The organism is Klebsiella sp. GG_Kp146 (assembly GCF_040061975.1).
GTDB classification, from domain to species: Bacteria; Pseudomonadota; Gammaproteobacteria; order Enterobacterales; family Enterobacteriaceae; genus Klebsiella; species Klebsiella quasipneumoniae.
Genome location: NZ_JBEAHA010000022.1, coordinates 1 through 42,925 on the forward strand (window position 1 = coordinate 1; position 42,925 = coordinate 42,925).

A 42,925-nucleotide genomic window follows, 5' to 3' on the forward strand; every position below is an offset into this window, starting at 1 on the left:
TGCCGGGTGGCGGCTGCGCCTTACCCGGCCTACCTGTCCGGGTCTGACTGCCAGTAGGCCCGCGCAAGCGCAGCGCCGCCGGGCAAGGACAGCGGGCACGGAGCCGATTTTGTGCCGGTTGGCGGCTGCGCTTTACCCGGCCTGGAGGGTTCGTGCGACCTGTCTTTGATTGACCCACTTGCGCGACTGAAACTGCCGGGGCTGGCCGGAGCCCGGGGGGACAGGGGGCGGCGGCGACGGGCCGCCCTCTGTGCGCACCCTGCGCCGTAAGAGACATAACGCAGAGGACCAACCGGGAGCGCAAACTACGCTGAAGCCGCAGATAACATAAAGGACTTCCCGCGGCGAAACCGTTGCACACCGCTTGCAGTCTCAATGGCTCAAGGTTCGGCCAACAGATTCCGCCATTACGCCGGGAAATCCCCCTGCTGGCGCGCCACCAGGGTCAGAATGGAATACAGCGCCACCGCCTGCTGGTGCTGGTTGAAAATCTCCACCGCCCATTCCACCACGCCGGTAGCTTTCTCCTCGGCGCTACGCTGACGTTTAACGGTTTTCCGCTTACAGGTCAGACGCACCTGGATGGTGTCTCCCGGCTTGACCGGTTCAATAAAGCGCAGGTTTTCCATGCCGTAGTTAGCGATAACCGGCCCGACGCCGGCATCGACGAACAGACCGGCCGCCGCGGAGATCAGGAAATAACCGTGGACCACGCGCTCGCCGAAAATCGAGTCGGCGGCGGCGATTTTGTCCATGTGGGCGTAGAAATGGTCGCCGCTCAGACAGGCGAAGTTAACGATATCCGCTTCGGTCAGGGTCCGCCGCGGGGTCAGCAAACTGTCGCCGGGCTGGATCTCTTCGAAATATTTGCGGAACGGGTGAATGCGGTCTTCGCTCACCTGGGCGCCGCGCACCCACTGCTGGCCAATGGTCGCTAGCATCGTCGGGCTGCCCTGGACGGCGGTGCGCTGCATATAGTGTTTCACCGAACGCAGTCCGCCGAGCTCTTCGCCGCCGCCGGCGCGGCCGGGGCCGCCGTGCACCAGCTGCGGCAGCGGCGAACCGTGGCCGGTTGACTCGACCGAGGATGCCTCGTTCAGTATCTGAATACGGCCATGGGCGCGGGCGGCGCCGAGGATAAACTCGCGCGCCAGTTCGCCGCTGGCGGTGACCAGCGTTCCCGCCAGGCTACCGCCGCCGGCACGAGCCAGCGCCAGGGCATGCTGGCGATCCTGGTAGGGCATCAGGGTCGCCACCGGACCAAAGGCTTCAATGGCGTGAACCGCCGGGGTTTCATCCGGCTGCGCGCAGTAGAGCAGCGTCGGCGGGAAAAAGGCCCCGGCCGCGCTGAGGTCCGCCTGTCCGCCAAGCAGCGCTTCGCAGCCGGCGGCAATCAGTTTATTGACGCTCTCCTGAACGTCCTGACGCTGCTCGTGATTAACCAGCGCCCCCATCTTAATCCCTTCCTGCGCCGGGTCGCCGACGGTCACTTTATGCAGGCGGGCGATCAGGGCATCGCTAACCGCATTGATCTGCGCCAACGGGACGATGATGCGGCGGATAGCGGTACATTTTTGCCCGGCTTTCGCCGTCATCTCGCGGACCACTTCCCGGATAAACAGCGCGAACTCCGGCTGCTCCGGCGTGACGTCTTCGCCTAACACACAGCAGTTGAGCGAATCCGCTTCCATGGTAAAGGGAATCGATTTGGCCACCAGGTTGGGGTGCGACCGCAGCTGCTGGCCGGTGGCGGCTGAGCCGGTAAAGGTCACCACGTCCTGGCTGTCGAGATGGTCGAGCAGATCGCCCGCGCCGCCGCAAATCAGGCTGATGGCGCCTTCCGGCACCAGGCCGCTGTCGACAATCGCCTTCACCATGGCCTGGGTGAGCTGGGCGGTGGCGGTGGCCGGTTTAACGATCGCCGGCATGCCGGCCAGCCAGGTGGGGGCCAGTTTTTCCAGCATTCCCCAGCAGGGGAAGTTGAAGGCGTTGATATGCACAGCGACGCCTGATTTCGAGGTCAGCACGTGACGCGCGGCAAAACCGCCCTGTTTAGAGAGCGGGATCAGCTCGTCTTCCGGCCACAGGATATCGTCCGGCAGTTCGCGACTACCGAGCCCGGCATAGGTGAAAAGGGTGCCGATGCCGCCTTCGATATCCACCCAGCTGTCGGCGCGGGTGGCGCCGGTTTGCGCGGAAATCGCGTAGAACTGGTCTTTCTGCTCCAGCAGATGTTTCGCTACCGCTTTTAACATCGCGCTGCGTTCAATAAAGGTCATGGCTTGCAGAGCCTGACCGCCGCGCTCAATTGCGAAGCGGCGCGCCTGCGCCATATCCAGGCCTTCGCTGGTCACCTCCCACAGCGCCGCGCCGGTGATGGCGTGATGGATAGTACGGGCGCGGCCCCGGCCGGTCTGCCAGGCGCCGGATAAGTAGCTGGCTAACTGCTGCATCGCGAATCTCCAAACATGTTACGTGTAATGTCTATAAATAGTTCTTTTATGAATCATAAAATGCAAGCTCGTATTTAATAAATTATTAACATTGTGATCGCGATGACGTTATGTTTTCGGCCTAATTAACTGTATTTGTTGTGGTTTACAAAAGGTTTTGCGGAGGTTATCACAAAAAGAGCAAACAAAATTTGTGGTTTTCTTTAACCAATATGTAACCTTCAATAAACAAAGTGATTCACATAAACGATTATGATGTGAATATCGGAATCATAAAGGTGATGACGTGACAGAAGAACAACGCTTTGACCAGCGCATCGCGCAGGAAACGGCCATCGAACCGCAGGACTGGATGCCGGATGCCTATCGTAAAACCCTGATCCGTCAGATTGGTCAGCATGCGCACTCGGAAATCGTCGGCATGCTGCCGGAAGGCAACTGGATCACCCGGGCGCCCACTCTGCGCCGCAAAGCGATCCTGCTGGCTAAAGTGCAGGATGAGGCCGGCCACGGGCTGTATCTCTATAGCGCCGCGGAAACTCTTGGCTGCGCGCGGGAAGATCTGTATCAGAAGATGCTCGACGGGCAGATGAAATACTCCTCCATTTTTAACTACCCGACGCTGAGCTGGGCCGATATCGGCGTGATCGGCTGGCTGGTCGATGGCGCGGCCATCGTCAACCAGGTGGCGCTGTGCCGGACGTCCTACGGCCCCTATGCCCGGGCGATGGTCAAAATCTGCAAAGAAGAGAGCTTTCACCAGCGCCAGGGATTCGAAGCCTGCATGGCGCTGGCGCAGGGTAATGACGCCCAGCGGCAGATGCTGCAGGACGCCATTAACCGCTTCTGGTGGCCGGCGCTGATGATGTTTGGCCCCAACGACGACAACTCGCCGAACAGCGCCCGCAGCATGACGTGGAAAATCAAACTGCACTCCAACGACGAGCTGCGTCAACGCTTCGTCGACAACACCGTGCCGCAGGTGGAGATCCTCGGCATGACCGTCCCGGACCCGGAGTTGCACTTTGATGAAGCCAGCGGCCACTACCGCTTCGGCGAGATCGACTGGCAGGAGTTTAACGAGGTGATTAGCGGCCGTGGCGTGTGCAACCACGAGCGGCTGGCCGCCAAGCGTAAGGCCTGGGAAGAGGGCGAGTGGGTACGCGAAGCCGCGCTGGCCCATGCGCAAAAACAGCAGGCCCGCAGCGCGGCATAAGGAGAGACAACATGAGCAAAGTTTACTGGCCGTTATATGAAGTGTTCGTTCGCAGCAAACAGGGGCTTTCCCATCGTCACGTCGGCAGCCTGCATGCCGCCGACGATCAAATGGCGCTGGAGAACGCCCGCGACGCCTACACCCGCCGCAGCGAAGGCTGCTCCATTTGGGTGGTGAAGGCCAGCGAAATCGTCGCCTCGCAGCCGGAAGCGCGCGGCGAATTCTTCGACCCGGCGGAAAGCAAAGTCTACCGTCATCCGACCTTCTATACCGTGCCGGACGGCATGGAACACATGTGAGGCGGCGATGAATAACCCCAATCCTGTAGCCGCCTACGCTCTGCGTCTTGGCGACAACGGCCTGGTGCTGGCACAGCGCTTAGGCGCCTGGTGCGGCCATGCCCCGGAGCTGGAGATCGATCTCGCATTGGCCAACATCGGCCTCGATCTGCTTGGCCAGGCGCGCAACTTTTTGAGCTATGCCGCCGAGCTTAACGGCTGCGGCGACGAAGATACCCTGGCCTTTGGCCGCGATGAGCGCCAGTTCAGCAACCTGCTGCTGGTGGAGCAGCCGAACGGCAATTTTGCCGACACCATCGCCCGCCAGTTCTTTATCGACGTCTGGCACGTCGCCCTGTACAGCCGGCTGGTGAACAGCCGCGACGCGCAGCTGGCGGCCATTGCCGCCAAAGGGCTGAAAGAGGTGCGCTACCACCAGCGCTTCAGCCGCGGCTGGCTGGAGCGTCTTGGTCACGGCACCGAGGTTTCAATTCGCAAAATGCAGCAGGCGGTCGACAATCTGTGGCGCTTCACCGGCGAACTGTTCCTTGCCGATGACCTGGAGCTCAGCCTGTCCGGGCAGGGCATTGCGGTTGATCCGCGCGAGCTTCAGGCCGAATGGCAAAGCACCGTGCATACCGCGCTGCTTGACTCAGGCTTATCGGTCCCGCAGGAAGCGGCCTTTCGCAGCGGCGGCAAACAGGGGCTGCACAGTGAACATCTCGGCCCGCTGCTGGCGGAGATGCAATATCTGCAGCGTTCTCATCCCGGCCTGCAGTGGTAAGGGAGGGGACGATGCAACGTTTAGATGACATCGCTCCCGCCGAGGTGCGCGCCATCTGGGGAGTGTTAAGCGCGATCCCGGACCCGGAAGTGCCGGTACTCACCATCACCGATCTCGGCATGGTGCGCAGCGTCGCGCGGCACGGCGACGGCTGGGTGATTGGCTTTACCCCGACTTATTCAGGGTGCCCGGCGACGGAGCATCTGCTGAGCGAGATCCGCGCGGTGATGAGCGAGCATGGTTATCTGCCGGTCCACATCGTCCTGCAGCTGGACCCGCCGTGGACCACCGACTGGATGAGCCAGGAGGCCCGCGAGCGCCTGCGCCAGTACGGCATCAGCCCGCCGCAGGGGCACGCCTGCCACGCGGAAATGCCCGCCGAGGTGAGCTGTCCGCGCTGCGGCAGCACCCGCACCTCGCTGATTAGCGAATTCGGTTCCACGGCCTGCAAAGCGCTCTATCGCTGCGACAGCTGCCGGGAACCCTTTGATTACTTTAAATGTATTTGAGGTTGCCATGACGACGTTCCATGCGCTTAAGGTCGCGAGAGTCGAGCCGGAAACCCGCGATGCGGTGACCATTACGTTTGCGATTCCGCAAGCCCTGCAGGCGGAGTACAGCTTTCGTCCGGGCCAACATCTGACGCTGAAAGCCCGACTGGGCGGTGAAGAGCTGCGCCGCTGTTACTCCATCTGCCGCAGCCCTACGCCGGGAGAGATCAGCGTCGCGGTCAAAGCCATCGACGGCGGGCGCTTCTCGCGCTTCGCCCAGCACGCTATCCAGCAGGGGATGGAGCTGGAGGTAATGGTGCCGCAGGGGCATTTCGGCTATCAGCCGCAGGCTGAACGGCAGGGCGACTATCTGGCGATCGCCGCCGGCTCCGGGATCACGCCGATGATGGCGATCGTTAGCGCCACCCTGGCCACCGAGCCGCACAGCCGCTTCACGCTGATCTACGGCAACCGCAGCAGCCACAGCATGATGTTCCGCCAGGCGCTGGCCGATTTAAAAGACCGCTATCCGCAGCGCCTGCAGGTGGTGCATCTGTTCAGCCAGGAGTCGATGGACAGCGATCTGCTGCAGGGGCGCATCGATGGCGACAAACTGCGCCAGCTCGCGGACCATCTGCTGGATTTCAGCCGTTTCGACGAGGCCTTTATCTGCGGCCCGGCGACGATGATGGATGAGGCGGAAACGACCCTGCGCGAGCTCGGCGTGCCGGAGCACGCCATTCATCTCGAACGCTTCAATACGCCGGGCGGCAGCGTTAAGCGCGCCGCCGGGGTGCAGGCGGAAGGGCGCACGGTAACCATCCGCCAGGACGGGCGCGATCGGCTGATCGCCCTCAGCGCCGAAGACGACAGCATTCTGGATGCCGCATTGCGCCAGGGGGCAGACCTGCCGTTTGCCTGCAAGGGCGGGGTGTGCGCCACCTGTAAATGCAAAGTGCTGCGCGGCGAAGTGGCGATGGCCGCCAACTATAGCCTCGAAGCGGATGAGCTGGCGGCGGGTTATGTGCTGAGCTGCCAGGCGCTGCCCACCAGCGGCGACGTGGTGGTCGACTTTGACGCGCGGGGGATGGCATGAGCGAGCTGCTGATCCACCGCCATGGCCGGGTGCTGCAGCTGACGCTCAACCGTCCGCAGGCCCGCAACGCGCTGAACAATGCCTTATTAACCCAGATTGCCGAGGTGCTGGAGGCCGCGGCCGCTGATAACCACGTCAGAGCCTGCGTCATCAGCGGTAACCCGCGCTTCTTTGCCGCCGGGGCCGACCTGAATGAGATGGCGGAGAAAGATCTCCCGGCGACCCTGGACGATATCCGCCCGCGGCTGTGGGCGCGTATCGATGCCTTCCCCAAACCGCTGATCGCCTCGGTCAACGGTTACGCCCTCGGCGCGGGCTGCGAGCTGGCCCTGCTGTGCGACCTGATTGTCGCCGGGGACAACGCCCGCTTTGGCCTGCCGGAAATTACCCTCGGCATCATGCCGGGCGCTGGCGGCACCCAGCGGCTGATCCGCAGCGTTGGCAAGGCGCTGGCCAGCCGGATGGTGCTGAGCGGCGAGAGTATTGACGCCCGTCAGGCGCAGCAGGCCGGACTGGTAAGCGATATCCATCCGGCGGCGTTAACCGATGAATATGCCCTGCAACTGGCGACCACCATCGCCCGCCACGCGCCGCTGGCGCTCCGGGCGGCGAAACAGTCGCTGCGCCTGTCGCAGGAGGTGAGCCTGCAGGCCGGTCTCCAGCAGGAGCGCCAGCTGTTCACCCTGCTGAGCGCCACCGAAGACCGCCGCGAAGGCATCGACGCCTTCTTACAAAAACGTACCCCGGACTTTAAAGGACGCTAATCGTGGAAGCTTTCATTCTCAGCGCAGTGGAACAGGGCGTCATGACCATTACCCTCAATCGCCCGGACCGCCTCAACAGTTTTAACGACCTGATGCATCAACAGCTGGCGGAATGCCTGAAGCAGGCCGAGCGCGACGACGGCGTGCGTTGCCTGCTGATCACCGGCGCCGGCCGCGGCTTTTGCGCCGGCCAGGATTTGAACGACCGCAACGTCGACCCCAGCGGCCCGCCGCCGGATCTCGGCCTGTCGGTGGAACGCTTTTACAACCCGTTAGTGCGTCGTCTGGCGGCGCTGCCGAAACCGGTGATTTGCGCGGTCAACGGCGTAGCCGCTGGCGCAGGGGCCACCCTGGCGCTGGGCTGCGATATCGTGCTGGCCGCGCGTTCGGCCAAGTTTGTGATGGCCTTCAGCAAGCTCGGGCTGGTGCCGGACTGCGGCGGCAGCTGGTTCCTGCCGCGGGTGGCCGGCCGCGCGCGCGCCATGGGGCTGGCGCTGCTGGGCGATAGCCTCAGCGCGGAACAGGCCACGCAGTGGGGGATGATCTGGCAGCTGGTGGATGATGCCGAACTGGCGGACACCAGTCTGCAGCTGGCGCGCCATCTGGCGGCTCAGCCGACGTTGGGTCTTGGGCTGATTAAAAAAGCGCTGCTGGCGGCGGAAACCAACGGTCTCGACGCGCAGCTGGACCTGGAGCGCGATTATCAACGCCTCGCCGGGCGCAGCGATGATTACCGCGAAGGGGTCAGCGCATTTCTGGCCAAACGGCCACCACAGTTCAGCGGGAAATAGATGATGACGACATCCATAGCCAACGTGGCGGTGATCGGCAGCGGCACCATGGGGGCCGGCATCGCCGAAGTGGCGGCTGCCGCCGGGCATCCGGTGCTGATTTACGACATCGATCATCAGGCCATCGCCCGGGCGATAGAGGGTATTGCCAGGCGGCTCGCCTCACGGGTCGAGCGCGGCAAACTGGCGTCAGAGCAGGCCGACTCGCTGCTGGCACGCCTGCATCCGGCCCACGATTTAGCCGCGCTGGCCGACGCAGATTTAGTGATCGAAGCGGCCTCTGAACGCCTGGAGGTAAAAACGGCGCTGTTCGCGCAGCTGGCGGCGATCTGCGCGCCGTCAACGTTGCTCACCAGCAACACCTCGTCGATTTCGATTACCGCCATCGCCGCCGGAGTGAAGCATCCCGAACGCGTCGCCGGGCTGCACTTCTTTAATCCGGCGCCGGTCATGAAGCTGGTGGAGGTCGTCAGCGGCCTGGCGACGTCTGCGGAAGTGGTGGAGCAGCTGTGCCAGTGCGTGGGCGGCTGGGGGAAGCGGCCGGTGCGCTGCCGCTCGACGCCCGGCTTTATCGTTAATCGCGTGGCGCGTCCATTCTACGCCGAAGCCTGGCGGGCGCTGGAGGAGCAGGTGGCCGCCCCGGAGGTTATCGATGCCGCTTTGCGTGACGGCGGCGGTTTCCCGATGGGGCCCCTGGCGCTGACGGACCTGATTGGCCAGGACGTCAACTTCGCCGTGACCTGCTCGGTATTTAACGCTTTCTGGCAGGACCGCCGCTACCTGCCATCGCTACTCCAGCAAGAGCTGGCGCTGGCCGGGCGGCTGGGCAAAAAGAGCGGCCATGGCGTCTATCGCTGGCCTGCGGAAGTCAGGACGGCGGCGGCGCTGCCGCCGGTTGCCCATGGCGCCCAATCCGTGATCACTATAAGTGACAGCGTCACCGAGCTGGACGAGCTGCTGTTGCTGGAGACCGAAGGCGAGACTGCCCTGGCGCTGAGCGTTAAGCATCGCCGTCCGGTAGTGGTGTATGACCTGTGCGCCAGCGATACGGTGGTGCTGGCCGCAGCGGCGACCAACGCGCCGGCGGCGACGGACAAAGCGGTGCACTACTTCCAGCAGCAGGGCAAGAACGTGCTGCGTATTGCCGATTATCCCGGCCTGCTGGTGTGGCGCACGGTGGCGATGCTGATTAACGAAGCGCTGGATGCACTACAGAAAGGGGTGGCCAGCGCACAGGATATCGATACCGCCATGCGTCTGGGCGTCAACTACCCGCAGGGCCCGCTGGCGTGGGGGGACAGCCTCGGCTGGCGCCGCGTGCTGCGCCTGCTGGAGAACCTGCACCACCATTATGGCGAGGAGCGCTATCGCCCCGGCTCCCTGTTGCGCCAGAAGGCGCTGATGGAGAAGCACCATGAGCAATGACGCCTGGCGCAACGCGCGCGCGATGTATGAAAAAGATACCTGCGCCAGAACGATGGGGATCGAACTCATCGAAATGGACGACGGTTTTGCGCAGATGACCATGACCGTCTCGCCGGACATGCTTAACGGCCATCAAACCTGCCACGGCGGTCAGCTATTTACCCTTGCCGATACCGCTTTCGCCTACGCCTGTAACAGCCAGGGGCTGGCGGCGGTGGCTTCGGCGGCCAGCATTGATTTTCTCCGCCCGGCGTTTGCCGGCGACCGGCTGGTCGCCACCGCCAGAGTCAAACAGCAGGGCAAGCTGACCGGGGTCTACGACATTGAAATTGTTAATCAACAGCAAAAAATTGTGGCCCTGTTTCGCGGCAAATCGCACCGCATCGGCGGCACAATCACAGGAGAAGTGTAATGCGCGAGGCCTTTATTTGTGACGGGATCCGCACGCCGATTGGCCGCTACGGCGGCGCGCTGGCCAGCGTGCGCGCCGACGACCTGGCGGCGATCCCGCTGCGTGCGCTGCTGAGCCGCAACCCCCGGCTTGACCCGACCGCGATCGATGATGTGATTTACGGCTGCGCGAATCAGGCGGGCGAAGATAACCGTAATGTGGCGCATATGGCGACGCTGCTGGCCGGCTACCCGCACACCGTGCCGGGTACCACCCTCAACCGCCTGTGCGGCTCCGGGCTGGACGCCGTCGGTTTTGCCGCCCGGGCGATCAAAGCCGGCGATGCCGATCTGCTGATCGCCGGCGGCGTGGAGTCGATGTCGCGCGCGCCGTTTGTGATGGGGAAGGCCAGCGCGCCGTATCAGCGTCAGGCGGAGCTGTTCGACACCACCATTGGCTGGCGTTTTGTGAACCCGCTCATGGCGCAACACTTCGGAACTGACAGCATGCCGGAAACCGCCGAGAATGTAGCCGAATTGTTAAATATCAGCCGCGCCGATCAGGATGCTTTCGCCTGGCGCAGCCAGCAGCGCACGGCGCAGGCCCAGCGCGACGGCATTCTGGCGCAGGAGATCGTGCCGGTGCAGGTTGTCGGCCGTAAAGGGGCGCTTAGCGACGTGCGCGAGGACGAGCATCCGCGACCGGAAACCACGCTTGAGCAGCTGGCGCAACTGAAAGCGCCGTTCCGTCAAGGCGGCGTCATTACCGCGGGCAATGCTTCCGGCGTCAACGACGGCGCCGCGGCGCTGATCATCGCCAGCGAACAGCAGGCCGCTAGCCAGGGGCTCACGCCGCGGGCGCGGATCGTGGCGATGGCGACGGCGGGCGTCGAGCCGCGCCTGATGGGACTGGGGCCGGTACCGGCGGTGCGTAAAGTGCTGGAGCGGGCGGGGCTCAATATTAACGATATGGATCTGATTGAGCTGAATGAGGCCTTCGCCGCCCAGGCGCTGGGGGTGCTCAGACAGCTCGGCGTGCCGGACGATGCGGCGCATGTGAATCCCAACGGCGGCGCCATCGCTTTAGGCCATCCGCTGGGCATGAGCGGCGTGCGTCTGGCGCTGACCGCCAGCCTTGAGCTGCAGCGCCGCGGCGGGCGCTATGCGTTGTGTACGATGTGTATTGGCGTGGGTCAGGGCATCGCCATGATCCTCGAGCGAGTGTGAGCTAATTTACCTGCGAGTACCCTACAATGATAACTACTACAAAATTAGATCCGATTGAAACCGCCTCGCGTGATGAGCTGCAGGCCCTGCAAACCCAGCGTCTGAAGTGGACGCTGAATCATGCGTATAACAATGTGCCAATGTATCGTCGTAAATTCGACGCCGCAGGCGTGCACCCTGACGACTTCCGCGAACTGAGCGACCTGACCAAATTCCCGTGCACCACCAAACAGGATCTGCGCGACAACTATCCCTTCGATACCTTCGCGGTGCCGATGGAGCAGGTGGTGCGCATTCATGCCTCATCTGGCACCACCGGCAAACCGACGGTGGTGGGTTATACGCAAAACGATATTGATAACTGGGCCAATATCGTCGCTCGTTCGCTGCGCGCCGCCGGCGGCACGGCGAAAGATAAAATTCACGTCGCCTACGGCTACGGCCTGTTTACCGGCGGCCTTGGCGCGCACTACGGCGCGGAACGCTTAGGCGCGACGGTGATCCCGATGTCCGGCGGACAGACCGAAAAACAGGCGCAGCTGATCCGCGATTTCCAGCCGGATATGATCATGGTGACGCCCTCATACTGTCTGAATCTGATTGAAGAGCTGGAGCGCCAGATGGCCGGCGATGCCCGCGGCTGTTCATTACGCGTCGGCGTCTTTGGCGCCGAGCCGTGGACCCTGGCGATGCGCGCGGAGATCGAGCGCCGGCTGGGGATCACCGCCCTGGATATTTACGGTCTGTCAGAGGTGATGGGCCCGGGGGTGGCGATGGAGTGTCTGGAAACCGTTGACGGCCCGACCATCTGGGAAGACCACTTCTTCCCGGAAATCGTTAACCCGGACGACGGCACGCCGCTGGCCGATGGCGAACACGGCGAACTGCTGTTCACCACGCTGACCAAAGAGGCGCTGCCGGTGATCCGCTATCGTACCCGCGATCTGACGCGCCTGCTGCCGGGCACCGCGCGCACCATGCGCCGTATGGACCGCATCAGCGGACGCAGCGACGATATGCTGATCATCCGCGGGGTTAACGTCTTCCCGTCGCAGCTGGAAGAAGAGATCCTTAAGTTTGAACACCTGGCGCCGCACTACCAGCTGGAGGTGAATCGCCGCGGCCATCTCGATTCGCTGGCGGTGCGCGTGGAGCTGAAAGAGAGCGGGCTGGCCCTGAGTCACGAGCAGCGCTGCCAGATTTGTCACCAGCTGCGCCACCGCATTAAGTCGATGGTCGGGATCTCCACCGATATCACCATCGTCAACTGCGGCAGCATTCCGCGCTCTGAAGGCAAAGCCTGTCGCGTATTCGACCTGCGTAAAGCGGTGGTCAGCGGTTAATTCTCTCCCAGATAACCCGGCTGAGGCCTTTACGCCGTAGGCCGGGAATTTCCTGTGCTATGATTCATAAAGGAAAAATATAACAACAGAATGAATCAGATGAGTAAACTCGACGCCTTTATTCAACAAGCGGTGACGGCGACGCCGATCAGCGGCACGTCATTAATCGCCTCGCTGTATGGCGACGCCTTATTACAACGCGGTGGGGAAGTGTGGCTGGGCAGCGTCGCGGCGCTGCTGGAAGGATTAGGCTTCGGCGAGCGTTTCGTCCGCACCGCGCTGTTTCGCCTCAATAAAGAGGAGTGGCTCGATGTCGTCCGTATCGGCCGCCGCAGCTTCTATCGTCTGAGCGACAAAGGGCTGCGCCTGACCCGACGCGCGGAACATAAAATTTATCGCGCGAACGCTCCGGAATGGGACGGCACCTGGCTGCTGCTGCTTTCGGAAGGCCTGGAGAAAAATGTGCTGGCCGACGTCAAAAAGCAGCTGCTGTGGCAGGGGTTTGGCGCGCTGGCGCCGAGCCTGTTAGCCTCGCCGTCGCAAAAGCTGGCGGATGTCCAGTCGCTGCTCCATGAAGCGGGGGTCGCCGAAAACGTCATCTGTTTTGAAGCCCACTCGCCGCTGGCGCTCTCCCGGGCGGCGCTGCGCAGCCGGGTGGAGGAGTGCTGGCATCTCACCGAACAAAACGAGATGTATGAGGCCTTTATCTCGTTATTCCGGCCGTTACTACCGCTGCTGCGCGACTGCGACCCCGCGGAGTTAACGCCGGAACGCAGCTTTCAGATCCAGCTCCTGCTGATTCATTTCTATCGCCGGGTGGTGCTCAAAGATCCGCTGCTGCCGGAAGAGCTGCTGCCGGCGCACTGGGCGGGGCAAACCGCCCGCCAGCTGTGTATCAATATTTACCAACGGGTGAGTCCCGGCGCGCTGGCGTTCGTCAGCGAGAAAGGTGAAAGCTCGGTCGGCGAGCTTCCCGCGCCGGGCCCGCTCTATTATCAGCGCTTTGGCGGTTTGCCGGGCGCATAAGGAGGTTGCATGCCGATTTATCAGATTGATGGACTGACCCCGGTGGTGCCGGAGGAGAGTTACGTCCACCCGACCGCGGTGTTGATTGGCGACGTGATCCTCGGCAAAGGGGTCTATGTTGGGCCCAACGCCAGCCTGCGCGGCGATTTTGGCCGCATCGTGGTCAAAGACGGGGCCAATATTCAGGACAACTGCGTGATGCACGGCTTCCCCGGCCAGGATACGGTGGTGGAAGAGGACGGACATATCGGCCACGGCGCTATTCTGCACGGCTGCGTGATTGGCCGCAACGCGCTGGTGGGGATGAGCGCGGTGATTATCGACGGGGCGACCATCGGCGAAAACAGCATTGTCGGCGCCTCGGCCTTTGTCAAAGCCAACGCCGAGATGCCCGCTAACCATCTGATCATCGGCAGCCCGGCAAAAGCGATTCGCGTCCTGAGCGAACAGGAGCTGGCGTGGAAAAAGCATGGCACCCGTGAATACCAGGTGCTGGTGGAACGCTGTAAGCAGACGCTGCATCAGGTTGAGCCATTACGGGAAGTGGAAGAGGGGCGTAAGCGGCTGGAGTTTGATGAAAACCTGCGGCCAAAAACGCAGCGCTAACTTTCCAGGGCAACCCGGAGGGGCTCAGTGGATTAGTGCTCAGCCAGTTCGCGAAAGAACGCCGGGTTGGCCTGGATAACCGCCAGTACTTTTGCTGCCAGGCCTGTCGGGTTGCGCCGCCTGGACTCCCAACTTTTGATAGTATCCACGCTGGTACCCAGCGCTTTTGCCATTTCCGCCTGCGAAACATTAAGCTGCGTGCGGATGGCTTTCACATCAGCAACTTCATAACGCGTCGCTCGGGCTGGGGCCTTGTAGCCGTCTTTGATCTCAACAGCCTCTTCCAGGGACGCTTTAAGCTCGTCGAAGTAACCCATTTCAAACCTCATTTTTTAGTCGCCGGGTCAGTTTCCTGAGTTCGTTTTTTTCCGCTGCGCTCAGGCTCTCTTTGGTGTGCTTCGGGTAGGCTAAGACGAGATAGATAATCTCGCGGGTTGCCAGAAAATAAATCACCCGCACGCCGCCGCTTTTTCCCTGTGAGCCTGTCGCCATTCTTATTTTCCGTAACCCGCCGGTATCCTGGATAAGATCGCCGAAATCCGGATTGCCTATGAGTTGCCTCTGCAGTGCCCTCAGATCTTCATCGCTGGCCAGCTGTTTTATCTGGCGGGTAAATAGCGACGTTTCGATAAATTCAATGGCATGACACACGAAAACGCTCCTTGCTAAGGTACCATGTACACCATCGAGTGTACATAGTACGCACTCCTGTTTTTGACCATGACAACGGTTGCCGTCAGCGACCGGGAGTGAGCCAGATTCGCGCGGCGACAGCCATGGTACAGACTGGTGGCTTAAGGCGTTGGAATGATGTGTGAATTTACGAGGCGGCTCGTAAAAGGGCGATGGGCGAGGGGGAAAAAACACTCCCACCGGGCGGCGGGAGTGGAAATATTAGGCTGCAACCACGCTGTCGATGGCCGCTTTCGCGTCAGACTGCGCTTTGGCCGCGACTTCCGGGCCGTAAGCGATACCTTCGGCGAACACGAAGTTCACGTCGGTGATGCCGATAAAGCCGAGGAAGGTGGACAGGTACGGGGTGACCAGGTCGGTCGGGGTATCTTTATGGATACCGCCGCGGCTGGTCACGACGACCGCGCGTTTACCGGTCACCAGACCTTCCGGCCCTTTTTCGGTGTAGCGGAAGGTCACGCCGGCGCGAGCCACCAGGTCAAAATAGTTTTTCAACTGCGTCGGAATGTTGAAGTTGTACATCGGCGCAGCGATAACAATCACATCATTGCCTTTCAGTTCGGCGATCAGCTCGTCGGAAAGGGCCAGCGCTTCCTGCTGACGCGGCGTCAGCGGCGCGTCGCTCGGACGCAGGGCGCCAACCAGTTCACCATCCAGAACCGGGATCGGATTAGCGGCCAGGTCACGCACGGTGATCTCGTCGCCCGGGTGTTTTTCCTGCCATTGTTCAACAAAATAGTCGGAAAGCTGACCAGATTGTGAGTACCCTGCCAGAATACTGGATTTCAGAACTAATACTTTGCTCATGGGTGTTTCCTTTTTTAATGTGATTGACGGGTCAGTGCCCTGGTGCTTGATGACACTGTATTCACAATCGCGCCACAGAGATAGCGCAATATATCGAATCCTATGTTCAGATTTTTTGAACAAGGCACGGATGACACAGATGTGGTACTCTAAGGCAATACTTCAAAAGAGATTTTCCCGGCAGAGCTCTGCCCGATAACGCTATGACAGAACAACAAAAAATCACCTTCCCCCAGCTTTATCAACAGCTCGACGGCCTGATGCTGCGCGACAAAACGCGCTTTGCCCGCCGTCTGCACGGCGTGAAGAAGGTTAAAAATCCTGAATCGCAACAGGCCATCCTCCAGGAGATGGCGCAGGAGATAAGCCAGGCAGCCGGTAAAGTCCTGCTGCGCGAAGCGGCGCGCCCGGCCATCACCTATCCGGAAAACCTGCCGGTTAGCCAGAAAAAACAAGAAATTCTCGAGGCGGTACGCGATCACCAGGTGGTGATTGTCGCCGGGGAGACCGGTTCGGGTAAAACCACCCAGCTGCCAAAAATCTGCATGGAGCTGGGCCGCGGGCTGAAAGGGCTGATCGGCCATACCCAGCCGCGTCGTCTGGCCGCGCGAACCGTCGCCAACCGTATCGCCGAGGAGCTACAAACGGAGCCGGGCGGTTGTATCGGCTATAAGGTCCGCTTTAGCGATCACGTCAGCGACAACACCATGGTCAAGCTGATGACCGACGGTATTCTGCTGGCGGAGATCCAGCAGGATCGCCTGCTGATGCAGTATGACACCATCATTATCGATGAAGCGCACGAGCGCAGCCTGAACATCGACTTCCTGCTCGGCTATCTGAAAGAGCTGCTGCCGCGCCGTCCTGACCTGAAAATCATCATCACCTCGGCGACCATCGACCCGGAACGTTTCTCAAAGCATTTCAATAATGCGCCGATTATCGAAGTCTCCGGGCGGACTTACCCGGTGGAAGTGCGCTACCGGCCGATAGTGGAAGAGGCGGACGATACCGAGCGCGATCAGCTGCAGGCGATCTTTGATGCCGTCGACGAGCTGGGGCGCGAAGGGCCAGGGGATATTCTGATCTTTATGAGCGGCGAGCGGGAGATTCGCGATACCGCCGATGCGCTGAATAAGCTGGATCTGCGCCATACCGAAGTGCTGCCGCTGTACGCTCGCTTGTCCAACAGCGAGCAGAACCGCGTCTTCCAGCCGCACAGCGGACGGCGCATCGTGCTGGCGACCAACGTGGCGGAAACCTCGCTGACCGTGCCGGGCATCAAGTACGTTATCGATCCCGGTACCGCGCGTATCAGCCGCTACAGCTACCGCACCAAGGTGCAGCGCCTGCCGATCGAGCCGGTTTCCCAGGCCTCCGCCAACCAGCGTAAAGGCCGCTGCGGCCGCGTCTCGGAAGGGATCTGTATTCGTCTTTATTCAGAAGACGATTTCCTGTCGCGCCCGGAATTTACCGACCCGGAAATTCTGCGCACCAACCTGGCGTCGGTCATCCTGCAGATGACCGCCCTGGGCTTAGGCGATATCGCCGCCTTCCCGTTCGTTGAAGCGCCAGATAAGCGCAACATTCAGGACGGCGTGCGCCTGCTGGAAGAGCTGGGCGCGATCACCACCGATGAGCAGGCCACCGCCTATAAGCTAACGCCGATGGGCCGCCAGCTCAGCCAGCTGCCGGTGGACCCGCGCCTGGCGCGGATGGTGCTGGAGGCGCAGAAGCACGGCTGCGTGCGGGAAGCGATGATCATCACCTCCGCGCTGTCGATTCAGGATCCGCGCGAGCGGCCGATGGATAAGCAGCAGGCCTCCGACGAAAAGCACCGCCGCTTTCACGATAAAGAGTCTGATTTCCTCGCCTTCGTCAATCTGTGGAACTACCTCGGCGAGCAGCAGAAGGCGCTGTCGTCGAATCAGTTCCGCCGCCAGTGCCGGGTCGATTTTCTGAACTATTTGCGCGTGCGCGAGTGGCAGGATATCTACACCCAGCTGCGTCAGGTGGTGAAAGAGCTTGGCCTGCCGATCAACAGCGAACCGGCGGAATACCGCGAGATCCATACTGCGCTGCTGACCGGTCTGCTGTCGCACATCGGCATGAAGGATGCCGATAAACAGGAGTTTACCGGCGCGCGGAACGCCCGCTTCTCCATCTTCCCGGGGTCCGGTCTGTTTAAAAAGCCGCCGAAGTGGACGATGGTGGCGGAACTGGTGGAAACCAGCCGCCTGTGGGGCCGCATTGCCGCCCGCATTGAGCCGGAGTGGGTGGAGCCGGTCGCGCAGCACCTGATCAAACGCTCATACAGTGAGCCGCACTGGGAGCGGGCGCAGGGCGCGGTGATGGCGACGGAAAAGGTCACCGTCTATGGCCTGCCGATCGTTGGCGCGCGTAAGGTCAACTACAGCCAGATCGACCCGGCGCTGTGCCGCGAGCTGTTTATCCGCCACGCGCTGGTGGAGGGTGACTGGCAAACGCGCCACGCCTTCTTCCGGGAGAACCTGAAGCTGCGGGCGGAAATCGAAGAGCTGGAGCATAAGTCGCGCCGCCGCGACATTCTGGTGGATGACGAGACCCTGTTCGAATTCTACGACCAGCGCATCAGTCACGACGTCATCTCCGCCCGGCATTTTGACGCCTGGTGGAAGCAGGCCAGCCGCGACACCCCGGATCTGCTCAACTTTGAGAAGAGCATGCTGATTAAGGAAGGGGCGGAGCAGGTCAGCAAACTGGACTATCCGAACTTCTGGCACCAGGGCAATCTGAAGCTGCGTCTGACCTATCAGTTCGAGCCGGGCGCCGACGCCGACGGCGTGACGGTGCATATTCCGCTGCCGCTGCTTAATCAGGTGGAGGAGGCCGGGTTTGAATGGCAGATCCCCGGTCTGCGCCGGGAGCTGATTATCGCCCTGATAAAATCGCTGCCGAAGCCGGTGCGGCGCAATTTCGTCCCGGCGCCCAACTATGCTGAAGCGTTTCTTGGCCGGGCGACGCCGCTGGAGCTGCCGCTGCTCGACTCCCTCGAGCGCGAACTGCGGCGGATGACCGGCGTGACCATCGACCGCGAAGCCTGGCAGTGGGATCAGGTGCCCGATCACCTGAAAATCACTTTCCGGGTGGTGGACGATAAAAACAAGAAGCTGCAGGAAGGGCGCTCGCTGCAGGCGCTGAAAGAGGCGCTGAAGGGCAAAGTTCAGGAGACGCTGTCGGCGGTCGCTGATGACGGCATCGAGCAGAGCGGGCTGCATATCTGGAGCTTTGGCACCCTGGCGGAGAGTTACGAACAGAAGCGCGGCAACTATAAGGTAAAAGCCTGGCCGGCGCTGGTGGACGAGCGCGACAGCGTGGCCATCAAGCTGTTTGATAATCCACAGGAACAGCAGCAGGCCATGTGGCGCGGTCTGCGTCGCCTGCTGCTGCTTAACATTCCGTCGCCGATTAAGTATCTGCACGAGAAGCTGCCGAACAAAGCCAAGCTCGGGCTCTATTTTAACCCGTACGGCAAAGTGCTGGATCTGATTGACGACTGCATCTCCTGCGGCGTTGATAAGCTTATCGACGAGGCGGGCGGGCCGGTGTGGACGGAAGAGGGCTTTAGCCAGCTGCATGATAAAGTTCGCGCCGAGCTCAACGAGACGGTCGTGGAGATCGCCAAACAGGTCGAGCAGATCCTCACCGCGGTGTTCAATATCAACAAACGGCTGAAAGGCCGGGTGGATATGACCATGGCGCTGGGGCTGTCGGACATCAAAGCGCAGATGGCGGGGCTGGTTTACCGCGGCTTTGTCACCGGCAACGGCTTCCGTCGTCTTGGCGATACGCTGCGCTATCTGCAGGCGATTGAAAAGCGTCTGGAGAAGATGGCTATCGATCCGCACCGCGACCGCGCGCAGATGCTGAAAATCGAGAGCGTGCAGCAGGCGTGGCAGCAGTGGCTGAATAAGCTGCCGCCGAACCGCCGTGAGGACGACGATGTCCGGGAGATCCGCTGGATGATCGAGGAGCTGCGGGTGAGCTTCTTCGCCCAGCAGCTGGGGACCCCGTACCCTATCTCGGACAAACGCGTGCTGCAGGCGATGGAGCAGATTACGCCGTAACCTGGCCGGTTGTCCCCGGTGGCGCTGCGCTTACCGGGGCGCCGGGCCAGGCGTCCACGCTTAAGCGTTGACCCACGCCAGGGTAAAGCCGTCCCAGCCTTTCGTGCCCACGGTTTGCAGCGCCGTTGCCGTCAACCGTGGCTCGGCGCCCATCATCTCAATGAACTGACGCACGCCCTGAACGCGCTCGTCGGCGCTCTGTGGGTTGACCACTTCGCCGTCGCGTACCACGTTATCGCCAATAATTAAGGTTCCCGGGCGGGAATAACGTAGCGCCCAGCGCAGATAATGGGGATTATTCGGCTTATCGGCATCGATGAAGATCAGGTCGAAAGCGGGACATTCGCCAAGCGCCTCCAGGGACTGTAGCGCGGGCCCCTCCCGCAGCGTGACCCGCTGGTCAACACCCGCCAGTTGCAGATTCTCCCGCGCCACGCGGGCATGATGCGCGTCGGCCTCCAGGGTGAGGAGTTGGCCGTCGGCAGGAAGCTCGCGCGCCATCCAGATGGTGCTATAGCCGCCGAGGGTGCCGATCTCCAGGATCCGCTTAGCCTGGGTAAGCCGTACCAGCAGGGCGAGAAACTGACCCTGATTGGCGGCGACATCGTGTGCCGGGAGCCCGGCACGATGGTTGTTTTCCAGTACCCGATCGAGCATAGGATCGCTGGGAATTAAGGCCTCAATCAAATAATTGTCTACTGCAGACCACTGTTGTTGCATATGACGCTTCCCCATTTAGCTCCCTGATGAGTCAGACCAGCCGCCTCCCAGCGCCCGGTATAGATCGATCTGCGCCAGCAGCAGGTTATTCTTCACCTGTACCACGCTAAGCTGGGTGGAGAACAGCGTTCGCTGGGCATCAAGCACATCCAGATACGAAGAGTAGCCGTTACGGTAGCGGTTCTGCGCAATGCGCAATGTTTCTTCCGCCACCGCCTCCTGCCCCTGCAGTTCGGTCAGCTGTTCGCCGTAGCGGCTAATGGCGTCCAGGCTGTCATTGACCTCTTTAAACGCGCCGCGCACCGTTTTCTCATAGCTGTACAGCGCCTGGTTGCGCTGGGCCATCGAGACATCCACCTGGGCATTTAACGCCTGGCGGTTAAGCAGCGGCGCCAGGATGCTACCGCCAATGCTCCAGAGTCGCAGCGGGTTGTCCAGCAGATCCGGCAGCGTCCGATCCTGCAGGCTGCCGGTGGCGGTCAGGTTGATAGACGGCAGCAGCTGCGCCTGGGACGAGGCCAGGGTGGCATCGGCGGCGACCAGCTGACGCTGGGCCTGTACGATATCCGGGCGGCGGTTGAGCAAGGTGGACGGCAGCTGCGAGGGCAGACGCAGCGGGGTGAGCCCGGCGAATTCGCCGCGTTTTATCGCGCCGGGGTTATCCCCCAGCAGCACGCTGAGGGCGTTTTCCTGCTGCGCAATCTGGTGCTGCAGCGGCGGGATCTGCGCCCGCGTGGAGCGCAGCTCCGAATCCGCCTGCATCAGCTCAAGGCGCGAGGTATACCCGGTTTCATACTGACGTTTGGCCAGGCGCCAGGCGTCTTCCCGCGCCTGGAGCGTCTGCTGCGTGACCCGCAGTTGCTCATCCAGCGACAGCAGCGTCACGTAGCCCACGGCCACCGAGGCGGCGACGCTCAAATTGGCCGCGTCGGCAGCGGCTTTCTGCGCCTCGAGGCTGGCCCCGGCGGCGCTGGCCGCGCTGCGGTTCGCGCCCCAGATATCGACATCATAGCTGGCGGTCAGGCCGCCTTTATACACCGTACTGTGGATCGGCAGGCCGGTGGCGGCGGACTGCGCGCGGGCGCGGGTGCCGGTCAGGCTGGCATCCAGCGAGGGGAAAAGAGTGCTGTCGGCGGCATACGCCCGCGCCTGATACTCATTCACCCGCTCGCGGGCGATCAGCACATCGCTGTTATAGCGCAGCGCCCGGTCGACATACTGATTCAGCGCGCTGTCATGAAAATTGCGCCACCATACGCCTTCCACCGGGCTGGCAGGGCCAACGTCGGCCCGCCAGGCGGCAGGGATGGCGAGCGTCGGCTGGGCGCGCTGCACATCGGCGGACTGACAGCCGACCAGCGCCAGGACGATGGCAAGGGTGACCGGGCGGATCATGGCTGCTTCTCCGCGCGGGTATCAATGGTCACCTGCACCGACATGCCGGGGCGCAGGCGCTCGCTGTTGCGTTGCCCCTCGTTAACCGTGATGCGTACCGGGATGCGCTGGGCGATCTTGACGAAGTTGCCGGTGGCGTTGTCCGGCGAAATGGCGCTGAACTCCACCCCGGTCGCCGGGGAGATACTCTGCACCTTGCCGTGGAAGGTCTCGCCGTTGAGCGCGTCAACGGTGAAGGTAACCGGCTGGCCGATACGCACATCGGCCAGCTGGGTCTCTTTCAGGTTGGCGATCACCCAGTGCTGCGGCGGCACCAGCGAAGTCAGATGGGTTCCGGCGCTGACGTAAGCGCCAAGACGCACCGAAATCTGCCCCAGCTGGCCGCCGGTGGGGGCGATGATCTGCGTATTCTGCAGGTCAATCTGCGCCAGCTCGAGGGCGGCTTTGGCGCTGGCCACGTCGGCCTCCAGTGAATCGCGATTGACGATGGTCGATTCGCGGTCCTGGCGCGACATCTCCAGCGCCGCTTTCGCCTGTTCAATATCCGCTGCCCCCTGGGCGGCGCTGGCGCGGGCGGAATCCCGCTCGCGGATCGACAGCGATCCATCGGCGGTCAGCTCCTGCACCCGTTTTAAATCAGCCTGGATTTTCAGATTCTGCGCGCGGGCGTTCTGCAGCGCGGCTTCATTTTTGGCGATCGTCGCCTCGGCGCTTTTGCGCTGCTGCAGGTTGTTGCGCAGCGCCGCCTCCTTCATCGCCAGGGTGGCCTGGGCCTGGTGCACCCGCTGCTTATAGATGCGATCGTCTATCTGGAACAGCACCTCGCCCGGCTGAACGATGGCGAAATCCTTGACGTTGACGGCAGTGATGTAGCCGTTGACCTGCGGACTGATAAAGGTGGTCTGCCCGCGCACGTAGGCGTTGTCGGTAAACTGGCTATGACGGGTGAACGGCGGCAGTTGCCAGGCATAGAGGATCACCAGTACGCCGACGAGGCCTATCGCCGCGGCGGTAAAAATGGAAACCACGCGAATGTTGTTCCGGGTGTTGGCCTGTTGTTTGGCCGCATCCTGCTGACTCATAACGACTCCAGAGATGAAATGATGATAATTATTTGCTGCCGGTGGCGCGTTTTAAGGCGATACGGGCGGTCAGTCGTAAGCGAATTAAGCGCCAGAAAACCCACACTAACGTCCCGGCGGAGATCGCCGCCGTCAGCAGATAGGTGTCATTCCAGGCGAGAATATTGGCCTGCAGCGTCGCGGCGTTTTGCAGCAGGGTGGTGGCCTGAACGTTAAGCAGCGTGCTGTCGCCGATCTGGCTCTGGTACATCTGGCTGTACTGCTGCAGCCGCTCGACGATCGGCGGGTTGAGCGTGGTGATCTGGTCCGCCAGCTGGCTGGAGTGAAATTTCTCCCGCCAGGTCTGGAAGGTGCCGAGTATCGCCGACCCCAGCAGACCGCCGATGTTCTGGCTCATGCCGAACAGCACCGAGAAGCTGACCAGGTTGCGCGGATCGGCGAACACCCCGCCAATACCGGCGAGCATCGCCGGCGCCAGAAAGAAGGCGCTGCCGAAGCCAAGCAAAAACTGGCTGAACATCAGCTGTTCCGGACGGGTGAGGGCGTTGGACTGGCTGTCGAGCAGCGAGGCCACCATGATCAGCGCCAGGGCGGTGGCGGTCGGCCAGTAGAGCTTCTGCGGGTTAAGCGTCAGGCAGCTGGCGATGATCCCGCACAGAATGCCGGCGAAAATTGACCACGCAAGGTTGGTCATCTGTTCGTTTTGCAGGCCAACGTACTGCAGCCAGCCGATCACCCCGGTATTCTGCTCCGCCAGCACGATGCGGATCAGCAGCATAATCAGACCCAGGCGCAGGATACTGCCGCTGGAGAGCCATTTGGTATTGAGCAGAGGATTGCTGCGGTTATGCTCAAAGGCGATGGCGGCGACGATCAGCACCACCGCCGCGGCCAGCGACCAGCCGATCCACGGCGCTTCGAACCACCACTCGAGCCGCCCCAGCGAGAGCACCGCGCAGACCAGCGCCATGCCGGGGGCCAGCAGGAAGAAGGTAATAAAATCCTTCTTCTCGAACACCTTTTTACGATCGCTCGGCGGCAGCTTCAGGGCGATGACGCAGGCCAGCGACACCAGCGCCAGCCCCAGCTCAAAGAAGTAGAGCCCGCGCCATTCATCGATCTGCAGCAGCTCGCTGGAAAAGAGGCGCGCCAGCGGAATGGCCAGCGACGAGCCGGTGATACCGATAGTCAGCCCTTTCAGGCGGTGGCGTGCGGGCCAGGCCTGCACCTGATAGTAGATCCCCAGCGAGCTGAGCGCCGCGGCCACCATGCCGTGGGCGGCGCGGACCATCAGCGCCGAGCTGAGATCGTTGACGAACAGGTGGAAGAAGGTGACCAGCACATAGAGCACCAGAAAGCCTTCGGTAAAGGCGCGCAGCCCGAACTGCTGACGAAATTTCACCAGCAGCAGGTTAATGGAGACGTTGGTCATGACATACACCGCCGGCAGCCAGGCGATCTCCGTCGACCAGGCGGCGAAGGTGCCCTGCAGCAGCTGCAGATTGGCGGTGACCACCGCGTTGCCCAGCGCGCCGGTGAGGCACACCAGCAGTCCGACCACCCCGTAGGCCAGGCGCTTCGCCGGGCTGTGCAGCGGCGTCGATGGCGAGCCGAGCAGGGCCGGTTTTTCATGCGGCGCCCAGTCATGAGGGACGTAGGGGTTACTCTGGCGACGGGGCATTATTTCTTCTCCACTTCGCGCAACAGCTTTTCCAGCACCCGCTGAGTTTGTTCCCGCTCCTGCGGCGTGATCGCCGTCAGGATCTCTTCACGCAGATCGTCCGCCACCGTTTTGACCTGCTCGAAGAGGGCCTGCCCCTGGTCGGTGACCACCAGCAGCCGCTTGCGTTTATCGCGGTCGGTGGTGACGCGCTCCACCAGACCGAGGGCCACCAGGCGGTTGATCAGCGGCACAATGGTTGGGCTCTCCACTCCCAGCTCCTGCGCCAGTTCGCTTTGCGACAGCGGCTGGTGGTGGCGGGCGATGGCGGCGACCGCCACCCAGCTGGCCTGGCTGAGGCCGAGGTTTTTCAGCCGACGATTAACCGCCAGCCGCCAGTGATGGGCGGTCAGATATAAAAGATGGGAGAAGCTAAGCTGTCGATGGTCCATAGGTCGTCTGCCAAAATCGTTAGAGCTCTAACGAGTTTATGTCTGACAACCGGCGGAATTCAAGGGAAAGGATAAAAAATGGTTAACGGTGTGTGCGTTTATTGTGGCGACAGGAGGATACCCCCTCAGGCCATTTACTCATGGAGGATACTCTTATTCTGCGCCATCACCCAAGTGATAAAAGCGCGCAGGGGCGCGGGAATATGTTTGCGACTTGGATAGTAGACGCAGAAATGATCCGCCGGGTAGCGGTAGCTGGGTAATAAGCGAACCAGGCTGCCGGCGTTCAGTTGCGCGGACACCAGCGACTGATAGACAAAGGCGATCCCCAGTCCGCTCTCCGCCGCCTGAATCATCGCCGTATCGGAATCGACGACCAGATCGCCCTTGACGGCGACTTCGCCTGGCTCGCCGTCGGGGCTGATAAATTCCCACCGGTACTTTTCGCCGCTGGGAAAACAGCGGTTGATGCAGCGGAAATTGACCAGCGACTGCGGGGTGTCGGGCGCTCCGGCCTCGTGGAGATAGTCCGGGCTGGCCACTGGGATCAGCGACAGCTTCTCGCCAAAGGGGATGGCAATCATATCTTTGGGCACGTCCCGGGAATAGCGAATGCCAGCGTCAAAACCGGACTCGATAATATTCACTTTCCGATCGGTGGTATACAACTCCAGCGTCACGTCAGGATAGGCGGTTTTAAAAGCAATAAAATAGCGCTGAAAGAAAAGGTCGAGAACAATGCGCGGTAAATTGACTTTCACCACCCCTTCCGGGGTCAGACGGTGATAATTCAGACTGTCGACCACCCGGCGATAATCATTCACCACCGGCGTCATATTATTAAGAAATTCCTCACCCACCGCGGTTAAAGACAAACTGCGCGTCGAGCGATTGAGCAGGCGCACGCCTAATTTTTCTTCCAGATGATTAATAGCGCTGGTGAGGGCCGGCGGTGAAAGATTTAATGCTCTGGCAGCTTGCCGAAAACTGCCATGTTTCACTATGAGTATTAATATTTCAATTTGTTGCAAATCAGGCAACGTTTTCATTGTTAATTTCCAGCTAACACCGCGTTCGGAATAGATTAATTGTTATCAATGTAAAAGGGAAGTATATATTTAATAACATTCAGCACGTAAGGAAAATAAGGTGAAAACACGTTATCTCGGAAAAGAGAAGTTCCAGGTTTCCGCATTGGGTCTCGGGTGTATGGGAATGAGTTTCGCCTATGGCGGCGCTGAGGAGTCGCAGGCGATTAATACCATCCATGCCGCAGTGGACATGGGGGTGACCTTCCTGGATTCCGCCGAAGTGTATGGGCCTTTTGACAATGAAGTCCTTGTTGGGAAAGCGATTAAAGGCATCCGCGATAAGGTGCAGATTGCCACCAAATTTGGCTTTCGTATTCTGCCGACCGGCCAGGGGCTGGAGCGGATGGCCGGCGTCGACAGCCGTCCGGAACATATTCGCGAGGCGGTGGAAGGGTCGCTGAAGCGGCTGAATATCGAGACCATCGATCTGCTCTATCAGCACCGCGTCGATCCCGCGGTGCCGGTGGAAGAGGTGGTGGGCACCATGGCCGACCTGGTCAAAGAGGGTAAAATTCGCCATATCGGGCTGTCGGAAGTGTCAGCCCAGACGCTGCGCCGGGCCTGCAAGGTGCATCCGATCGCTGCGGTGCAGACGGAATACTCGCTATGGACCCGTGAGCCGGAGGGCGGCATCCTCAAGGCCTGCCGCGAACTGGGCGTGGGCTTTGTCCCTTACAGTCCGCTGGGCCGCGGCTTCCTGACGGGCCAGATCACCGACCCCGGCGTCTTCGCAGCCGATGATTTTCGTCGCAATCTGCCGCGCTTCCAGGCCGAAACCATGCGCAAAAACCAGCAACTGCTCGACCGTCTGCAGCAGGTCGCCAGCCGCTACGAGGCCACCCTGGCCCAGATGGCCCTCGCCTGGGTGATGAGCAAAGGGGAAGATATCGTGCCGATCCCCGGGGCGCGAAAAATGAACAATCTGCGCGATAATGCCGCTGCAGCCGATATTATGCTCTCCCCTGAGGATATTCTCGCCATCGATCATATTTTCGCTCCCGAAAACGTCGCCGGATTACGCTATAACCAGGGCGACTTTAATTTAATCGATAAATAATCTCCTGAATACGCTCCTCCCGCCGGTCTGGCGGGAGATAAGGTAACTTATGACTATTGCTGTTTCCCGTCCGGCGGGATTGCCTGCGGCGGTGTATGCGCTTTCCGTGGGTTCATTTGGTATTGGCACCACCGAATTTGTGATTATGGGTTTATTACTCGATGTGGCCCATGACTTTCATATATCCATTACGCTCGCCGCCTGGTCTATTACCGCTTATGCCTGTGGGGTGGTGATTGGCGCGCCGCTGCTGACGCCGCTATTAAGCCGTTATCGCAAAAAACCGGCGCTGTTATTTTTAATGATCTTATTTTCCATTGGAAATTTAGGCTGTGCGATCGCCGGTAATATGACTATGCTAATTATTGCCCGGGTAATAACTGCGTTCGCTCACGCTTCGTTCTTCGGAATAAGCTCGGTCTATGCCGCGGAGCTGGCGCCGGTGGATAAACGGGCTTCGGCGGTCTCCGCCGTGTTTCTCGGCGCCACCCTGGCCAATATTCTGGGCGTGCCGCTCGGCGCCTGGGTGGGGCAGTACCTTGGCTGGCGCTATACCTTCTATATGGTCACGCTGATCGGCATTCTCTCCGCCCTGGCGGTGATCGCCCTGGTGCCTGGCCGTCAGGCGCAGCCGTCGGCCCAGAGCCGGATCCGCGATGAGCTGAAGGTGCTCCGTCATCCCGCTGTGCTGCGCAGCCTGCTGATCACCGCCCTCGGGTTCTCCGGCGTCTTCGCCGCCTTCACCTACATCGCGCCGATGCTGAAAACCGTCACCGGGATGAGCGACCACCTTATTCCACCGGTGCTAATGCTGTTCGGCGTCGGGATGGTCGCCGGGAATCATCTTGGCGGCCGACTGACCGACGGCGGCGTCCGCCGGGCGCTGCTGCTAACTCTCGCCTTGCTGAGCGTCGTCCTGTGTCTTTTTCCGTGGGCGATTCAGACGCTGCCCGGCGCCTGCGCGGCGGTGTTTCTGCTGGGGGCGGCGATGTTCTCCACCATTCCGCCGCTGCAGATGCAGGCGCTGGACAGCAGTGAGAGCGGCAAAAGCATGGTCTCTTCGTGCAATATCGCCGCCTTTAACCTCGGCAATGCCGGCGGCGCCTGGTTTGGCGGGCTGCTGCTCGCCTCCGGTGTCTCTCTCTCGCACATTCCCCTGGCCGGTGCTTGCCTGACCGCCAGCGGATGGGTTATCGCTAGTGTGACGTTGTCACCTTTAAAAGGAAGTCAAGCATGAAGTATCGATATTTAGGTTCCACCGGGCTGTCGGTTTCGGAGCTCTGTTTTGGCGCCATGACGTTTGGCGAGAAAGGGGCCTTTCTCGGCGCGCCGGGGCGCAACTGGTCGGAATTCGGCGTGGTGCCTGAGCAGACGGCCTACGATCTGGTGTACAAAGCGCTGGACGCCGGGATTAACTTTTTTGATACCGCGGACTGTTATAAGAATGGCCAGGGCGAAGAGCTGCTCGGCAACGCGCTGAAGGGAAAACGCCAGCAGGTGATTATCGGCACCAAAGGACGCTGGCAAACCGACCCCAACCCGAACGCGCTGGGGGCGTCGCGCTACCATATCATCAATGCCGTCGAGGCCAGCCTGCAGCGGCTGAAGACCGATTATATCGATATCTATCACCTTCACGGGTTCGATCCGCGCACCGCGCTGGAGGATACCCTGCGCACGCTGGATACGCTGATCCGCGCCGGGAAAATTCGCTATATCGGGGTCTCCAACTACGCGGCCTGGCAGCTGGCGAAGGCGCTGGGGATCTCGGAGCGCCTTGGGCTGGAGAAATTCTGCGTCTATCAGGGCTATTACAATATCGCCGCGCGTGAACTGGAGCATGAGATTATCCCGCTCAGCGTCGATCAGAACGTCGGCATCACCGTCTGGAGCCCGCTGGCCGGGGGCTTTCTCACCGGTAAATACCCACGCAATCAGGCGTTTCCCGAGGGCAGTCGCCTGGCGAACGCCACGCCGTTCGAATCCGCGCCGATCGCCAACCGCGAGCAGGCCTGGCAGACCCTGGAGGTGATGCAGGAGATTGCCCGCCAGCGCAACGCCAGCGTCGCGCAGGTGGCGCTCAACTGGCTGCGTACCCGTCCGGGGATCGCTTCGCTGGTGATCGGCGCGACCAAACTGGCCCAGCTGGAGGATAACCTGGCGGCGCTGAACTGGACGCTGAGCGACGAGGAGACGGCGATCCTCAACAGCGTGAGCGAGAAAGAGAAACCATACCCCTACTGGCATATCTGCAATGTCGCCGGCGATCGTCGTCTGGCCGATGATATCTATCCCTAATCACCCTACACCCAGGCAACACGCGTATGCCCCGCACGGGGCATACAGAGAGGCTCGATCGTGAAAAAAGTACTCATTGTTGGCGCCGGCCCGGTAGGGTTAATCATTGGCTGCTATCTGAATAAGTATGGAATTGATTTTGATATCATTGATAAAAATACCCACAGCACCACCTGGTCCAAAGCGCTGAGCGTCAGTCCGGCGACCATTAAAGCCTTCCACGGCTTAGGCCTTGCCGGGGAACTGATCGCCCAGGGAAAGCAGGTTCAGTCAGTCTACGCTTACTATAAAAACCGCAAATTTCTGCATATCGATAACCGCCGACTCGCCACCTGTTACCCCTTCCATGTCAGTATCCCGCAGCCGCGGACGGAGAAGATCCTCGAAACGGCGTTGGCCGACGCCGGGCGGGAGGTCAAACGTGGGCACCAGCTGGTCTCCTGGCGCCGGGAGGGGGAACGCTATCACGTCTCCCTGCTCGACGATGCCCGCCGGGCCTGTTCCGCCGCTTATGACTATATTATCGGCGCCGACGGCGCGGCCAGCACCGTCCGCGAGCTGGCCGGGATCGGCTTTAGCGGTCATGACTATCCGCTGCATTTTGTGATGGCGGACGTGCAATTCGACCGTGCGGCGGCGCTCCCGGGAACCTCCTACCATATTGATGAGCAGGGCTTTTTGATTTTCCTGCCCATGCCGGACAATCAGGTCAGGATCGTGATTAAAAAAGCCGGGCGCCTGCCGACGCCGCGTCCGGTGCCGGACCTGCAGGAGATCAACGTCGCGCTGGCGCGCTACTGCCCTCAGGTGCCGCCGGCGCAGACGCTCACCTGGTCTTCCAGCGCCAATTTCTATAACCGCATCGCCGATGACAATCTGCAGCATCATATTATGCTGGCGGGAGATGCCTTCCACCTGTTCAGTCCCATTGGCGGGCAGGGGATGAACACCGGCGTCCAGGATGCGGTGAACCTCGCCTGGAAGCTGGCTTTCTATCTGCACGGCGTGGCCACTGACCGACTGCCGGCGTCCTATCGCGCCCAGCGCTTCGCGGCGGTGAGCGGTGTAATGCGCTCCACCGATCGCGATACCGGCCTGATTGCCGGTCTGGTGCCGAGAAATCATATCGACGGGGTCTACTTTCCGGAGTTTTGCAACCGTCACTACTATCGTCACCAGCTGCCGCTGCAGTACGCCGGCTTCACCGCGACGCAGGCGCAGCACCCGGACGGCCTGGCAGGGCACCATGTTCCCTGGTACGTTTTTGCCTCGCCGCAGGCGATGTTTCGCAACAGCTATGACGTCTTCGCCAGCGGTAAGGTGGTGATCTTTTCCGCCCGCGCCGCTTGTCCTCCTGTGTCCCGCCTGAAGCAGGCCGGCTGGTTTATATTCTGCCCCCTCGAACAGGCGGACGAGGCGTTTCTCGAAGCGCTACAGATCGGCCCCGATGACTATGCGGTGGTCAATCCCGATGGCTATGTGGGCTTTACCGGCAGCGAAGCCGGGACACGGCAGTATTTTTCCTCGCTCTACGTAATGGAATAATCATGAACAAAGTCTATATCGTCGCGGCCTGCCGTACGCCGGTGGGGCGCTTTCTTGGCGCCCTGAAAACGGTCTCTGCGGTGGAGCTGGCCGCGCTCACCGTCAGGCACAACCTGCAGCAGGCCGGCATTGACCCGGCGTGGATCGATGAGGTGATCTGCGGCTGCGTCCTTGCCGCCGGGCAGGGGATGGGACCGGCGCGTCAGGTTGCGCTGCGGGCGGGGATCCCGGTGCAAAAGCCGGCTTACACCCTGAATATGATCTGCGGTAGCGGCATGAAAAGCCTGACCGAAGGGGCGATCCATATCCAGAGCGGTTATGCCGACCTGGTGGTCGCCGGCGGAATGGAAAATATGAGTCAGGCGCCGTTTTTGCTGCGGGGAGAGATAAGGGGCGGGATGAAATTCGGCGCGTTCAGCAGTGAGGATGTGATCCAGCGCGACGGATTAACCGATCCGCTGCTGCAGATCCCGATGGGGGAAACGGCGGAGGCCATCGCCGCGCAGGAGCAGATCTCGCGCGCGGCGCAGGACCAGTATGCCCTGGAGAGCCATCACAAAGCCTCCGCCGCCAGCCGCGCCGGCTATTTTGCCGATGAGATGGTGCCGGTGACGGTCAGCGCGAAGCGGGGCGTCAGCACGGTCCGCGAGGATGAGCCGATCCGCCATGATCTTAGCGCCGAGCAGCTGGCGGCGTTGAAACCGGCCTTTCGCGCCGACGGCAGCGTCACGGCGGGCAATGCCTCCGGGCTGAACGATGGCGCCGCGTCGGTGATCCTCGCGTCGGCGCGCGCCGTTGCCCGCTATGGCCTGCAGCCGCTGGCGGAGATTGTCTCCTTTGGCGAGGGCGGCGTCGACCCGTCCATGATGGGGCTTGGCCCGTTGCCGGCGATAGCGTGCGCCCTGCGCCGCGGGCGTTTTCAGCTCAGCGATATGGCCCGGCTGGAGATCAACGAAGCCTTTGCCGCGCAGGTGCTGGGGGTGGTCAAGGGACTGGCCAGAGCGCATCAGATGACGGAGGAGGAGATTGCTTCCCGGCTGAACGTCCACGGCGGCGCGATCGCCCTCGGCCACCCGCTGGGCAGTTCCGGGACGCGGATTGTGGTCAGCCTGGTGCACGCGCTGCGCCGGGAGAATCAACCGACCGGCCTGGCGTCGCTGTGCATCGGCGGCGGGATGGGGATTGCGTTACTGGTGAAAACGATCTGAGGAGACAAGCGCCATGGAAAAATTAATTGTGGTGGGTGAGAAATTTACCGATTTTGCCCGGCGGCATGAGAATGTGCTGACGGTGAATGAGTTTGAGCGGTTTGTCTGGAGCGGCGAGCTGGCCGGGGTCGATAAAATCGTTATCGGTCAGGGGGTACAGCTCGACGACATCTCCCGCACCATCTGCATTATTCGTCAGCACTATCCGGACACAATGCGCCAGATCGTCAATCTGCAGGATCTCTATTATCAAAACAATCGCGATCATCAGCGGCTGGTACATAAACGTAAAAAAGCGAATATCCTCATCACCTCGCCGGAAAAACGCGATGAGGATAGCTATTGCGCGCGCCTGCTCCTGCAGGATGCCTCGGAGCTGCTCTGCGACCACCAGACCGGGCAACATATTCAGGGGATGGTGCTGATCGAGGCGGCGCGGCAGACCATCATCGCCACCACGGAAAAATTCCTGCTGGCGGAGGCCGGCGTGGCGATGGCGGAGAAGTACTTTACCCTGAGCTCGCTGCAGGTGGCCTTTTCCTGCTTTGTTTTTCCGCTGCCGGTGACCATCGTCCTCAACGTGGTGTCGCGCAAAAGTTCAGCCCATGGCCGCTTCACCTGTGAATGCTCGGTGGGGTTTGACCAGACCGGCACCCGCAAAGCGGAAGTTGGCTTTAGCTTCAGCGTCTATGACCTTAACTACATCACTCGCAAAGAGTGCGAGCAGGCGGCGCAGTGCCATCAACATTATCTGGTCAGTATTGAGCAGGGGGACGGGGATGAGCATCGCCTTTTTTGATGTGGATGAAACGCTGATTACCGGCAAAAGTATGTTCCTGTTTCTGCACCGCTATGCCGCGGAATATCCGCTGCAGTGCGGTTTGACGGCCGCGGCGATTGTCCGGCAGCTGCAGGCGCTCAGCGAAGCGGGTCAGCCGCGGGAGGCGATCAACCGCTACTATTACTCGCTGTTTCGCCACGAGTCGCGCCCCCGGGTGCGGGCGGTCGCCGAGCGCCTGTATCGCGAAGGCGGATATGGTTTTCACCGCGAGGTGGTGGCGCGCCTCAGGCAGCACCAGGCGCGGGGGGATGACGTGGTGTTTGTCTCCGGGTCGATGACCGACATTCTCTGGCCGGCGATGGCGGCGCTGGGGGTGGAGCATGCCCTGTGCTCAGAGCCGGTCGTGGTGGATGACCGCTATACCGGCGAGCTCTGGCGGACCGCCATCGGCGAACACAAGGCGGCGCATGCCCAATGCTATGCGCAGGAACAGGGCCAGCCGCTGGCGGCATGCTACGCCTTCGGCGATCATATCTCGGATCTGCCGCTGCTCGCCGCGGTCGGCCACCCCTGCGCGGTGAATCCCTCTCCGGGGCTGCTGACGGAGGCGCAGCGTCGGGGATGGCCAGTGCTGTGGTCCACCGGCGGTTGACGGCGCGACGGCAAAAAAAAGGGGCGGCGCAATGCCACCCCTGATTCACTTCCTGACGGGGATCAGCCCGGGTAGATGCCGCGGTCTTTACGCGCCATCAGGATGCGCTCGCAGGCCACGATATAGGCGGCGGTACGCAGGGTACATTCTTTCTCGGCCGCTTTATCGCAGACGTGAATAATGGCGTCGGTCATGATGCGGTCCATCTTGGCGTTGATCTCCTCTTCGCTCCAGAAGAAGCTGGCCATGTCCTGCACCCACTCAAAGTAGCTGACGGTCACCCCGCCGGCGTTGCAGATAACGTCCGGCACCACGATCACCCCGCGCTCGGCCAGCACATCGTCCGCTTCCGGATAGGTTGGGCCGTTAGCCCCTTCCAGCACCAGTTTGCAGCTCAGCTTCTCAGCGCGATCGCGGGTGATTTGCCCTTCCAGCGCCGCCGGGATCAGGATGTCCATCGGGGTGGTCCAGAACGCCTCTTTATCGATCTCCTGGGCGCCCGGGAAACCGGCGATCTGCTTTTTCTCCGCCTGCCAGGCGGTGAGGGCGGCCATATCAATCCCGCCTTCGTTGTACAGGGTGGCGGTGTGATCCTGAATGACCACTACGCGGGCGCCGACGCCGGCGAACAGGCGCGCCGCTTCGCTACCGACGTTACCAAAGCCCTGCAGCGCCACTTTAGCGCCTTCAATTTCGATGCCGGCGCGACGGGCCACTTCCCGGCCGGTGACGAACACGCCGCGTCCGGTGGCTTTTTCACGACCGAGGGAGCCGCCGAGGTGGATCGGCTTACCGGTGACCACGCCGGTGATGGTGGTGCCATGGTTCATGGAGTAGGTATCCATCATCCACGCCATCACTTTGCCGTTGGTGCCAACGTCCGGCGCCGGAATATCTTTCTGCGGCCCGATGATAATGCCGATTTCGCTGGTATAGCGGCGAGTCAGGCGTTCCAGTTCACCTTCCGACAGCGAGAAGGGGTCGACGCGGATGCCGCCTTTGGCCCCGCCGTAAGGAATATTGACCGCGGCGCACTTAATGGTCATCCAGGCAGAAAGTGCCATGACTTCGTTAAGATCAACATCCGGATGGTAGCGAACACCACCTTTACCCGGCCCACGCGAAAGATTGTGCTGAACGCGATAGCCCTCGAAGTGGCGAATGGTGCCGTCGTCCATCTGCACAGGGATGTCGACGATCAGCGCACGCTTCGGATGGCGCAGGGTTTCCACCCAGTAGGCAAGATCGCCGAGATAAGGCGCGACACGGTCGATCTGGCGCAGGTAGGTGGTCCATGGAGATGTACTACTTTCAGATGCGTAAGATAACTTTTCCATAAGAGTCCTGTTTCTCAGTGTTATTTATGTCGTGTAAAACCGTGGAATAGCTACAGCAGTAAACTCTGTGCAATGAATGGTATCACCAATTTTATAAAGCGGTATTTGACGGCAATTCCGATTTTTAAATTTTTGTTAGAAATTTTATTTTTTAAGTGAATAACTACGCACGAGAACCACCCGCAAGCTGTGCATTTTAATTCACTTTTTATTCACTTAAGTGCATAAGAAAATATTTTTTCTATGTTTTTCATTATCTTGATGATCTTCAAAAAGTGAATAAATTGCGTTTCCCCATATTGACAATCTTATTGTTCACAGGCCAGCATTAGCCCACACAACAACATGGCGTTAACCATGAATTAACAAATACCCGTAAAAATAATAGGGCTTAACTTTTCTGTGGTGAATATTTTTACCATCGCAGCGGGCGCGCTCGTGCCCAAAATAAGCCGAGGGTCAGGGTTAATGTCGATTGTCCAACGCGGCGGGAGCGTTTTCCGTCGTCTTACGTTCCGGAGATGAATGATGTCAGGCAGTATGACTCGCGAAGATTTTGACGCTTACCTGGTTCCCTGTTTTGCCCCCGCGCCGTTTATTCCGGTGAGGGCGGCGGGCTCCCGCGTCTGGGACCAGCAGGGGAAAGAGTATATCGATATGGCCGGCGGCATCGCAGTGAACGCCCTCGGCCATGCCCACCCGGCGCTGGCTGAGGCCCTGCAGGGGCAGCTGGCGAAACTGTGGCATATCGGCAATGGCTATACCAACGAACCGGTGCTGCAGCTGGCGAAAACCCTGGTGCAGTCCACCTTTGCCGACAAGGTGTTCTTCTGCAACTCCGGCGCTGAAGCGAACGAGGCGGCCCTTAAGCTGGCGCGGAAATATGCCCACGATAAGTTCGGCGGTGAAAAAAGCGAAATCATCGCCTTCAACCACGCCTTCCATGGCCGCACGCTGTTCACCGTCTCCGTCGGCGGCCAGCCGAAATATTCCAGCGATTATGCGCCGCTGCCGCAGGGCATTACCCATCTGCCCTATAACGATATCGAGGCGGTCACCGCGGCGATCTCCTCACGTACCTGCGCGGTGATCGTTGAGCCGATTATCGGCGAAGGCGGGGTGATCCCGGCGGACCCGGCGTTCCTCCAGGCGCTGCGCGCCCTCTGCGATCGCCATCACGCCACCCTGATATTCGATGAGGTGCAGACCGGCGCCGGGCGTACCGGCCATCTCTACGCCTACCAGCATTACAACGTCGTCCCGGACATCCTCACCAGCGCCAAAGGGCTGGGGGGCGGCTTCCCGATCGGCGCGATGCTGGCGAAAGAGGCCTGGGCGCAGGTCTTCCTGCCAGGCACCCATGGCACCACCTTCGGCGGTAACCCGCTGGCGGCGACCGTCGCCAACGCCGTGCTGGCCCATCTGGATGCGCCGCTGCTGGCGGGGGTCGGCGAGCGCCATGCGCTGATCGTCGACCAGCTGAATGCCCTCTCTGCCCGCTACGATGCGTTCAGCGCCGTGCGCGGCGCCGGTCTGCTGATCGGCGCCGAGCTGGCCGGACCGCTGCGCGGGAAGGCCAAAACCCTGACCAACCTGGCGGCGGAAGAGGGGGTGATCGCCCTGATTGCCGGTCCGGACGTGCTGCGCTTCGCGCCGGCGCTCAATATCCCGCTGGCGGATATTGCGCAAGCCTTCGTGCGCCTTGATCGCGCCGTTGCCCGCTTAACCCGCTAACCGGGAGGACGGCCTGTGATGCTATTTCGTCCCGTAAGGGAAAACGATCTTGACGACATCGTCCGCCTTGCCGCGCGGGCGGGGGTTGGCATGACCTCTTTACCCCATGATGCCGGGCGCCTGGCCGCCCGGATACGCCGCAGCATTGACACCTTCGCCGGCGCGCTGCCGCGCGGCCAGCAAGGCTTTCTGTTTGTGCTGGAAGACACCGCGCTGGAGCGGGTGGTGGGGGTCAGCGCCATTGAGGTGGCGGTGGGCCTGGACGAGCCGTTTTACAATTTTCGCATTCAGAAAACGGTTCGCGCCTCGAAAGCGCTGGGAGTCTATAAGCCTCAGGAGCTGCTCAATCTGAGCTATGACCACACCGGTCACAGCGAGCTGTGTACGCTGTTTCTCGACCCCGGGTATCAGCGCAACCGCAACGGTCTGCTGCTCTCCAAGGCGCGGTTTTTGTTTATCGCCGCCTTCCGCGAGTGGTTTTCGCCGCACCTGTTTGCCGAACTGCGCGGCTGCAGCGATGAGCAAGGGCAGTCGCCGTTCTGGGATGCGCTGGGCCATCACTTCTTCGAGATCCCGTTCGCCGATGCCGACCGGCTGACCGGCACCGGCATGAAAACCTTTATTGCCGAGCTGATGCCGGCGTACCCGATCTATATCTCGCTGCTGCCGGAGAATGCCCGTCAGGTCATCGGTCAGGTGCATCCCAACACCGCCCCGGCGCGGGCGATCCTCGAGAAAGAGGGGTTCAGCTGGCGCGGCTCGGTGGATATTTTCGATGCCGGTCCGGTGCTGGAGGCGGAGACCGATCAGATCCGCGCCGTGCGCGACTGCCAGTGCCTGCCGGCTCAGCAGCTGACGGGCACGCTGTCGGCGCCGACCCTGGTCGCCAACGGTCAGTTCGACAATTTTCGGGCGCTGCTGGTGGCCCACGAAGAGCAGGTCTCACTGGACGCCGCCGCGCTGGATGCGCTGCAGGTCACTGAAACCGACCGCGTTTACACGGTAACCCTGAACCCAGAGGAAAACAGATCATGGCGGTAAAAGCACAGTTCATAGCCGGGCAGTGGCAGCCGGGCAGCGGCGCTACGATGAGTAAACTGGCCCCGGAGGATCAATCTCTGCTGTGGCAGGCGGCCAGCGCGGGGGCCGACGACGTCCAGGCGGCCTGCGCCGCGGCGCGGGCGGCGTTTTATCCCTGGTCGCACCGCCCGCTGGCCGAGCGTATTGACGTCGTCCAGCGTTTCGCCGCGCTGCTGGAGACGCACAAAGAGGCGCTGGCGACCCTGATTTCCCGGGAGACCAGCAAGCCGCTGTGGGAGACCCGCACCGAAGTGCAGGCGATGATCGGCAAAGCCGCCATCTCCGTCGAGGCCTATCACCAGCGGACAGGCTTTCACGAGTCGACCCTGCCGGACGGTAAAGCGCAGCTGCGCCACAAGCCGCACGGCGTGATGGCGGTCTTCGGTCCCTACAACTTCCCGGGCCATCTGCCCAACGGGCATATCATTCCGGCGCTGATCGCCGGTAACACCGTGGTGTTTAAACCCAGCGAGCTGACGCCGGCCACTGCGGAACTGACGGTCCAGCTGTGGCAGCAGGCGGGCGTCCCCGACGGGGTGATTAACCTGCTGCAGGGCGGGAAAGCCACCGGCCAGGCGCTGCTGGAAAACCGCGATATCGACGGCGTGCTGTTCACCGGCAGCGCGGCGGCGGGTTTCCACTTCCATCGCTACTTCGGCGGTCAGCCGGAGAAGATGCTGGCCCTCGAGATGGGCGGCAACAACGCGCTGATCGTGGCCGACGTGGCCGATGTCGATGCGGCGCTGCATGTAATTATCCAGTCGGCGTTTATCTCCGCCGGACAGCGCTGCACCTGCGCGCGCCGGCTGATCGTTCAGCGCGGCGAGCAGGGGGATGCGCTGCTGCGGCGACTGGTGGAGGCCAGCGCGCAGATCCGCGCCGGGAAATGGGATGACCAGCCGGCGCCGTTTATGGGCGGGGTGATTTCCCTTGAGGCGGCGCAGAACATGCTGGCGGCGCAGCAGAAACTGGAGGCGCTCGGCGGCAAGGTGCTGCTGCGCATGCGCCAGCCCGACCCGCACTCCACGGTGCTGACCCCGGGGATCATCGACGTCACCGGTATCGACGTGCCGGATGAAGAGTACTTTGGTCCGCTGCTGACGGTTATCCGTTACGACGACTTCCCGGAGGCGATTCGCCTCGCCAACCAGACCCGCTATGGCCTGGCCGTGGGGCTGATCTCCAGCGATGCGGCGCAGTTTGACCAGCTGGCGGACGAGGCGCGAGCCGGGATCGTCAACTGGAACAAGCCGCTGACCGGCGCTTCCAGTAAAGCGCCGTTTGGCGGGGTGGGCGCCTCCGGCAACCACCGGGCGGCAGCGTGGTACGCCGCCGATTACTGTGCCTGGCCGATGGCCTCTCTGGTCAGCGACACGCTGACGCTTCCGGCGAACGTATCGCCGGGCCTGCCATTCTGATAACGGATCCTGTGAGGACATATGTCTGGTTTTGAAGCTAACTTTGATGGCCTGGTCGGCCCGACGCACCACTACGCCGGACTCTCCGTCGGCAATGAAGCCTCGCAAAATAACCGCGATGGTCTCTCTAACCCTAAAAAGGCGGCGCTGCAGGGGCTGTATAAAATGAAAGCCCTGGCCGACCGCGGATTCGTGCAGGGGATCCTGCCGCCGCAGCCGCGGCCGAACCTGCGCCTGCTGCGCGACCTGGGATTCGAGGGTAGCGATGAGCAGGTCATCCGCCAGGCGGCCCAGGCGGCGCCGCAGCTGCTCTCCGCCTTCAGCTCCGCCTCGTCGATGTGGACCGCCAACGCGGCGACCGTTTCGCCGTCGGCGGACAGCGCCGATGGCAAAGTCCATTTCACTGTCGCCAACCTGAACAATAAGCTGCACCGCATGCAGGAGGCGCCCACCACCTCGGCGATCCTGCGCGCCACCTTCGCCGATCCGCGCTACTTCGCCCATCACGCGGCGCTACCGCAGCATGGCGACCTCGGCGACGAAGGGGCGGCCAACCATAACCGCTTCTGCCGGGAGTACGATCGTCAGGGCGTGCAGCTGTTTGTCTACGGTCGACGCGCCAGCGGCGGCATCGCCCCGGTGAAGTATCCGGCGCGGCAGACCCTGGAGGCCAGCGAAGCGGTGGCCCGTCTGCACCAGCTGGATCCGCGCTATACGGTGTTTGCCCAGCAGGCGCCGCAGGCTATCGATCGCGGCGTGTTTCATAACGACGTTATCGCGGTCAGCAATCGCCATGTGCTGTTCCACCATCAGCAGGCGTTTGTCGAACAGTCGACAGTATTGGCGACGCTGCGGGCAAAAAGCGACCGTCTCGATATCCCGTTTACCAGCGTGGAAGTGCCGGACGAGCGGGTGTCGCTTGATGACGCCGTAGCCTCATATCTGTTCAACAGCCAACTGCTGAGCAAACCCGACGGCAAGATGCTGATCGTGGTGCCAGAGGAGTGCCGGCAGCGGGAAAACGTCTGGCGCTACCTGGGCGACCTGGCGGCCGACAGCGCCTCGCCGATCGATGAAGTGGCGGTTTTTGACCTGCGGGAAAGCATGCGCAACGGCGGCGGCCCGGCCTGCCTGCGGCTGCGGGTGGTGCTCAACGAGGCGGAGCGCGACGCGGTCAACGCCCACAGCCTGATGAACGACGAACGTTACCAGCAGCTGACGGCGTGGGTGGAAAAACACTACCGTGACCGGCTGCACGCCCGCGATCTGGCGGACCCGCAGCTGCTGAGCGAGGTTTATCAGGCGCTGGATGAGCTGACGCAGATCCTGCGTCTGGGCCCTGTCTATGATTTTCAGCGTTAAGGAGCGGCAGATGGAGCATCTGGTTAACGATTTACTGCACTGCCGCCTGCAGGAGTGGACCTTTCCGGCGGACATCGAGGCCCGCTGGCTGGGCGAGGGCATCCTGCAGCTGCTGCCGTCCACGCCGTGGCGTCAGGCGACGATCCTCTCCGCTGGCGTCCATGGCAATGAGACCGCGCCGACCGAGCTGCTGCTGCAGCTGACCCACGATCTGAGCCAGGGGCGGCAGCCGCTCACCCAGGCGCTGCTGATCGTCTTTGGTAACCTGCCGGCGATCCGCGCCGCGCGTCGCTATCTGCACAACGACCTCAATCGCCTGTTCGGCGGCCGCCATCTGGCGGTCTCCCCGGGCAATGAGTCGCGGCGGGCTTTTGCCCTCGAGCAGGCGGTGCATGCCTTCTATCGCGCCGCCGACGCGGCGGGGCCGGTCAGCCGCAGCCATCTCGATATGCATACCGCCATTCGCGGGTCGCTGTATCGCCAGTTTGCGTTGCTCCCGGCCCACGCGGAGGATTTTTCGCCCGGCTTCTACCAGCTGCTGCAGGCCAGCGGGATGGACGCAATCGTGCGCCATACCGAAGCGGGCGGCACCTTCACTCATTTCACCTGCGAAAAGTTCGCCGCGCAAAGCGCCACCCTTGAGCTGGGAAAAGTGATGCCGTTCGGCGCCAACGATCTCAGCCTGTTCGCCGCCGCCGACGCGGCGATCCGGGCCTGGATTTCTGACGCGCCGCTGCCCACGCGCGACAAAGCGCCGGTGGATTACTTCCTGGTCGAGGAGAGCATCATCAAGCGCGAAGGGGAATTTACGCTCAATCTGGCGGCCAACGTCGAGAACTTCACCGCGCTCCCGGCAGGGTATGAGATCGCCCGCCAGGCAGAGAAACGGTGGGTGGTGCAGGCCCGGGCCCCCTATATCCTCTTTCCCAATGCCGGGGTCGCCACCGGCCAGCGCGCCGGGCTGCTGCTCCGCGCCGCGGCGCTTCGCCTCCCGCAACCAGCCTGAGGAAACACCATGACTGAACATCAACATCAGGCGCCATCTGCCGCCGGAGGTGAAGGCGCGTCACAGCTTAAGCGCGGGCTTGGCGCCCGCCATATCCAGATGATCGCCCTCGGCGGCGCCATCGGCACCGGGCTGTTTATGGGGGCGGGGCGCAACATCGCCGTCGCCGGCACCTCGATTCTGGTTATCTATGTGCTGGTCGGGTTCTTTACCTATATGGTGATGCGGGCGATGGGGGAGCTGCTGCTCACCCGCCATGACTACCGCTCGTTTGCCGACTTTGTCGGCGAGTATCTCGGACCGCAGGCCAGCTTTTATCTCGGCTGGACCTACTGGCTGAGCTGGGTGGTGACCTGTATCGCCGACGTGGTGGTGTGCGGGAGCTATATGCAGTACTGGTTCCCCGAGCTGTCGGCGTGGATGCCGGCCCTCAGCATGCTGGCTATCCTGTTCCTGCTCAACCTGCTGTCGGTGAAAATGTTTGGCGAGGCGGAGTTCTGGTTCGCCCTGATCAAGGTGATCACCATTATCGCCCTGATCGCCACCGGCGGCTGGATGATTGCCACCGGCTGGACCTCTCCGGACGGCGTGACGGCTTCTCTGAGCCATCTCACCGACCCGACGGCCTTTATGCCTCACGGTATCACCGGCTTTTTCGCCGGCTTCCAGATAGCGATCTTCTCCTTTACCGGCATTGAACTGCTGGGGACGATGACGGCGGAGACCCGCGATCCACAGCGCATTTTGCCCAAGGCGATCAATGCCCTGCCGCTGCGGATTATCATCTTCTATCTGCTGTCGATGGTGGTGATCATCGCTGTCGCCTCCTGGCCGGGAGTGTCGGCGGAGACCAGCCCCTTCGTGACGCTGTTTGCCAAAGCCGGGCTGCCCGCGGCGGCGGCGGTGATTAACTTCGTGGCGCTGACCTCGGCGATGTCCTCGGCCAACAGCGGGGTCTTCTCCAGCACCCGCATGCTGTACGGCCTGTCGGTGGAGAAGCATGCGCACTGGCAGTTCCGTATTTTGTCGCGCAGCACCCGCATCCCGGTGCGCAGCCTGCTGTTTTCCTGCTTCTGTATGCTGATCGGTACGCTGCTGCTGTTCCTGGTGCCGAATGTGATGACCCTGTTTACCATCGTCTCGACCCTGGCGGCGATTATGGTGGTGTTCAGCTGGGGGATGATCCTCGTGGCGTATCTGGTTTATCGCCGTCAGCGTCCGGACCTGCACGCCGGTTCGATCTTTAAGATGCCCTTTGGCGTGGCGATGAGCTGGGTGAGCCTGCTGTTCTTCGCGTTCGCCATCTTCATCATGATCTTTGATCCGGACACGCTGCTGGCGCTGCTGGCTTCTCCGCTGTGGTTTATCGCGCTGTGGGCCTTCTGGAAGCTGAAGCAGCGGCGCGAGGGGCAGCTTCAGCTGGACAATCAGAGCGCCTGACACCCGCCGGCCCTGGCGGCCGGCTACAACTCGTCTTAGCCGTTGTTCTCGTTTGTCTGCCCGGTGGCGGCTGGCGCCTTACCGGGCCTACTGTCTTACTGAGCCTGGGAT

At 61.5% G+C, this 42,925-nt stretch carries 38 protein-coding genes and 1 pseudogene; 27 read left to right on the top strand and 12 right to left on the bottom strand.

Features of this window, described 5'->3' with window-relative positions:
* Nucleotides 1–407: 407 nt before the first annotated feature.
* Complete coding sequence (paaZ, locus tag ABLU95_RS19975; RefSeq protein ID WP_050534148.1) at nucleotides 408–2,453, bottom strand: phenylacetic acid degradation bifunctional protein PaaZ; 2,046 nt, start codon at nucleotides 2,451–2,453, stop codon at nucleotides 408–410.
* A gap of 286 nt (nucleotides 2,454–2,739) precedes the next feature.
* On the opposite strand from paaZ, the gene paaA reads away from it, so the two are divergent.
* From paaA to paaY, 13 genes are all read left to right on the top strand, one after another.
* Nucleotides 2,740–3,669: a 1,2-phenylacetyl-CoA epoxidase subunit PaaA gene (paaA, locus tag ABLU95_RS19980; RefSeq protein WP_218810132.1), complete on the top strand. Its 930-nt coding sequence runs from the start codon at nucleotides 2,740–2,742 to the stop codon at nucleotides 3,667–3,669.
* A gap of 11 nt (nucleotides 3,670–3,680) precedes the next feature.
* Nucleotides 3,681–3,968, top strand: a complete 288-nt coding sequence (gene paaB, locus ABLU95_RS19985; RefSeq protein WP_023289451.1) for a 1,2-phenylacetyl-CoA epoxidase subunit PaaB — start codon at nucleotides 3,681–3,683, stop codon at nucleotides 3,966–3,968.
* A 7-nt stretch (nucleotides 3,969–3,975) separates the two neighbouring features.
* Nucleotides 3,976–4,731, top strand: a complete 756-nt coding sequence (gene paaC / locus ABLU95_RS19990) for a 1,2-phenylacetyl-CoA epoxidase subunit PaaC (RefSeq protein ID WP_348880288.1) — start codon at nucleotides 3,976–3,978, stop codon at nucleotides 4,729–4,731.
* A gap of 11 nt (nucleotides 4,732–4,742) precedes the next feature.
* Entirely contained in the window at nucleotides 4,743–5,240 is a 498-nt protein-coding gene (paaD, locus tag ABLU95_RS19995) for a 1,2-phenylacetyl-CoA epoxidase subunit PaaD (RefSeq protein WP_023289453.1), read from the top strand.
* A gap of 7 nt (nucleotides 5,241–5,247) precedes the next feature.
* The gene (paaE, locus tag ABLU95_RS20000) at nucleotides 5,248–6,318 is read left to right on the top strand and encodes a 1,2-phenylacetyl-CoA epoxidase subunit PaaE (protein WP_241516101.1); all 1,071 of its coding nucleotides are present in this window, start codon (nucleotides 5,248–5,250) and stop codon (nucleotides 6,316–6,318) included.
* On the top strand, nucleotides 6,315–7,082 hold the full coding sequence (gene paaF / locus ABLU95_RS20005) for a 2,3-dehydroadipyl-CoA hydratase PaaF (RefSeq protein WP_086075393.1): 768 nt from the start codon (nucleotides 6,315–6,317) through the stop codon (nucleotides 7,080–7,082). Before paaE ends, paaF begins: the two co-directional genes overlap by 4 nt.
* Before the next feature lie 2 nt (nucleotides 7,083–7,084).
* Nucleotides 7,085–7,873, top strand: a complete 789-nt coding sequence (gene paaG / locus ABLU95_RS20010) for a 2-(1,2-epoxy-1,2-dihydrophenyl)acetyl-CoA isomerase PaaG (protein WP_348880291.1) — start codon at nucleotides 7,085–7,087, stop codon at nucleotides 7,871–7,873.
* A complete protein-coding gene (locus tag ABLU95_RS20015; RefSeq protein WP_348880292.1) occupies nucleotides 7,874–9,298 on the top strand; it encodes a 3-hydroxyacyl-CoA dehydrogenase in 1,425 nt (474 codons plus the stop codon).
* Entirely contained in the window at nucleotides 9,288–9,710 is a 423-nt protein-coding gene (gene paaI, locus ABLU95_RS20020; RefSeq protein ID WP_023289458.1) for a hydroxyphenylacetyl-CoA thioesterase PaaI, read from the top strand. Before ABLU95_RS20015 ends, paaI begins: the two co-directional genes overlap by 11 nt.
* On the top strand, nucleotides 9,710–10,915 hold the full coding sequence (gene pcaF / locus ABLU95_RS20025; RefSeq protein WP_348880294.1) for a 3-oxoadipyl-CoA thiolase: 1,206 nt from the start codon (nucleotides 9,710–9,712) through the stop codon (nucleotides 10,913–10,915). The genes paaI and pcaF overlap by 1 nt, the downstream gene beginning before the upstream one ends.
* A 26-nt stretch (nucleotides 10,916–10,941) precedes the next feature.
* A complete protein-coding gene (gene paaK, locus ABLU95_RS20030) occupies nucleotides 10,942–12,258 on the top strand; it encodes a phenylacetate--CoA ligase PaaK (protein ID WP_023289460.1) in 1,317 nt (438 codons plus the stop codon).
* Between the two features lie 99 nt (nucleotides 12,259–12,357).
* Entirely contained in the window at nucleotides 12,358–13,284 is a 927-nt protein-coding gene (gene paaX / locus ABLU95_RS20035) for a phenylacetic acid degradation operon negative regulatory protein PaaX (RefSeq protein ID WP_072199087.1), read from the top strand.
* 9 nt (nucleotides 13,285–13,293) lie between these two features.
* Nucleotides 13,294–13,890, top strand: a complete 597-nt coding sequence (paaY, locus tag ABLU95_RS20040; protein ID WP_032452657.1) for a phenylacetic acid degradation protein PaaY — start codon at nucleotides 13,294–13,296, stop codon at nucleotides 13,888–13,890.
* A 32-nt stretch (nucleotides 13,891–13,922) separates the two neighbouring features.
* On the opposite strand, the gene nadS is transcribed toward paaY, so the two are convergent.
* The 3 genes from nadS to azoR form a co-directional block, all read right to left on the bottom strand.
* Nucleotides 13,923–14,207 (bottom strand): NadS family protein, encoded by a 285-nt coding sequence (nadS, locus tag ABLU95_RS20045; RefSeq protein ID WP_032452658.1) that lies wholly within the window; start codon nucleotides 14,205–14,207, stop codon nucleotides 13,923–13,925.
* 1 nt (nucleotide 14,208) lies between these two features.
* A complete protein-coding gene (locus tag ABLU95_RS20050) occupies nucleotides 14,209–14,541 on the bottom strand; it encodes a type II toxin-antitoxin system RelE/ParE family toxin (protein ID WP_008805112.1) in 333 nt (110 codons plus the stop codon).
* A 243-nt stretch (nucleotides 14,542–14,784) separates the two neighbouring features.
* Complete coding sequence (gene azoR, locus ABLU95_RS20055) at nucleotides 14,785–15,390, bottom strand: FMN-dependent NADH-azoreductase (protein WP_002902889.1); 606 nt, start codon at nucleotides 15,388–15,390, stop codon at nucleotides 14,785–14,787.
* Nucleotides 15,391–15,593: 203 nt separating this feature from the next.
* Between azoR and hrpA the strand changes: the two genes are divergently transcribed.
* Nucleotides 15,594–19,496 (top strand): ATP-dependent RNA helicase HrpA, encoded by a 3,903-nt coding sequence (hrpA, locus tag ABLU95_RS20060; RefSeq protein WP_048334923.1) that lies wholly within the window; start codon nucleotides 15,594–15,596, stop codon nucleotides 19,494–19,496.
* A 60-nt stretch (nucleotides 19,497–19,556) separates the two neighbouring features.
* Here hrpA and ABLU95_RS20065 read toward each other — a convergent pair whose 3' ends face one another.
* The 6 genes from ABLU95_RS20065 to ABLU95_RS20090 all read right to left on the bottom strand — a co-directional run bounded on the left by ABLU95_RS20065 (nucleotide 19,557) and on the right by ABLU95_RS20090 (nucleotide 25,854).
* Nucleotides 19,557–20,231 carry an O-methyltransferase gene (locus ABLU95_RS20065; protein WP_072199069.1) on the bottom strand — a complete coding sequence of 225 codons (675 nt, stop codon included), beginning with the start codon at nucleotides 20,229–20,231 and terminating at the stop codon, nucleotides 19,557–19,559.
* A complete protein-coding gene (locus tag ABLU95_RS20070) occupies nucleotides 20,232–21,611 on the bottom strand; it encodes an efflux transporter outer membrane subunit (RefSeq protein ID WP_086075397.1) in 1,380 nt (459 codons plus the stop codon). It abuts the gene before it with no gap.
* Entirely contained in the window at nucleotides 21,608–22,693 is a 1,086-nt protein-coding gene (locus ABLU95_RS20075) for an HlyD family secretion protein (protein WP_032452665.1), read from the bottom strand. The genes ABLU95_RS20070 and ABLU95_RS20075 overlap by 4 nt, the downstream gene beginning before the upstream one ends.
* Nucleotides 22,694–22,721: 28 nt before the next feature.
* Entirely contained in the window at nucleotides 22,722–24,374 is a 1,653-nt protein-coding gene (locus ABLU95_RS20080) for an MFS transporter (protein ID WP_348880300.1), read from the bottom strand.
* A complete protein-coding gene (locus ABLU95_RS20085; RefSeq protein ID WP_048297412.1) occupies nucleotides 24,374–24,805 on the bottom strand; it encodes a MarR family transcriptional regulator in 432 nt (143 codons plus the stop codon). The genes ABLU95_RS20080 and ABLU95_RS20085 overlap by 1 nt, the downstream gene beginning before the upstream one ends.
* 134 nt (nucleotides 24,806–24,939) lie before the next feature.
* Nucleotides 24,940–25,854 carry a LysR family transcriptional regulator gene (locus ABLU95_RS20090; RefSeq protein ID WP_348880302.1) on the bottom strand — a complete coding sequence of 305 codons (915 nt, stop codon included), beginning with the start codon at nucleotides 25,852–25,854 and terminating at the stop codon, nucleotides 24,940–24,942.
* Nucleotides 25,855–25,954: 100 nt separating this feature from the next.
* On the opposite strand from ABLU95_RS20090, the gene ABLU95_RS20095 reads away from it, so the two are divergent.
* From ABLU95_RS20095 to ABLU95_RS20125, 7 genes are read left to right on the top strand one after another with little or no spacing between them, the layout of a single operon-like run.
* Nucleotides 25,955–26,953 (top strand): aldo/keto reductase, encoded by a 999-nt coding sequence (locus tag ABLU95_RS20095; protein WP_348880304.1) that lies wholly within the window; start codon nucleotides 25,955–25,957, stop codon nucleotides 26,951–26,953.
* A gap of 49 nt (nucleotides 26,954–27,002) precedes the next feature.
* A complete protein-coding gene (locus ABLU95_RS20100; RefSeq protein WP_023289472.1) occupies nucleotides 27,003–28,190 on the top strand; it encodes an MFS transporter in 1,188 nt (395 codons plus the stop codon).
* Nucleotides 28,187–29,251, top strand: coding sequence for an aldo/keto reductase (locus ABLU95_RS20105; protein ID WP_023289473.1), 1,065 nt, complete (start codon nucleotides 28,187–28,189; stop codon nucleotides 29,249–29,251). Before ABLU95_RS20100 ends, ABLU95_RS20105 begins: the two co-directional genes overlap by 4 nt.
* Nucleotides 29,252–29,311: 60 nt before the next feature.
* A complete protein-coding gene (locus tag ABLU95_RS20110) occupies nucleotides 29,312–30,796 on the top strand; it encodes an FAD-dependent monooxygenase (RefSeq protein WP_348880306.1) in 1,485 nt (494 codons plus the stop codon).
* Between the two features lie 2 nt (nucleotides 30,797–30,798).
* On the top strand, nucleotides 30,799–32,004 hold the full coding sequence (locus tag ABLU95_RS20115) for an acetyl-CoA C-acyltransferase (protein ID WP_023289475.1): 1,206 nt from the start codon (nucleotides 30,799–30,801) through the stop codon (nucleotides 32,002–32,004).
* A gap of 13 nt (nucleotides 32,005–32,017) precedes the next feature.
* Complete coding sequence (locus ABLU95_RS20120) at nucleotides 32,018–32,803, top strand: AfsA-related hotdog domain-containing protein (protein WP_348880308.1); 786 nt, start codon at nucleotides 32,018–32,020, stop codon at nucleotides 32,801–32,803.
* Nucleotides 32,784–33,437: an HAD-IB family hydrolase gene (locus ABLU95_RS20125; RefSeq protein ID WP_348880310.1), complete on the top strand. Its 654-nt coding sequence runs from the start codon at nucleotides 32,784–32,786 to the stop codon at nucleotides 33,435–33,437. Before ABLU95_RS20120 ends, ABLU95_RS20125 begins: the two co-directional genes overlap by 20 nt.
* Nucleotides 33,438–33,499: 62 nt before the next feature.
* Here ABLU95_RS20125 and ABLU95_RS20130 read toward each other — a convergent pair whose 3' ends face one another.
* Both ABLU95_RS20130 and ABLU95_RS20135 read right to left on the bottom strand, forming a co-directional pair.
* Nucleotides 33,500–34,774, bottom strand: coding sequence for a Glu/Leu/Phe/Val dehydrogenase (locus ABLU95_RS20130; protein ID WP_101977553.1), 1,275 nt, complete (start codon nucleotides 34,772–34,774; stop codon nucleotides 33,500–33,502).
* A gap of 212 nt (nucleotides 34,775–34,986) precedes the next feature.
* Nucleotides 34,987–35,133 (bottom strand): annotated as a pseudogene (locus tag ABLU95_RS20135) (hypothetical protein).
* 169 nt (nucleotides 35,134–35,302) lie between these two features.
* Between ABLU95_RS20135 and ABLU95_RS20140 the strand changes: the two are divergent.
* From ABLU95_RS20140 to ABLU95_RS20165, 6 genes are read left to right on the top strand one after another with little or no spacing between them, the layout of a single operon-like run.
* Nucleotides 35,303–36,508, top strand: coding sequence for a bifunctional succinylornithine transaminase/acetylornithine transaminase (locus ABLU95_RS20140; protein WP_348880315.1), 1,206 nt, complete (start codon nucleotides 35,303–35,305; stop codon nucleotides 36,506–36,508).
* 18 nt (nucleotides 36,509–36,526) lie between these two features.
* Nucleotides 36,527–37,549, top strand: a complete 1,023-nt coding sequence (astA, locus tag ABLU95_RS20145; protein ID WP_023289480.1) for an arginine N-succinyltransferase — start codon at nucleotides 36,527–36,529, stop codon at nucleotides 37,547–37,549.
* Nucleotides 37,540–39,006, top strand: coding sequence for a succinylglutamate-semialdehyde dehydrogenase (gene astD, locus ABLU95_RS20150; RefSeq protein ID WP_086075404.1), 1,467 nt, complete (start codon nucleotides 37,540–37,542; stop codon nucleotides 39,004–39,006). Before astA ends, astD begins: the two co-directional genes overlap by 10 nt.
* A gap of 21 nt (nucleotides 39,007–39,027) precedes the next feature.
* Nucleotides 39,028–40,368 carry an N-succinylarginine dihydrolase gene (astB, locus tag ABLU95_RS20155; protein ID WP_262963295.1) on the top strand — a complete coding sequence of 447 codons (1,341 nt, stop codon included), beginning with the start codon at nucleotides 39,028–39,030 and terminating at the stop codon, nucleotides 40,366–40,368.
* A gap of 10 nt (nucleotides 40,369–40,378) precedes the next feature.
* Entirely contained in the window at nucleotides 40,379–41,374 is a 996-nt protein-coding gene (gene astE, locus ABLU95_RS20160) for a succinylglutamate desuccinylase (protein ID WP_348880313.1), read from the top strand.
* Nucleotides 41,375–41,383: 9 nt separating this feature from the next.
* Nucleotides 41,384–42,814 (top strand): amino acid permease, encoded by a 1,431-nt coding sequence (locus ABLU95_RS20165; protein ID WP_032452677.1) that lies wholly within the window; start codon nucleotides 41,384–41,386, stop codon nucleotides 42,812–42,814.
* Nucleotides 42,815–42,925: the final 111 nt, after the last annotated feature.

Coding starts and splice junctions, on each gene's coding strand:
- paaZ (WP_050534148.1), bottom strand. CDS start 2,453: ATGCAGCAGTTAGCCAGCTACTTATCCGGCGCCTGGCAGACCGGCCGG.
- paaB (WP_023289451.1), top strand. CDS start 3,681: ATGAGCAAAGTTTACTGGCCGTTATATGAAGTGTTCGTTCGCAGCAAA.
- paaC (WP_348880288.1), top strand. CDS start 3,976: ATGAATAACCCCAATCCTGTAGCCGCCTACGCTCTGCGTCTTGGCGAC.
- paaD (WP_023289453.1), top strand. CDS start 4,743: ATGCAACGTTTAGATGACATCGCTCCCGCCGAGGTGCGCGCCATCTGG.
- paaE (WP_241516101.1), top strand. CDS start 5,248: ATGACGACGTTCCATGCGCTTAAGGTCGCGAGAGTCGAGCCGGAAACC.
- paaF (WP_086075393.1), top strand. CDS start 6,315: ATGAGCGAGCTGCTGATCCACCGCCATGGCCGGGTGCTGCAGCTGACG.
- ABLU95_RS20015 (WP_348880292.1), top strand. CDS start 7,874: ATGATGACGACATCCATAGCCAACGTGGCGGTGATCGGCAGCGGCACC.
- paaI (WP_023289458.1), top strand. CDS start 9,288: ATGAGCAATGACGCCTGGCGCAACGCGCGCGCGATGTATGAAAAAGAT.
- pcaF (WP_348880294.1), top strand. CDS start 9,710: ATGCGCGAGGCCTTTATTTGTGACGGGATCCGCACGCCGATTGGCCGC.
- paaK (WP_023289460.1), top strand. CDS start 10,942: ATGATAACTACTACAAAATTAGATCCGATTGAAACCGCCTCGCGTGAT.
- paaX (WP_072199087.1), top strand. CDS start 12,358: ATGAGTAAACTCGACGCCTTTATTCAACAAGCGGTGACGGCGACGCCG.
- paaY (WP_032452657.1), top strand. CDS start 13,294: ATGCCGATTTATCAGATTGATGGACTGACCCCGGTGGTGCCGGAGGAG.
- nadS (WP_032452658.1), bottom strand. CDS start 14,207: ATGGGTTACTTCGACGAGCTTAAAGCGTCCCTGGAAGAGGCTGTTGAG.
- azoR (WP_002902889.1), bottom strand. CDS start 15,390: ATGAGCAAAGTATTAGTTCTGAAATCCAGTATTCTGGCAGGGTACTCA.
- hrpA (WP_048334923.1), top strand. CDS start 15,594: ATGACAGAACAACAAAAAATCACCTTCCCCCAGCTTTATCAACAGCTC.
- ABLU95_RS20065 (WP_072199069.1), bottom strand. CDS start 20,231: ATGGGGAAGCGTCATATGCAACAACAGTGGTCTGCAGTAGACAATTAT.
- ABLU95_RS20070 (WP_086075397.1), bottom strand. CDS start 21,611: ATGATCCGCCCGGTCACCCTTGCCATCGTCCTGGCGCTGGTCGGCTGT.
- ABLU95_RS20075 (WP_032452665.1), bottom strand. CDS start 22,693: ATGAGTCAGCAGGATGCGGCCAAACAACAGGCCAACACCCGGAACAAC.
- ABLU95_RS20080 (WP_348880300.1), bottom strand. CDS start 24,374: ATGCCCCGTCGCCAGAGTAACCCCTACGTCCCTCATGACTGGGCGCCG.
- ABLU95_RS20085 (WP_048297412.1), bottom strand. CDS start 24,805: ATGGACCATCGACAGCTTAGCTTCTCCCATCTTTTATATCTGACCGCC.
- ABLU95_RS20090 (WP_348880302.1), bottom strand. CDS start 25,854: ATGAAAACGTTGCCTGATTTGCAACAAATTGAAATATTAATACTCATA.
- ABLU95_RS20100 (WP_023289472.1), top strand. CDS start 27,003: ATGACTATTGCTGTTTCCCGTCCGGCGGGATTGCCTGCGGCGGTGTAT.
- ABLU95_RS20105 (WP_023289473.1), top strand. CDS start 28,187: ATGAAGTATCGATATTTAGGTTCCACCGGGCTGTCGGTTTCGGAGCTC.
- ABLU95_RS20115 (WP_023289475.1), top strand. CDS start 30,799: ATGAACAAAGTCTATATCGTCGCGGCCTGCCGTACGCCGGTGGGGCGC.
- ABLU95_RS20120 (WP_348880308.1), top strand. CDS start 32,018: ATGGAAAAATTAATTGTGGTGGGTGAGAAATTTACCGATTTTGCCCGG.
- ABLU95_RS20125 (WP_348880310.1), top strand. CDS start 32,784: ATGAGCATCGCCTTTTTTGATGTGGATGAAACGCTGATTACCGGCAAA.
- ABLU95_RS20130 (WP_101977553.1), bottom strand. CDS start 34,774: ATGGAAAAGTTATCTTACGCATCTGAAAGTAGTACATCTCCATGGACC.
- ABLU95_RS20140 (WP_348880315.1), top strand. CDS start 35,303: ATGTCAGGCAGTATGACTCGCGAAGATTTTGACGCTTACCTGGTTCCC.
- astA (WP_023289480.1), top strand. CDS start 36,527: ATGCTATTTCGTCCCGTAAGGGAAAACGATCTTGACGACATCGTCCGC.
- astD (WP_086075404.1), top strand. CDS start 37,540: ATGGCGGTAAAAGCACAGTTCATAGCCGGGCAGTGGCAGCCGGGCAGC.
- astB (WP_262963295.1), top strand. CDS start 39,028: ATGTCTGGTTTTGAAGCTAACTTTGATGGCCTGGTCGGCCCGACGCAC.
- astE (WP_348880313.1), top strand. CDS start 40,379: ATGGAGCATCTGGTTAACGATTTACTGCACTGCCGCCTGCAGGAGTGG.
- ABLU95_RS20165 (WP_032452677.1), top strand. CDS start 41,384: ATGACTGAACATCAACATCAGGCGCCATCTGCCGCCGGAGGTGAAGGC.